Annotated in this window: 51 protein-coding genes (1 of these 51 running past the window's edge); 22 read left to right on the forward strand and 29 right to left on the reverse strand. The window is 68.8% G+C overall.

Annotated features, from left to right (window positions below; translation table 11 throughout):
• Positions 1 to 581: 581 nt before the first annotated feature.
• From tyrS to ABZV44_RS39355, 3 genes are all read right to left on the reverse strand, one after another.
• Positions 582 to 1862: a tyrosine--tRNA ligase gene (tyrS, locus tag ABZV44_RS39345; protein WP_354848370.1), complete on the reverse strand. Its 1281-nt coding sequence runs from the start codon at positions 1860 to 1862 to the stop codon at positions 582 to 584.
• 173 nt (positions 1863 to 2035) lie between these two features.
• The gene (locus ABZV44_RS39350; protein ID WP_354848373.1) at positions 2036 to 2461 is read right to left on the reverse strand and encodes a DoxX family protein; all 426 of its coding nucleotides are present in this window, start codon (positions 2459 to 2461) and stop codon (positions 2036 to 2038) included.
• Between the two features lie 76 nt (positions 2462 to 2537).
• Positions 2538 to 3239, reverse strand: coding sequence for a FadR/GntR family transcriptional regulator (locus tag ABZV44_RS39355; RefSeq protein ID WP_354848588.1), 702 nt, complete (start codon positions 3237 to 3239; stop codon positions 2538 to 2540).
• Between the two features lie 214 nt (positions 3240 to 3453).
• On the opposite strand from ABZV44_RS39355, the gene ABZV44_RS39360 reads away from it, so the two are divergent.
• Entirely contained in the window at positions 3454 to 5061 is a 1608-nt protein-coding gene (locus tag ABZV44_RS39360) for a 2-isopropylmalate synthase (RefSeq protein ID WP_354848591.1), read from the forward strand.
• Between the two features lie 6 nt (positions 5062 to 5067).
• Here the strand turns inward: ABZV44_RS39360 and ABZV44_RS39365 are convergent, their stop codons facing one another.
• The 5 genes from ABZV44_RS39365 to ABZV44_RS39385 all read right to left on the reverse strand — a co-directional run bounded on the left by ABZV44_RS39365 (position 5068) and on the right by ABZV44_RS39385 (position 9141).
• A complete protein-coding gene (locus ABZV44_RS39365) occupies positions 5068 to 5643 on the reverse strand; it encodes a Clp protease N-terminal domain-containing protein (RefSeq protein WP_354848376.1) in 576 nt (191 codons plus the stop codon).
• A gap of 111 nt (positions 5644 to 5754) precedes the next feature.
• Positions 5755 to 6378 carry a DNA-3-methyladenine glycosylase gene (locus ABZV44_RS39370; protein ID WP_354848378.1) on the reverse strand — a complete coding sequence of 208 codons (624 nt, stop codon included), beginning with the start codon at positions 6376 to 6378 and terminating at the stop codon, positions 5755 to 5757.
• Positions 6379 to 6469: 91 nt separating this feature from the next.
• Positions 6470 to 6763 (reverse strand): DUF3761 domain-containing protein, encoded by a 294-nt coding sequence (locus ABZV44_RS39375; RefSeq protein WP_354848381.1) that lies wholly within the window; start codon positions 6761 to 6763, stop codon positions 6470 to 6472.
• A 122-nt stretch (positions 6764 to 6885) separates the two neighbouring features.
• Positions 6886 to 7809, reverse strand: a complete 924-nt coding sequence (locus tag ABZV44_RS39380; protein ID WP_354848384.1) for an RNA polymerase sigma-70 factor — start codon at positions 7807 to 7809, stop codon at positions 6886 to 6888.
• A 144-nt stretch (positions 7810 to 7953) separates the two neighbouring features.
• Positions 7954 to 9141 (reverse strand): FAD-dependent oxidoreductase, encoded by a 1188-nt coding sequence (locus ABZV44_RS39385; protein WP_354848387.1) that lies wholly within the window; start codon positions 9139 to 9141, stop codon positions 7954 to 7956.
• 179 nt (positions 9142 to 9320) lie between these two features.
• Between ABZV44_RS39385 and ABZV44_RS39390 the strand changes: the two genes are divergently transcribed.
• Positions 9321 to 10040 (forward strand): DsbA family oxidoreductase, encoded by a 720-nt coding sequence (locus ABZV44_RS39390; protein WP_354848390.1) that lies wholly within the window; start codon positions 9321 to 9323, stop codon positions 10038 to 10040.
• A gap of 6 nt (positions 10041 to 10046) precedes the next feature.
• On the opposite strand, the gene ABZV44_RS39395 is transcribed toward ABZV44_RS39390, so the two are convergent.
• The gene (locus ABZV44_RS39395) at positions 10047 to 11255 is read right to left on the reverse strand and encodes a low temperature requirement protein A (RefSeq protein ID WP_354848393.1); all 1209 of its coding nucleotides are present in this window, start codon (positions 11253 to 11255) and stop codon (positions 10047 to 10049) included.
• Positions 11256 to 11719: 464 nt separating this feature from the next.
• Here ABZV44_RS39395 and ABZV44_RS39400 point away from each other — a divergent pair, with 464 nt between their 5' ends.
• Both ABZV44_RS39400 and ABZV44_RS39405 read left to right on the forward strand, forming a co-directional pair.
• Positions 11720 to 12433, forward strand: a complete 714-nt coding sequence (locus ABZV44_RS39400) for a response regulator transcription factor (protein WP_354848396.1) — start codon at positions 11720 to 11722, stop codon at positions 12431 to 12433.
• Positions 12423 to 13454, forward strand: a complete 1032-nt coding sequence (locus ABZV44_RS39405) for a HAMP domain-containing sensor histidine kinase (protein WP_354848399.1) — start codon at positions 12423 to 12425, stop codon at positions 13452 to 13454. The genes ABZV44_RS39400 and ABZV44_RS39405 overlap by 11 nt, the downstream gene beginning before the upstream one ends.
• On the opposite strand, the gene ABZV44_RS39410 is transcribed toward ABZV44_RS39405, so the two are convergent.
• The 4 genes from ABZV44_RS39410 to ABZV44_RS39425 form a co-directional block, all read right to left on the reverse strand.
• Positions 13381 to 13836 (reverse strand): hypothetical protein, encoded by a 456-nt coding sequence (locus tag ABZV44_RS39410; RefSeq protein ID WP_354848401.1) that lies wholly within the window; start codon positions 13834 to 13836, stop codon positions 13381 to 13383. The genes ABZV44_RS39405 and ABZV44_RS39410 overlap by 74 nt on opposite strands.
• A complete protein-coding gene (locus tag ABZV44_RS39415) occupies positions 13833 to 14939 on the reverse strand; it encodes a molybdopterin-dependent oxidoreductase (protein ID WP_354848403.1) in 1107 nt (368 codons plus the stop codon). The genes ABZV44_RS39410 and ABZV44_RS39415 overlap by 4 nt, the downstream gene beginning before the upstream one ends.
• A 200-nt stretch (positions 14940 to 15139) precedes the next feature.
• Positions 15140 to 15829, reverse strand: a complete 690-nt coding sequence (locus ABZV44_RS39420) for a DUF2064 domain-containing protein (protein ID WP_354848405.1) — start codon at positions 15827 to 15829, stop codon at positions 15140 to 15142.
• Positions 15826 to 16491 (reverse strand): glycosyltransferase family 2 protein, encoded by a 666-nt coding sequence (locus ABZV44_RS39425; RefSeq protein WP_354848408.1) that lies wholly within the window; start codon positions 16489 to 16491, stop codon positions 15826 to 15828. Before ABZV44_RS39425 ends, ABZV44_RS39420 begins: the two co-directional genes overlap by 4 nt.
• Positions 16492 to 16616: 125 nt before the next feature.
• Between ABZV44_RS39425 and ABZV44_RS39430 the strand changes: the two genes are divergently transcribed.
• Positions 16617 to 18002 (forward strand): hypothetical protein, encoded by a 1386-nt coding sequence (locus ABZV44_RS39430; RefSeq protein WP_354848411.1) that lies wholly within the window; start codon positions 16617 to 16619, stop codon positions 18000 to 18002.
• A gap of 15 nt (positions 18003 to 18017) precedes the next feature.
• Here ABZV44_RS39430 and ABZV44_RS39435 read toward each other — a convergent pair whose 3' ends face one another.
• Positions 18018 to 19076, reverse strand: coding sequence for an NAD-dependent epimerase/dehydratase family protein (locus ABZV44_RS39435; RefSeq protein ID WP_354848414.1), 1059 nt, complete (start codon positions 19074 to 19076; stop codon positions 18018 to 18020).
• Positions 19077 to 19283: 207 nt separating this feature from the next.
• Here ABZV44_RS39435 and ABZV44_RS39440 point away from each other — a divergent pair, with 207 nt between their 5' ends.
• The 3 genes from ABZV44_RS39440 to ABZV44_RS39450 are packed head-to-tail and all read left to right on the forward strand — an operon-like array spanning position 19284 to position 21431.
• Positions 19284 to 20018 (forward strand): ABC transporter ATP-binding protein, encoded by a 735-nt coding sequence (locus ABZV44_RS39440; protein ID WP_354848417.1) that lies wholly within the window; start codon positions 19284 to 19286, stop codon positions 20016 to 20018.
• Positions 20015 to 20803 (forward strand): ABC transporter permease, encoded by a 789-nt coding sequence (locus ABZV44_RS39445; RefSeq protein WP_354848420.1) that lies wholly within the window; start codon positions 20015 to 20017, stop codon positions 20801 to 20803. The genes ABZV44_RS39440 and ABZV44_RS39445 overlap by 4 nt, the downstream gene beginning before the upstream one ends.
• A 16-nt stretch (positions 20804 to 20819) precedes the next feature.
• Complete coding sequence (locus tag ABZV44_RS39450) at positions 20820 to 21431, forward strand: TetR family transcriptional regulator (RefSeq protein WP_354848423.1); 612 nt, start codon at positions 20820 to 20822, stop codon at positions 21429 to 21431.
• A gap of 430 nt (positions 21432 to 21861) precedes the next feature.
• Here the strand turns inward: ABZV44_RS39450 and ABZV44_RS39455 are convergent, their stop codons facing one another.
• The 3 genes from ABZV44_RS39455 to ABZV44_RS39465 are packed head-to-tail and all read right to left on the reverse strand — an operon-like array spanning position 21862 to position 24813.
• Positions 21862 to 22083, reverse strand: coding sequence for a Trm112 family protein (locus ABZV44_RS39455; protein WP_354848426.1), 222 nt, complete (start codon positions 22081 to 22083; stop codon positions 21862 to 21864).
• Between the two features lie 10 nt (positions 22084 to 22093).
• The gene (locus ABZV44_RS39460) at positions 22094 to 22582 is read right to left on the reverse strand and encodes a GtrA family protein (RefSeq protein WP_354848429.1); all 489 of its coding nucleotides are present in this window, start codon (positions 22580 to 22582) and stop codon (positions 22094 to 22096) included.
• Positions 22579 to 24813, reverse strand: coding sequence for a hypothetical protein (locus ABZV44_RS39465; protein WP_354848593.1), 2235 nt, complete (start codon positions 24811 to 24813; stop codon positions 22579 to 22581). Before ABZV44_RS39465 ends, ABZV44_RS39460 begins: the two co-directional genes overlap by 4 nt.
• A gap of 348 nt (positions 24814 to 25161) precedes the next feature.
• Here ABZV44_RS39465 and ABZV44_RS39470 point away from each other — a divergent pair, with 348 nt between their 5' ends.
• Both ABZV44_RS39470 and rffA read left to right on the forward strand, forming a co-directional pair.
• Entirely contained in the window at positions 25162 to 26217 is a 1056-nt protein-coding gene (locus ABZV44_RS39470; RefSeq protein WP_354848596.1) for a glycosyltransferase, read from the forward strand.
• On the forward strand, positions 26214 to 27353 hold the full coding sequence (gene rffA / locus ABZV44_RS39475; RefSeq protein WP_354848432.1) for a dTDP-4-amino-4,6-dideoxygalactose transaminase: 1140 nt from the start codon (positions 26214 to 26216) through the stop codon (positions 27351 to 27353). The genes ABZV44_RS39470 and rffA overlap by 4 nt, the downstream gene beginning before the upstream one ends.
• A 53-nt stretch (positions 27354 to 27406) precedes the next feature.
• Here rffA and ABZV44_RS39480 read toward each other — a convergent pair whose 3' ends face one another.
• Positions 27407 to 27853, reverse strand: coding sequence for a MarR family transcriptional regulator (locus tag ABZV44_RS39480; RefSeq protein WP_354848435.1), 447 nt, complete (start codon positions 27851 to 27853; stop codon positions 27407 to 27409).
• Positions 27854 to 27994: 141 nt separating this feature from the next.
• Between ABZV44_RS39480 and ABZV44_RS39485 the strand changes: the two genes are divergently transcribed.
• Complete coding sequence (locus ABZV44_RS39485) at positions 27995 to 29470, forward strand: MFS transporter (RefSeq protein WP_354848438.1); 1476 nt, start codon at positions 27995 to 27997, stop codon at positions 29468 to 29470.
• Positions 29471 to 29539: 69 nt separating this feature from the next.
• Here the strand turns inward: ABZV44_RS39485 and ABZV44_RS39490 are convergent, their stop codons facing one another.
• From ABZV44_RS39490 to ABZV44_RS39500, 3 genes are all read right to left on the reverse strand, one after another.
• Positions 29540 to 30412 carry a sterol desaturase family protein gene (locus ABZV44_RS39490; RefSeq protein ID WP_354848441.1) on the reverse strand — a complete coding sequence of 291 codons (873 nt, stop codon included), beginning with the start codon at positions 30410 to 30412 and terminating at the stop codon, positions 29540 to 29542.
• A gap of 81 nt (positions 30413 to 30493) precedes the next feature.
• Positions 30494 to 31126, reverse strand: coding sequence for a TetR/AcrR family transcriptional regulator (locus ABZV44_RS39495; RefSeq protein ID WP_354848444.1), 633 nt, complete (start codon positions 31124 to 31126; stop codon positions 30494 to 30496).
• Positions 31127 to 31240: 114 nt separating this feature from the next.
• On the reverse strand, positions 31241 to 34204 hold the full coding sequence (locus ABZV44_RS39500; RefSeq protein ID WP_354848447.1) for an AMP-binding protein: 2964 nt from the start codon (positions 34202 to 34204) through the stop codon (positions 31241 to 31243).
• 366 nt (positions 34205 to 34570) lie between these two features.
• Here ABZV44_RS39500 and ABZV44_RS39505 point away from each other — a divergent pair, with 366 nt between their 5' ends.
• The 4 genes from ABZV44_RS39505 (at position 34571) to idi (ending at position 39449) form a co-directional block, all read left to right on the forward strand.
• Positions 34571 to 35977, forward strand: coding sequence for a family 2B encapsulin nanocompartment shell protein (locus tag ABZV44_RS39505; protein WP_354848450.1), 1407 nt, complete (start codon positions 34571 to 34573; stop codon positions 35975 to 35977).
• Positions 35978 to 35992: 15 nt separating this feature from the next.
• Positions 35993 to 37945, forward strand: a complete 1953-nt coding sequence (locus ABZV44_RS39510) for a family 2 encapsulin nanocompartment cargo protein terpene cyclase (RefSeq protein ID WP_354848453.1) — start codon at positions 35993 to 35995, stop codon at positions 37943 to 37945.
• A 68-nt stretch (positions 37946 to 38013) separates the two neighbouring features.
• Entirely contained in the window at positions 38014 to 38886 is an 873-nt protein-coding gene (locus ABZV44_RS39515) for a geranyl diphosphate 2-C-methyltransferase (protein ID WP_354848455.1), read from the forward strand.
• The gene (idi, locus tag ABZV44_RS39520; protein ID WP_354848458.1) at positions 38883 to 39449 is read left to right on the forward strand and encodes an isopentenyl-diphosphate Delta-isomerase; all 567 of its coding nucleotides are present in this window, start codon (positions 38883 to 38885) and stop codon (positions 39447 to 39449) included. Before ABZV44_RS39515 ends, idi begins: the two co-directional genes overlap by 4 nt.
• A 39-nt stretch (positions 39450 to 39488) precedes the next feature.
• Here the strand turns inward: idi and ABZV44_RS39525 are convergent, their stop codons facing one another.
• The 3 genes from ABZV44_RS39525 to ABZV44_RS39535 form a co-directional block, all read right to left on the reverse strand.
• Positions 39489 to 40760, reverse strand: coding sequence for a globin domain-containing protein (locus tag ABZV44_RS39525; protein WP_354848461.1), 1272 nt, complete (start codon positions 40758 to 40760; stop codon positions 39489 to 39491).
• 8 nt (positions 40761 to 40768) lie between these two features.
• Positions 40769 to 41227: an Rrf2 family transcriptional regulator gene (locus ABZV44_RS39530; RefSeq protein WP_354848464.1), complete on the reverse strand. Its 459-nt coding sequence runs from the start codon at positions 41225 to 41227 to the stop codon at positions 40769 to 40771.
• A gap of 168 nt (positions 41228 to 41395) precedes the next feature.
• Positions 41396 to 42886, reverse strand: coding sequence for an NCS1 family nucleobase:cation symporter-1 (locus ABZV44_RS39535; RefSeq protein ID WP_354848467.1), 1491 nt, complete (start codon positions 42884 to 42886; stop codon positions 41396 to 41398).
• Positions 42887 to 43027: 141 nt separating this feature from the next.
• On the opposite strand from ABZV44_RS39535, the gene ilvA reads away from it, so the two are divergent.
• A complete protein-coding gene (gene ilvA / locus ABZV44_RS39540; RefSeq protein WP_354848470.1) occupies positions 43028 to 44251 on the forward strand; it encodes a threonine ammonia-lyase in 1224 nt (407 codons plus the stop codon).
• A gap of 21 nt (positions 44252 to 44272) precedes the next feature.
• Here the strand turns inward: ilvA and ABZV44_RS39545 are convergent, their stop codons facing one another.
• Together ABZV44_RS39545 and ABZV44_RS39550 are read right to left on the reverse strand one after the other, a co-directional pair.
• Positions 44273 to 44596 carry a multidrug efflux SMR transporter gene (locus tag ABZV44_RS39545; protein WP_354848473.1) on the reverse strand — a complete coding sequence of 108 codons (324 nt, stop codon included), beginning with the start codon at positions 44594 to 44596 and terminating at the stop codon, positions 44273 to 44275.
• A gap of 296 nt (positions 44597 to 44892) precedes the next feature.
• On the reverse strand, positions 44893 to 47802 hold the full coding sequence (locus tag ABZV44_RS39550) for a LuxR C-terminal-related transcriptional regulator (protein ID WP_354848476.1): 2910 nt from the start codon (positions 47800 to 47802) through the stop codon (positions 44893 to 44895).
• 186 nt (positions 47803 to 47988) lie between these two features.
• Between ABZV44_RS39550 and ABZV44_RS39555 the strand changes: the two genes are divergently transcribed.
• From ABZV44_RS39555 to ABZV44_RS39575, 5 genes are all read left to right on the forward strand, one after another.
• On the forward strand, positions 47989 to 48336 hold the full coding sequence (locus ABZV44_RS39555) for a VOC family protein (RefSeq protein ID WP_354848479.1): 348 nt from the start codon (positions 47989 to 47991) through the stop codon (positions 48334 to 48336).
• Between the two features lie 49 nt (positions 48337 to 48385).
• Complete coding sequence (locus ABZV44_RS39560) at positions 48386 to 48856, forward strand: DUF1801 domain-containing protein (RefSeq protein WP_354848482.1); 471 nt, start codon at positions 48386 to 48388, stop codon at positions 48854 to 48856.
• Between the two features lie 232 nt (positions 48857 to 49088).
• A complete protein-coding gene (locus ABZV44_RS39565) occupies positions 49089 to 50831 on the forward strand; it encodes a DUF222 domain-containing protein (protein WP_354848485.1) in 1743 nt (580 codons plus the stop codon).
• Positions 50832 to 51371: 540 nt separating this feature from the next.
• Positions 51372 to 52805, forward strand: a complete 1434-nt coding sequence (locus ABZV44_RS39570) for a hypothetical protein (RefSeq protein ID WP_354848488.1) — start codon at positions 51372 to 51374, stop codon at positions 52803 to 52805.
• Positions 52806 to 52987: 182 nt separating this feature from the next.
• Complete coding sequence (locus tag ABZV44_RS39575; RefSeq protein ID WP_354848491.1) at positions 52988 to 53170, forward strand: hypothetical protein; 183 nt, start codon at positions 52988 to 52990, stop codon at positions 53168 to 53170.
• A gap of 60 nt (positions 53171 to 53230) precedes the next feature.
• Here ABZV44_RS39575 and argH read toward each other — a convergent pair whose 3' ends face one another.
• From argH to ABZV44_RS39590, 3 genes are read right to left on the reverse strand one after another with little or no spacing between them, the layout of a single operon-like run.
• Complete coding sequence (gene argH, locus ABZV44_RS39580) at positions 53231 to 54652, reverse strand: argininosuccinate lyase (RefSeq protein WP_354848494.1); 1422 nt, start codon at positions 54650 to 54652, stop codon at positions 53231 to 53233.
• Positions 54649 to 55566, reverse strand: a complete 918-nt coding sequence (locus ABZV44_RS39585) for an SAM-dependent methyltransferase (RefSeq protein ID WP_354848497.1) — start codon at positions 55564 to 55566, stop codon at positions 54649 to 54651. The genes argH and ABZV44_RS39585 overlap by 4 nt, the downstream gene beginning before the upstream one ends.
• A gap of 54 nt (positions 55567 to 55620) precedes the next feature.
• Positions 55621 to 56823 (reverse strand): argininosuccinate synthase, encoded by a 1203-nt coding sequence (locus tag ABZV44_RS39590; RefSeq protein ID WP_354848500.1) that lies wholly within the window; start codon positions 56821 to 56823, stop codon positions 55621 to 55623.
• A gap of 253 nt (positions 56824 to 57076) precedes the next feature.
• Between ABZV44_RS39590 and ABZV44_RS39595 the strand changes: the two genes are divergently transcribed.
• Positions 57077 to 57671 carry the 5' portion of a trans-aconitate 2-methyltransferase gene (locus tag ABZV44_RS39595; RefSeq protein ID WP_354848506.1) on the forward strand. The gene runs 173 nt beyond the window's last position, so 595 of the gene's 768 nt are visible here — the first part of the coding sequence; it begins with the start codon at positions 57077 to 57079; the stop codon falls past the right edge of the window.

Raw genomic sequence — 57671 nt, forward strand, 5'->3', positions numbered from 1 at the left:
GATCAAACTCTCCGTTGAAGACTCTCGATCAACCCCGAAGGGCGAATCAGAAGAATGTTCGCAGAGTCCGAAAACCTAGCGATAAAAACGCCAGCCGGAACGGAAATTAGCTGACTTAAATGTCCGACCCCATCACACGGGGGGTGTGAGGCCGGAACCAAATTAAATATTTGGCACTGACATTCATCGACACACTATTGAGTTCTCAAAGAACACACGCACAAGCAATCGATCCAAAGTTGATTGGATGTCCTGCGAGGCAACTTTTCCAGCCTAGCCGCGAGACTCCGCAGAGTCAAGGGCCAATTATCTGACTGGCGTGTTCATGTCCGGCGCTCCTCGTCCAACCTCGTATCCGCTACCGATGATTTCCAGCCTCTGAGCTGGGCGTTTCGGTCCCGGTCGGTGTCCGTGTCGCTCTGACCTGGACTAAGTTACGCGGCGGATAACGCGAGGTCAAATCCGCTGGTCGCGGAGTCGTTTGCGCTGGTAAACGGGCCGCTGACCGGGGCGATCGGCGACCTGGGCCACTGGTTTGTGACCCAGGTCATTTCGATCTTGTTTCGGTATCGGCGAACCGGTCAGCCGGCCACCCGGCGCACGCCGGCGAAGTTCTTCTTGCCGCGACGCAGCACCAGCCAGCGTCCGTGCAGGTAGTCGGCGTCGGACGGGGTCCACTCCGGATCGGACACCTTCTCGTTGTTCACCGCGGCGCCGCCCTCGTTGACCGCGCGACGGGCCGCACTGCGGCCATCGCACAGACCCGAGTCGACCAGCAGATCCACGATGGTGGAGGTTCCGGTCGCCTCGGCGACCTTGCCGTCGACCGCGGATTCGGCCAGGGCCGCCGACAGCGTCGACTCGTCGAGCTCGCGCAGATCGCCGCGGCCGAACAGGGCCTGGCTGGCCAGCTGCACCGCACGGGTGTTCGCCTCGCCGTGCACGAGCGTGGTCATCTCGGCGGCCAGCCGCTTCTGGGCCTCACGGGCGAAGGGGCGCTCGGCGGTCGCCTTCTCGAGTTCGTCGAGTTCCTCGCGGGAGAGGAAGGTGAACCAGCGCAGGTAGCGGACCACGTCGGCATCGGCGGTGTTCACGAAGTACTGGTACCAGGCGTAGGGACTGGTCATCTCCGGGTCCAGCCAGAGGCTGCCGCCGCCGGTGGACTTGCCGAACTTCTTGCCGTCGGCCGAGGTCACCAGCGGGACGGTGAGGGCGTGCACGTGCTCGCCGTCGACCCGACGGTTGAGCTCCACGCCCGCGATGATGTTGCCCCACTGGTCGGAACCGCCGACCTGCAGCGTGCAGCCGTATTCGCGGCGCAGCTGCAGGAAGTCGTTGGCCTGCAACAGCATGTAGCTGAACTCGGTGTAGGACATGCCGTCCGACTCCAGCCGGCGCTTGACGGTGTCGCGGGCCAGCATGACGTTCACCGAGAAGTGCTTGCCGATGTCCCGCAGGAACGAGACCGTGCTCAGCGACCCGGTCCAGTCCATGTTGTTGGCGATGATCGCCGCGTTCGGGCCGTCCAGATCGACGAAACGCTCGAGCTGGGAGCGGATGCGGCCTGCCCATTCGGCGACGGTGTCGGTGGAGTTCATGGTGCGCTCGCCGACGTCGCGGGGGTCGCCGATGAGACCGGTCGCGCCACCGGCCAGCACGATCGGGCGGTGGCCGGCGCGCTGGAAGCGCTCGAGTGCCAGCAGGGGAACCAGGTGTCCGGCGTGCAGGCTGGCCGCGGTCGGGTCGAATCCGGCATAGAGGGTGATCGGGCCCTTGGCCGCGGCCGCACGCAGGGCGTCCAGGTCGGTGGACTGCGCGATCAACCCGCGCCAGGTCAGTTCATCGATGATGTCGCCGCTCACGCCGTCCATCTTTCCGCACGTCGATATCGAGGTTGCAGAGGGTTGAGCGTCGGGGCGGATCGGCACAAGCCCGGGCCGATCCGCTGATCAGCGAGTCGAACCGCCGGAGACGCCCGTAGGCCCGTCGCCGAGTGTGATCGGCGACGGGCTGCGGGTCGAGCGATTTTCCGGGGTCACTTCACCAGGTTGGTGAAGGTGGAGAAGGAGGCGCGGCGCTCGTAGGCGATCCAGGCGAAGACGCCGACCAGGATGAGCGGGAAGACCGCCAGGGCCGGGGAGCCGAGGACGAAGGCCTGGGTGGCGGCGGCGCACACCATGGTGATGGACAGGCCCGCGGCGGCGGGACCGTTCAGGCGGGCGACCAGCAGGCCGATGCCGCCGGAGACCTCGACCAGGCCGGTGAAGTAGCGGAACCAGTCGCCCCAGCCGATCTGGTGGAAGACGCGGACGGCGTCGGCCTGGCCCGCGAACTTCGGCAGGCCGGAGGCGACGATGAAGAACAGGCCGAGCACGATCTGCAGGGTCCACAGCACGCGATTGCGGAGCTTGCTCGGGGTGGCGGTGATGGCGACGGTCGGGGTGGCGGCGATGGCGGTCATGTCGAATGTCCTTCCGGGGCTTGTCGGTTCGGTGTGGAACTCGCTTGCTCACTAGGACGGGGGCCGCCGCGGAAACTCATCGCCGCTCGGGAGAATTTTTTGACTGGGGCTCGAAAGCGGCCTCGAGCGCGGTCAGGTGGACGCGGCTGGCGGTGGCGGCGGCCTCGGGATCGCGGGCACGGATGGCGTCGTAGAGATGCTCGTGCGCGTCGTGGTCGGTGGCCGGATCACGCATGGGACGGATCCGGAGCATGTCGATCATGGCGTGGCGTGAGCGCGGGACGAAGGCATTGAACAGCTCGAGCAGGATGTCGTTGTGGGCGGCGGCCACGACCGTGCGATGGAAGGCGGTGTCGGCGTCGACCAATCCCTCGACGGAGTCGCCGCTTTCGGCGCGGGCGGCCAGGGCGCGGAGCATGGCGCGCAGGTCGGCGGGGGTGCGGCGGCGGGCGGCCAGGGCCGCGCCCTCGGCCTCGATGGCGATGCGGGCCTCGATGACGGTGACGATGTCCGAGCGGCGCAGCACCGTGTCCCAGTCCTCGGCGACATCCAGGGCGGTGACGAAAACGCCCGCGCCCTGGCGGCTTTCGAGCACGCCCTTACCCGCGAGTTCGCGAATGGCCTCGCGGAGCGTCGAGCGGCCGACGCCGAGCTGGGCGGCGAGCGTGGTCTCGCCGGGGAGGCGGTGGCCCAGCTGCCACTCCCCCGCACGAATTCGCGAGAGCAGGACCTCGGCGGCCTGGGCGGCGAGCGGATGCCTCTGTACCTGCGCCACTATTGCTCGGCCTCTCTACTTGTCTGAGGAGTGGATCCCCTCTAGTCTAGTCCACATGCTTCTGGGTGCCCTGCTTCTCCTTCACCGCCGCGGCGGGGTCTGACCGACCGGCACCCCGCTAGCGGGCTCGCTGTGCTGCGCCGGTCACCTCCTCCGACGCGAAAGCGAATCTCCCGTGAGCACTCCCCCGAGCTGGAATCGTCAGCAGCCGTCCGTCATGCCCTCGCATCGGTATCGCGATGTGTACCAACGGGTTTCGGTGCCGCTGATCGAACGTTCCTGGCCCGCAAACCGGATCACGACCGCACCGCTGTGGGTGCCGGTGGATCTGCGCGACGGCAATCAGGCGCTGGCCGAGCCGATGGATCCCGACCGCAAGCGGCGGTTCTTCGAACTGCTGGTGGCCATGGGCTACAAGGAGATCGAGGTCGGCTATCCCAGCGCCTCGCAGACCGACTTCGATTTCGTGCGGTTGATCGGGGCCGAGCGGCTGGCTCCCGAGGACGTGACCATCGTCGTCTTCACCCCCGCGCGCCGGGATCTGATCGAGCGGACCGTGGAATCGGTACGCGGCATTCCCAATGATGTAGTCATCCACATGTACACCGCCACCGCGCCAACCTGGCGGAATGTGGTGCTGGGCAAGACCCGTGACGAGCTGGCCGAGCTGATCGCGGCCGGTGGGCGCGATGTGCTGGAACTGGCCGGGGACATGCCGAATGTCCGGTTCCAGTTCTCGCCCGAGGTGTTCATGCTGACCGAACCGGATTTCGTGCTGGAGGTCTGCGACCGCATGACGACCCTGTGGGACGCCACGCCCAAGCGGCCGGTAACCCTGAATCTGCCGGCGACGGTCGAGGTGGCGACGCCGAATGTGTATGCCGATCAGATCGAGTACATGCATCGGAACCTGGCGCGCCGCGACAGCGTGATCCTGTCGGTGCATCCGCACAATGACCGCGGCACCGGGATCGCGTGCGCGGAGTTGGCGGTGCTGGCCGGGGCGCAGCGGGTCGAGGGCTGTGTGTTCGGCAATGGGGAGCGCACGGGCAATGTGGATCTGGCGACGCTGGCGTTGAATCTGCATGCGCAGGGCGTGGATCCGATGATCGATTTCTCCGATATCGACCAGGTGCGGCGGACCGTGGAGTACTGCACCCGGCTGCCGGTGCACGAACGCCATCCCTACGCCGGTGATCTGGTGTACACGGCGTATTCGGGGACGCATCAGGACGCGATCAAGAAGGGGTTCGCCGAGCACCGCGAGCGGGCGGCCCGGCTGGGGCAGCCCGAACGTGAAATCGCCTGGGAGGTACCGTATCTGCCCATTGATCCCGCCGACGTCGGCCGCTCCTACGACGCGGTGATCCGGGTCAATTCGCAGTCCGGCAAGGGCGGAATCGCATACCTGCTGGAGACCGAGTACGGCCTGGAGTTGCCGCGCCGCCTGCAGATCGACTTCGCCCGCCACGTGCAGCACCACACCGACCGAACCGGGACCGAGGTGTCGGGGCGGACGCTGTGGGAGCTGTTCACCGCGACCTACGCGGGGGGCCCGGCCGATTCGGGGATCCCCGCCGACGCGACTGTCGAGGACGCCATCGGTCTGCTGGGCCGGCGTGGGTTCTCGGTCGAGGTGTTGTCGGTGACGCATCAGAGCGTTGACCGCGCCGGAGTCGATCCGGCCGTCGCCTACCTGGAGTACCGGACGGACGGTGACGTGGCCTGGGCCTTCGGCACCGGTGAAACCTCCGCCCGCGCCGCGGTTTCCGCAGTGCTGGCGGCCGGGGAGCGAGCCGCCCGGGCGGTACCGCTGAGCGTGTAGCCGGAGCTACCCGATGATGTCGCCGAGGACGGTTCCGGTGCCGGGACCGTCCAGGCGACGCTCCAGTTCGGCCACCCGGTGTTCGAGTTCGGTGATGCGCCGGCGGAGTTCGGCTTCGGCCGAGGGCACGCCGGCCGGGCCGGGGCTCGCGGCCATGCGGGCGTCGATCCGGTCGCGGAGGTCGTCGGTCGTGGCGCCCTCGCTGATGAGGACCTGCGAGGCCACGCCGGAGCCCTCGGCGACCAGGGCCAGCAGCAGGTGTTCGGGGCCGATGTAGTTGTGCTGCAGGCGCATTGCCTCGCGCAGCGACATCTCCAGCACCTTCTTCGAGCGGGGGGTGAAGGGAATGTGCCCGGCGGGGGCACCGTTCTCCTGGACGCCGACCGCCTGGTTGACCCGTTCGCGAAGGCCGGAGAGGTCCAGGCCCACGTCCGCGAGGGCCTGCCCCGCGATCGGATCACCGCCGTGCAGAACGCCGATCAGCAGGTGTTCGGTTCCTATCCAGTCGTGCCCGAGCAGGCGGGCCTCCTCCTGGGCCAGCACGATGGCGCGGCGGGCAGTGTCGGTGAACCGTTCGAACATGGGCTATTCCACCTAGGGTGAGCGGTCGATTCGTCCACCGTAGTCCTCCGGTCCGCCCGCCGATACGGACTCCGGTGCGCCGCATCCCGCCCGGCGCGCGGACGATCCGGACTAGGCGGAACGATTCAGCTTGGGAGCGCGCGGGCTGCGGCGGTAGGTCGACACCGCCGGGGAATCCGGCAGCCACAGCCGCCACGGGCGATCGGCGGCCAGGCTCACTCCGACCCGGGGACCGGCGGATACGGCAGCGAGATCGGTGATCTCGGGGCCGAGTTCCAAGCGAATCGGCGCGTCCGGGTCGAAGAGGTGAGTTCCATAGTCGTCCAGGCGAATTCCGAGGGCGCTGCCGACATTGCCGGGGCCACGGGCCAGGTCGGCGTCGGATTTGGCGGCCGGGCGGCGGGTGCGGGCGAGATCGTGGCCCGCGATGATCTCCCCGGCCCGGACGAGGACGGCACTGGCGACGCCATCGGGACCGCTGGTGACGTTCACGCAGGTGTGCATGCCGTAGCTGAAGTAGACGTACAGCACGCCGGGCGGGCCGAACATGACCGCGTTGCGCAGGGTGCGGCCGCGGCCGGAGTGGGCGGCCGGGTCGGGCCACGGGCCGGCGGGGTCGCTCCCATAGGCCTCGGCCTCGACGATGCGCAGCCCCACCGGACCGGACCAGAGCGTGCTGCCGAGCAGGCGCCGCGCGGCGCGCAGTGGTTCGACGGCAAGCTCTTCGGCACTCACGCCGACCTATTGTTCCGCACGGCCGTCCCGCCCGGAGTGCCGGGACGGCCGTGCGGGGCCGGTTACCGCGTGGCCGGAGCCGAAGCGGTGCTCAGAGCCAGGCTGCGACGCCGCCGTGGTGCGAGCAGGTGCCGCTGCGGTGCTGGCTGAAGCTGTAGGTGCCGTCCTTGCAGCGGGCGGTGGCCCCGTCCGGGGCCGTGGGGGACTGCTCCGGGCGCGGCACGCAGGCGCCGCTCACGTTCTCGTATTCGCTGGCAGCGCAGGCGGTGTGGAGCACCGGCGCGGCGACCGCGGGACCGGCGAGCGCGCTGCTCGCACCGATGAAGGCCGCGGCGGCCCAGGGCAGAATGTGTCGCGCCGCACGGCGCTTGGTATAGCCGATCACTACGAAACCCCTTGCAGAATGGCGGTGTCGAAACGGGAGCGGATACCCCCGACGAGCGCCGAATAGTACGGGGCCGCTATCGCCGCGACATCGGATTCCTATCGACCGACCGATTCGGCGACCTATTCGCCGCCACCCTGTTGCTGAATACCGGCCAGTTTGTCCGGATTCACCTGGAAGCGAATGTTTTCGATGTGACCATCGCGAATGTCGTAGGTCAGAGCACCCACACGGTAGTCGCCGATCATGGCCAGCACGCCGAGTTCGCCATTGATGTAGGCGGATTCGAGTCGGATGCCCGCGCTGATCGGTTTGGCCATGGCGCCGAGCATCCAGCGAGCCACATGGTCGGGACCGTAGAGCGGACGGCGGGCGGCCGTGACCTTGCCGCCACCGTCGTTCCACAGCGTGACGTCGGGGGCCAGCAGTTCCATGAGCGCGTTGACATTTCCGCCCTGGGCCGCGGCCATGAACTTCTCGGTGATCTCCGAGCGAATCGAGACATCGGTGTCGAAGCGTGGGCGGCGCGAGTGCACATGGGAGCGGGCTCGGCGCGAGATCTGGCGGACGGTGGCCTCGGGGCGGTCCAGGAAACCGGCGATCTCGGCATGCGAATAGCCGAAGACCTCGCGCAGCACGAAGACCGCGCGCTCGACCGGGCTCAGGGTTTCGAGGACAACCAGCATGGCGGTCGACACGGTGTCGGCCATCTCGGTCTCCTCTGCGGCGTCGGCCGTGCTGGTGAGCAGGGGTTCGGGCAGCCACGGCCCGACATAGGTCTCGCGGGTGGCGCGCGCCGAGGTGAGGCGGTTGAGCGCCAGATTGGTGACGGTGCGGACCAGATAGGACTTGGGGTGGGTGACCGCGTCCCGGTCCACCTCGTGCCATTTGATCCAGGCGTCCTGCAGGACATCCTCGGTGTCGGTGACGGTGCCTAGCATTTGGTACGCGGTGCCGAACAGCAGCCGGCGGTGTGCCACGAAGGGATCGATCGAATCGTCCTGCCGGGCAGCGGGTACGGGCTGGTCGGGCGTGTGGTCCTGCATGGGACTCATACCTACCGGGTCTTGCGAAGTGAATCCATCGGCGGGCCGGGATGTCGCATCGATATCCCGGCTACCTGGGCGGACGCGAACCGGAGAGACGTTCGGGTCGTTTCGATGATCTCAGCACGCGGTCACGCGGTGATCTCAGCACGCGATCGCGCGGGTGGCGCGGCCGCCGTTGGCGAACTGCACCTGCATGTTCATGTGCCTGCTCATCTTGTACACCGGCACCGGGCTGCCGCTGACCTGCTCCTTGTAGACGACGGCGGCGCGGCCCTTCAGGTACCAGCGGCGCGGGGTGTCGTCGGCCTTGGTGAACTGAATGACCGCGTCCTTGCGGCCCAGGCTCACCGGCTGGTGGATGTAGCCGAAACGGAAGGGCTTCACGGTCTTTCCGCGCAGCCGGCAGGCCAGGCTGTCGGCGGCGTAGGCGGCGGTGGGCATGCCGCTCTGGCAGGTGCCGTGCAGGACGCCGAAGGGCATGCGCACCGCGGCGGCGTCGCCGATGGGCAGGATCTCCGGGTGCGAGACCGAGCGCAGGGTGGTGTCGGTGACGATCGATCCACGCTCGTCCACGGCGATTCCGGCCTGGGCTGCCAGCGGCGACACCTGCACGCCGGCGGTCCACAGGGTCAGGTCCGAGGCGATCAGATCGCCGGTGGTCAGGCGCACGGCATCGGGCAGCACCTTGGCGACCTGCACACCGACCTTGCGGACGATGCAGAGCCGGTCCATGGCGCGGTTGAGGTGCGCGCGGGCCTTGTCGCCCATCATGTGTCCGGGTTCCTGGGCGCTGATCAGGGTGACGGTCAGGCCCGGGTGCGATTCGGCGATCTCGGTGGCGGCCTCGATACCGGTCAGCCCGCCGCCGACCACGGTGACAGTGCCTGCGGCAGCGGCGATTTCGGTGAGCCGGTGCGAGAAGCGGCGGGCCCGGCGCGGGTCGTTGAGGGTCCAGGCGTGGTGGTCGGCGCCGGGCACGATCGAGGTGTCGGTGGCGCTGCCGAGGGCGTAGATCAGGGTGTCGTAGGGCAGATCGGTGGCGTCGTCGAGGGTGACGACGCGGGCCTCGGCGTCGATGGCGACGGCGGCCGCGCGGTGGAAGACCACACCCGAACCGGCCAGCAGCTCGGGGATGCGGTGGTCGGCCAGTTCCTGCCCGGCGGCGATCTGGTGCATGCGCAGTCGCTCGGTGAAGCGCTCCGAGGGGTTCACCAGCGTGATGTGGGCGTCCAGCTTGCGGGTGCGACGGGCCAGGCGGATGGCGGCCAGCATGCCGGTGTACCCGGCGCCGAGGACGACGATTCGGTGAGTGTTGGTGGTGGCGTTCATGGTCGGCTCCGTGGGGCTCGTTCCTGCTGGGTCGGGCATGAGACAGGACAGCCCCGCGGAACGTGACAACCCGCCATTGTGAACTGGGTCACAGCGGAACATTCGGGCCCGGTCGCCGGTTGGCAGAGGGGTGGCCGGACCCTCCGGCCTGCGGAAACAGCGTCGGAGTGTGAGGTGTGATGGCCGTACAGGTCGAGATCTGGACCGATATCAACTGCCCGTTCTGCTATTTGGGCAAGCGGCGTTTCGAGGAGGCGCTGGAGGCGTTCCCGCATCGGGATGCCGTGTCGGTGGTGCACCGGTCCTTCGAGCTGGACCCGGCGCTGCCCCGGGATCACAGCGACGCGGTGGTGCCGCACATCGCGGAGAAGTACGGCATCAGCGAGGCGCAGGCCGCCGCCAATGAGCGCGGCATCGGGGCGCAGGCCGAGGCGGTCGGGCTGCCCTATCTGACCTCGGGACGGGACTTCGGGAACAGCTTCGACATGCATCGGCTGCTGCACTTCGCGCTCAAGCAGGGCAAGCAGGAGCGGCTGCTGGATGCCTTGTACGCGGCCAACTTCGCCGAGGCGGAGCCGCTTTTCGGAGATGCCGAACGACTGGTTCGGGTCGCGGTGTCGGCCGGATTCGACGAGGCCGCCGTCCGCGAGGTGCTCGCGGATCCCGAGGCCTACGCCGATGCGGTGCGCGCCGATGAGGCCGAGGCCGCCCGGCTGGGCGCGCGTGGCGTGCCGTTCTTCGTGCTCGACCGCAAGTACGGGGTGTCGGGCGCGCAGCCGTCGGAGGTGTTCGCGCAGGCGCTGGAACGGGCCTGGAGCGATCACGCGCCGGAGCTCGAGATCGTCGCGGACGGCGAGGCGTGCGGTCCCGACGGTTGCGCGCTGCCGCAACGGGATTGAGCGCGGCTAGCGATCGCCGTCGCGAATGATCCGGTGCCCGAACCCCGAGATGTCCTGCAGGTACGCGCTGCGCTCCCCGGATCGGAGTCGGAGCAGGTCGTCGGCGATCACGAAGCCGTAGGCGACCAGCATCAGGACCACGAGCTGTCCCCAGGCCACCCAGGCGATGCCGATCGGCGCGGTGGCCAGGACGGCGATCGCGGCGATGAATCGCAGACCCGGCCGGGGAATGCCCAGAGCCAGCCGGAACAGGCACTGGCCCAGCAGGAACAGGGCCACGCCGCCCGAAAGTGCCAGTGCCGCGGCCTTGCTCGCGGGCTGATTGCCGTGCCCGATGGTCATGGAGATGCCGGCCGCGGTCAGGATGATGCCGAGCACCAGCACGAACAGTGCATAGCCGTAGGCGAGTACCGCGGTGCGGATCTGTGCCTGACCCCGCAGTGCCCGCAGCCGGTGCTCGCCGCGCTCGTCGTCGAAACCGAAATAGGCCCACCACAGCACATATCCGAGGGTGAGGCCGAGGCCGGCGGTCGCGACCAGGCCGACGGTGAGGTCCATACCGGTCAGGTTCGCGCCGATGGCCACCACCGATTCGCCCAGCGCGATGATCACGACCAGACCGTGGCGTTCGCAGAAATGGCTGGGGCGGATGACGAATCCCTCGGTGCGGGCCAGGTACGGCGAGACCACCTGCACCGCGACCGCGACCATCCACAGCACGGCCCGCACCGAGCCCTCGGCGATGCCGCCCGCCAGCACCAGCGCCGCGGACACGGCATTGAGCGGCGCGAGACGCAGGATCGCGGAGCTCGCCCCCCGGCTGCCCGACCTCGCGAACATGACGGTGTGCACCGTGTTGATCACGAAGTACCCGAGCCCGAAGGCCAGCCCGGAACCCTGGAACGCACTCGGAATCGCGAGGGCGATGACGAAGAAGCCGAACATGCCGATGAGCAGGAATGTGCGGCGCGACGAATTGCTCGGGGCGACTTCATTGGTGAGGAAGACGTACCCGCTGTACATCCACCAGATGATGGCGAACATGAGCGCCACGTGCCCCAGCTCGGACCAGCCGGGATGGTGGGTGAAGGCGTGGGTGAGCTGGGTGATGGTGAAGACGAAGACGAGGTCGAAGAACAGTTCCAGGGTCGAGGCCCGGACCTGTCCGCCTTCCGCTTCGACCTCGCCGGCCGGGCCGGACATATCGCTGGTCACGTCCAGAGCGTAGAGCCGCCCGCGCCCGCCCGCCGATTCCGCGCCCCCGCGCGCTCAGCACCGCGCCGGCCAGGAGATCGGCCGTCCCGAGGCCGTGACCGAGGCGACCACGCGGAGCGCGGCGGCCGCGGCCGGCTCGGGGGGGAATCGATGCCCACCCGCGCCCATCGCACGGGGGTTCCGGGCGCCGTCGCGCGGTCCGAGTGGGCCGGACGGACGATCGAACCTGTTCCGGCCGGGGCGAATTCGACGATCGCGACGCCGTCGGGTGCGAGCAGTTCCCGAGCCCGCCGCAGCACTCGCGCCGGATCGCCGCCGATCCTGTCGGCTGCGGCGTCCATGGTTCGACGGTAGGTCCGCAGGAGCGTCCGAGCCGGTCACCGGTGGTGACGAAACTGTGACAGCGACTGCGGAAATGGCTCGGACCAGGTGATTCGCGGTTCGACGCCGCCTAGGGTGGGGGGATGCGGATTCTGGTGGCGGATGACGATCCGGTGGTGCGCGAGGTGGTGCGGCGGTATCTGGAGCGGGACGGACTCGAGGTGGTCGAGACCGCCGATGGGCCGGCGACCGCAGCCGTGCTGGCCCGGAACGAGATCGATCTGGCGGTGCTGGATGTGATGATGCCGCCGCCGGATGGGATCGATCTGACGCGGGCCGTGCGGGCGGGGGCGCATCCGGAGACGCCGATCATTCTGCTGACCGCGCTCGGCGAGGAGGACGATCGGGTGGTCGGGTTGCAGGCGGGGGCGGACGACTATGTGACCAAGCCGTTCAGTCCGCGCGAGCTGGCGCTGCGGGTGGCGTCGGTGCTGCGGCGCACGCATCCGCAGCCGGTGGCCGACGAGGTGCTGCGCGGGGACGGGGTGGAGTTGAACCGGGCGGCGCGGACCGTGGTGGCCGGTGGGATACCGGTCGAATTGACCGCGCGCGAATTCGATCTGCTGGCCTTCCTGCTGGCGCATCAGCGGCGCGTCTTCAGCCGGCAGGAGTTGCTGGCCGAGGTGTGGGGCTGGAACTTCGGCGACCTGTCCACGGTCACCGTGCACGTGAAGCGGTTGCGCGCCAAACTGGGCGCCGCACATCGGATCGAGACGGTGTGGGGTCGCGGATATGCCTGGGGCCGCGCCGATCTCGGTACCGATCCAGGAACCGAGGAGGTGTCCGGTGCCGACTGATACACCCGGGCTGATCGGGTACGCGCTGGCCGGCACGCTGCCGGTGGTGGTGATCGGCGCACTGCTGCTGCGCTACACCCGCAATCGCGCGATGACCACGAGCATGGCCGTGCTGGTGCTGATTCCGACGCTGGCCACGCTGTGCGGGGTGGTGGCGGTGAGCGGGCTCATGTTCGGGGCCGAATTCGAGCGCACGGCAGTGGTATTGGCCGTCGTCACCGCCGTCACGGTGCCCGCGGCGATTCTGCTCGGCCGCGAGCAGGCCCGCGCCACGGTGTGGGAGCGCGAGATGCTGGAGCAGGAGCGCGCGGCGGAACGGTCGCGGCGCGAGCTGGTGGCCTGGGTCAGCCACGATCTGCGCACCCCGCTGGCGGGGATTCGCGCCATGGGCGAGGCGCTGCAGGACGGGGTGGTGTCGCGTCCGGAGGATGTGCAGCGGTACGCGGACCAGATTGTGCGCGAGACGAATCGGCTCTCCGCGATGGTGGACGACCTGTTCGAGATGTCGAAGATCAATTCGGGGGCGCTGCGGCTGCAGCTGGAGCCGGTCGATCTGCGCGAGCTCATCGACGAGGTGCTGGCGGCCAACCGGCCGACGGCCGAACGCGCCCGGATCACCCTGGCCGCAACGCAACCCGAGGACAAGATCGTGGTGGCGGGCAGCGATCGGGCGCTGGGCCGGGTGCTGACCAACCTGGTCGCCAATGCCATCGCGCACACCCCGCCCGGCGGGCGCATCGACATCTCGGCGGGCGCCGACGCCGGGCACGCCTGGACCCGGGTCGACGACACCGGGCCCGGCATCTCCGAGGCCGATCTGCCGCGCATCTTCGAGGTCGCGTACCGCGGCAGCTCCGCCCGCTCCCCCGGCGCGGCCGAACTCGGCAGCAGCAGCGGCATGGGGTTGGCCATTGCCGCCGGGCTGGTGGCGGCGCACCATGGCGACATCACCGCGCAGAATCGTTCCGACGGTGCGCGATTCGAGGTCCGGCTGCCGCTGCTGACCACCGCCGGGCGGTGAACAGCAGGTAGGCGGCCACCCCAGTCCACACCACGGCGAGCGCGACCAGCAGGCCGACCGTGTAGTCACGGTTGAGGATGGTGGCGTTGCCGGGGACCGCGCCCTCACGGCCGAACACCGGGACGGCGATGAGGATCAGGGCCAGGCTGATGAACGCGCCCACGGCATAGGCGGGCCACCAGCGGGCAGGGAGCACGAGGCGGCCGAGCGCGCCGGCGAGGGCCGCGGCCGGGCCGAAGACCAGGTTCTCGGCGAGGATGACGCCGATGAACCAGACGGCGACGGAGCGCAGGTCGGGAGTGCTCATCTTCAGCAGCAGTTCGACGCCGTACGCGGCCAGGCCGATACCCAGCGTGCCCAGCAGGATTCGGGTGATCGTCATGACAGTTCCTCGATCGATTTCAGCCATTTGGTCTGCAGGACGCCCGGGCGGCTGGGTGCGATGAGGCGGCAGGGGTAGCCGTGGTCGAGGGCCAGGTCTTCGCCATTGAGGCGCAGGGCGATCAGCGTGGCGGCATCCACCACATGGGTCTGGGGCAGGACGGACGAACCGTAGATGCCGGTCGTCTCCAGGGACACGAAACGTACATCGCCGCCCCCGTATTCGCCTACCTGGGCCAGCAGGTCGCGCAGGCGGACACCGGACCAGTGGCCCTGCGCGCTCCAGCCCTCGACGCAGGCGATGGGCAGTGCGCTGTCGGCCTGTGGCAGGGCCGCCAGGTCGGCGCGGGAGAAACTGTGTTCGCGGCCACCGACTTTCACCGTCAACGCGTACTGCGGTGAGCGGGCTGTCTCGGTGACTCCAGCGGCTGTGGCAGTCCGGTTGATCGGAACACCCTGCGGGCCTTCGCCACTGCGTGGCGCGAGCAGGGAGACCCAGCGCAGGAACGGGATCGACTGGCCCGCCACCGCCAGGCCCGCCACGACCGTGCCCAGCCCGGCCGCGGCGAGCACCGCACGCCGCGAAACACCAGGCCGCGCGCGTTCGGATTCTCCGGCCTGTTCGGCATCCGGGACAGGGTCGTCGATCTGCCGCGAAAGCGCTTGCCGGACGACGGGAAGCTTCACCGCCAGATGCACCAGGACCGCACCGAGGGCCACGTACGCCATGGCGTGATGCGTGGTGGTGAAGAAGAATTTCCACGGATAGAACTGCGCGGTATTGAACAGCCCGGTCACGATCTCGAACAGCACCGCGCCGATGAGCACCGCCACCGACAGCCGCTCCAGCGCGTCCGGAAGTCCCCGCCGCAGCGCCGGTTTGATGAAGAACCGCGGATACACCGACCAGAACTTCACCAGCAACAGGGGGATCATCATGACCCCGACCGTCACGTGCGTGCCCTGTGTGAGCCGGTACAGCCACACCGGATGCGCGGGCCACCAGAACCAGTCCGGCGGATGCTGGATCAGGTGGCTGATCAGGCCGGTCACGAACAGGATGGTGACGCCGACGCCGAGGGCAATGCCCGTCCGCGCGGCCACGGCTGTGGAGCGGGCAGGACTCAGCCGATCGGAAAGCGCGGCCGGCAGCAACAGTTGGAGCGGCCCGGCCCCTCTTCCCCCGGGTTGGACCGGCCCGCCGGGTGCTGCAGGTTTATCGGGCGGTGCGGTGGGTTCTGACATGGCGTCCGCGGCGGGGCCGGTTCGGGCGGCCGCCGCGGGCTCCTTTCCAAGCTCGAATCTCAGAGTGGGGCGGGGGTTTTCGCGGTCACCAGGTCGGCGACGGCGCATTTGAAGCGGCCGCGGGACACGGCCGCTACGGAGACGGCGTCGGCGTAGGTGTCCACATCGGTGAGGGTGGGGAGGGAGTGCACCCGGAATCCGCTGTGGCGCAGGGCTGTGGCGGTGAGCTCGCCGGTGCGGGGGGTCGACATGGGGACGTCGGCGAGCAGGTGCGCCGGGCGCGGCTCGGGGAGACCGAGGGCCCACCAGCCGCCGTCCGCGGCGGGGCCGAGGACGGTGTCGCCGGTGGCCACCAGGCGCGCGGCCGAGCGGTTCAGCAGGCCGGCATCGACCTGCGGGGTGTCCATGCCGATCTGCAGCACCGGGACACCGAACTCGGCGGCATCGACGTGGGCGTTGGCGAGCCGCTCGCCGAAGCTGTCGCCGCGCTGCGGCACCACGGTCACCTCGCGCAGGGCGGCGGCCAGTTCGACCGAACGCTCGGCGCGGTCGAGGTCGCCGGTCCAGGCCACGACGCTGTGCCGGATGCCGCTCTCGCGCACCGCGTCCAGCGTGTCGAGCAGGGCGCAGGCCGCCAGGTAGGCGGCGTCGACCGGCGAGAACGGCGGTGTGAGGCGGGTTTTGGCGAACCCGGGGATGGGCGATTTGGCCACCACGAGCATGGTGGCGGGGACATCGGTCGGGTTCATCGCACGCTCCAGAAGTCTCGGGCGGCACGCACGGTGCCGAGCCAGGAACCGGAGACCTTGGACTCGCCGTGAGTCCGCGGCCGATAGGTGATGTCGCGCTCCAGCACCAGCCAGCCCGCGCGGGCCGCACCGGTGAGCAGGGCCAGTGGATAGCCGGAGCGGGCGTGCAGGTGGCCGAGCGCCTGCAGGCGGTCGCGGCGGGCCACCCGCATGGCGGCGATATCGTGCACCGGCAGGCCGAAGCGGCGCCGCAGCCGGAAGGCGAAGGCCCAGTTGCCGATTCGCGCGTGCAGGGGTTGTGCGCCGGGTACCGCCGCGCGGCGGCGACCGACCACCATGTCGACGCCGGGGCCGAATTCGGCCACCAGCCGGGGAAGTTCGCCGGGATCGAGGGAGCCGTCGCCGTCCAGGACGGCGACCAGTTCGGTGCGGGCCGCGTCGACACCGGCGTGTACGGCGCTGCCGTAGCCGGGGGTCGATTCGGTCACCACGGTCGCCCCGGCGGCACGCGCGACCTCGGCGGTGCCGTCGGTGGAGCCGTTGTCCACCACGATCACCCGGTAGCCCACCGGAATTGCTGACAGTACGCCGGGAAGCGCTTCCGCTTCGTCCCGGCAGGGGATCACCACCGTGACCCCGGGTACGGAGTCCAACTCGGTCATGGCCTCGACCGTACGGCCAATCGGGGTTTTCCGACCCCGGGACACGCATGACGAAAGTATGACAAGAGCAGGAGAAATGGCGATCCGGACAGTTCCGGCGGGTTTCGGAGCCTAGGGTTTCCGGCATGGCGAACGCTTCCGCGACCCGGGTCGCGCGCTCCGTCTCCACCCGTGCCGACGGCTATTGCGCGCTCGTGGCTCTCGTATTGGTCTGTGCCGCCTTTGCGTTTCCGCGAATCGAGGGCAAACCCTGGCGGGACCGGCTCTACGCCGAGGCCGCGCCGATCTTCGGTGGCTGGCTGCCGCATGTGGGGTGGGGCACGGTGCCGGCCGTCGCCCTCGCCGCGGCCGTGGTGCGCTTCGGCCCCGATCTGGCACGGCGGCTGTCATGGGGACGACTGCTGCCGGCGGCGTGGGCGACGGCGGCGGCGTGGGCGTTCGCGCTGGCCATGGTGGACGGCTGGCAGCGCGGCTTCGCCGAGCGGCTCACCACTCGCGACGAGTATCTGCACGAGGTCGGCGGAGTGCACGACATCGGGGCCATGCTGCGCGGGTTCTCCGGGCGCATCCTGGATTTCCAGCCCGATTCGTGGACCACCCACGTGTCCGGGCATCCGCCGGGCGCGCTGCTGGTGTTCGTGCTGCTGGACCGGATCGGATTGGGCGGCGGAGCCTGGGCGGGACTGCTGTGCGTACTGGTCGGGACCAGTGCCGCGGCGGCGGTGCCGTTCGCCATCCGGGCGCTGGGGTCCGAGCATCGGGCCCGGGCCGCAACGCCTTTCCTCGCCCTCATGCCGGCGGTCATCTGGATCGCGGTCTCCGCGGACGGGCTCTTCGCCGGGGTGGGCGCCTGGGCGGTGGCATTGCTGGCGTCGGCGACCCGGCTGGAGCGCGGCTGGCCCCTGCTCGCGCTGGCGTCCGGAACGCTGTTCGGGTTCACCCTCTTCCTGAATTACGGCCTGGTGCTCATGGTGATTCCGGCCGCGGCGGTGCTGCTGGCCCGGTCGATGCGGCCCGGGCTGCCGGCGCTCGCGGGTGCGCTGGCGGTGGTGGCAGTCTTCGCGGCGGCGGGATTCTGGTGGCCCACCGGCTATCACCTCGTGGTGCAGCGCTACTACCAGGGCATTGCCAACGAGCGTCCCTACTCGTACTGGGTCTGGGGCAATCTCGCGGCGACGGTGTGCGCGGTGGGGCTGGCCACCGCCGCCGCGGGCAGCCGGGTGCTGGTCGAGCTGGAGATCCTGCCGGTGCAACCGTGGCGGAACTGGCTCTCGCGCTGGCGCTCCCGCGTCGACCCGGCGGCGCTACTGGCCGCCGCCGGGATCACCGCCATCCTCATCGCGGACATCAGCGGGCTGAGCAAGGCCGAGACCGAACGCATCTGGCTGCCGTTCGATGTGTGGGCGCTGTCGGCGACCGCGCTGCTCCCCCGCCACAGCACGCGCTTCTGGCTCGCCGCGCAGGCGGCGGGGGCGCTGCTCGTCAACCACCTGATCCTGACGAATTGGTAATCACCGCAACCGAATTCACCGCCATGTGGGGGCTCCGTTCGCGGCGGCGGAGCGCAAGGGCGCGGTGGCGAATTCGGCGAGCCCCAGACTCGGGGTGACGGCGGCGACGAAACCCAGTGAGCGGCGGGCGCGTTCGGGACTCGCCACGATGTGGCGGACGTCGCCGGCGCGGTAGTCGCCGGTCACCACGGGCTGCTTGCCGCCGCAGGCCCGGGCCAGGATGGCGGCCACCTCGCCGATGGTGATCGGGGTGCCCGAGGCGATATTGAGCGGGGTGAACGCGCCCAGCGGGTGTTCGAGGGCGGCGACATTGGCCTCCGCGATGTCGCTGACGTGAATGAAATCGCGGGCCTGCGTGCCGTCTTCGAACACGCGCGGGGACTCACCCGCCTCGAGTGCGGAGCGGAAGATGGCGGCGACCCCGGAATATGGTGTGTCCCTGGGCATATCGGGTCCGTACACATTGTGGTACCGCAGTGCGGTGACGGTCCCGCCGGTGGCCGCGGCCCAGGCGGTGGCGTAGTGCTCCTGGGCCACCTTGGAGGCGGCGTAGAGGCTGCGCGGACGCAGGGGCGCGTCCTCGTCGATGGGCGCCCAGCTGAGGGGACGGCCGTCGGGGCCGCGGTAGTCGAATCGGCCGTTGTCGAGATCGGCGCGAGTGCGCGGGGCCGGCTCGGCGGGCACGCCCGCGGAATCGATGTAGCGGCCCTCGCCGTAGACCACCATCGAGGAGGCCAGCACCAGGTGGCGGCAGTGGGCGCGGTGCATGGCCGCGAGCAGCACGGCGGTGCCGAGGTCGTTGTGGCTGGCGTAGGCCGGGGCGTCCTGGGCGCTGACGCCCGCGCCGACCACGGCGGCCTGATGACAGACGACGTCGATGCCGTGCAGGAGATCGCCGAGGGCGTCCGGGTCGCGCACGTCCACCCGGGCGATGCCGGGCGGGGGCACGGCAGCGGATCCGTGGGCGGCGGCGAGCATGAAGTCGGCCGCGACGACCTCGTGTCCGGCGGCCAGTGCCGCGCGGTGAATGTGCGAGCCGATGAATCCGGCTGCGCCGGTCAGAAGTACACGCATGCGGCGATTCTGGATGGACCGCCGCCGGAATGCGCCCGGACTGGCCGACCTCGCGTGATTCGTCACGATTTGGTCAGCGGAATCGGTCAGATACCACCAGATCGCCACGCCGGAAAACGACACGCAGCGGGGTCTTGCCCCGCGCCCCGGATGAGCGCACAATTCATCACGTAGTGAATTCAACACTCGATGAATTGAGGGTGACCCGTGACGGCACCAGCGACGACAACCGACGCCATCGCCATCGAGCACCTGGAAGTGCGGCGCGGCGGGCATCAGGTTCTGCAGAACATCTCCCTGACCGTTCCCCGGGGCAGCATCACCGGGCTGCTGGGGCCGTCGGGGTGCGGGAAGACGACGCTCATGCGCAGCATCGTCGGAACACAGATCATCGAATCCGGGTCGGTGTCCGTACTCGGCGACGAGGCCGGATCGCGTGGGCTACGGCGGCGGGTCGGGTACGTGACCCAGGATCCCAGCATCTACGACGACCTCACCGTGGCCAACAATGTCGCGTACTTCGGTGCGCTGTACGGGGCTTCGTCCGCCGACGTCGAAACGGCGCTGGCCGCCGTGGGTTTGAGCAGTCATGCGGGGTATCGCGGCAACGAGCTGTCCGGCGGGCAGCGCACCCGCGTGTCCCTGGCCTGTGCACTGGTGGCCGACCCGGAGCTGCTGGTGCTCGACGAGCCGACGGTCGGCCTGGACCCGGTACTGCGCGCCGACCTGTGGGAGCAGTTCCAGGCGCTCGCGAAACAGGGCCGGACACTGCTGGTTTCGAGCCACGTCATGGACGAGGCCGAACACTGCGACCGGCTGCTGCTCATGCGGGAAGGTCGGCTGCTGGCGCAGCTCACACCCGCCGAATTGCGGTCCGACACCGGCGAATCCAGTCTGGAGAACGCCTTCCTCAAACTGATCCGGATGGGAGAAGAGCTGTGACCGCGACACTTTCACGCCCCGCGGGCCCACGGCCGCTGGGCTGCTACACCGCCACCACCGTGCGCATCCTGCGCCAGCTGCGCGCCGACAGGCGCACGGTCGCCATGATCGTGCTGGTGCCCGCGCTGCTCATGACGCTGCTGTATTTCGTGTACAAGAACTATCCGACCATGCCGGGCGCGCCGCGGCTGTTCGACCGGGTCGGCATCACCATGCTCGGCATCCTGCCGTTCGTGGTCATGTTCCTCATCACCGCCATCGCCATGCAGCGCGAACGGGTTTCGGGCACGCTGGAACGGTTGATGACCACGCCGCTGTCCAAGATGGACCTGCTGGCCGGGTACGGGACCGCCTTCTCCATCGCGGCCGCGGTGCAGGCGGCGGTGGCCTGCCTGGTGGCGTTCTGGCTGCTCGGCTTGAACGCGGCGGGCAGCCCGGGGCTGGTGGTGCTGATCGCGGTGGTCGACGCGGTGCTCGGGGTCGCGCTGGGCCTGCTGGCAAGCGCATTCGCGCGCACCGAGTTTCAGGCCGTACAGTTCATGCCCGTGATCGTGCTGCCGCAATTCTTCCTGTGCGGCCTGCTGGTCCCGCGCGGGCAGCTGCCGAGCTGGCTGGAGGCGATCAGCAATGTGCTGCCGCTCAGCTACGCCGTCGACGCGCTGGAGCAGGTGTCCACGCACCCCGGGGCCACCGGGCAGATGTGGCGGGATGTGCTGATCGTGGCCATCTTCGCCGCCGTCGCACTGGGATTGGGCGCGGCCACCCTACGCCGGCGCACCGCATGACCGGGAGACATGCGGCGTGAGCGGAGGCAACGGGACCCGCAGCGGACGGCGTCCGGGCAATTCCGGCACCCGGGAGGCGATTCTGGACGCCGCCCGGGTGCGTTTCGCCGAAGTCGGCTTCGACCGCGCCTCCATCCGCTCCATCGCTAGCGCGGCCGGAGTGGATCCCGCACTGGTACACCACTACTTCGGCACCAAGCACCAATTGTTCGCCGCCGCCCTGCAACTCCCCGTCGACCCCCAGACCATCCTCGCCGGCTTCGCCGCCGTCCCCGTGGAAAACCTGGGCGCCCACATCATCCGCACCGTCGTCGGCATCTGGGACTCCCCCGTCGGCATGCCCGCCGTGGCCGCCTTCCGCAGTCTCCTCGCCAGCGACGACCCCACCCTGGCCCGCACCTTCATCCTGGAAATAGTGCTGAAAGAGATTCGCCCCCTGGTCGATTCACCCCCCGGCACCGGCGCCCAACGTGCCGCCCTCGCCGCCTCCCAACTGGCCGGCCTCCTGGTGACCCGCAAAATCCTCCGCCTGGAACCCATCGCCTCCATGCCCGTCGAAGACCTCGCCACCACCATCGGCCCGACGCTGCAACGCTATTTCACCGGCGATCTCCCCCAGCTGGGCTGACCCCGCCCGAAACATCCACCGGCAGTACCGAACCCGCCACTGCCAGCCAGCGGGCCGCTACATGCGAGGCGCCCCTTCTTGCTGCGGCGGTGCCCCCCGTTGCGGCACCGCTACCCAAGCCTGCTGCTGCCCTTGCCATCCCTGCGGCTGCGGTACCACCCTCGGTGCCGAGCGACCCGACCTTGCGGCTGCCCCGCCATGACATGCGACTGCGCTGCCCCGCGGCCACAATCCCCGCAACGGCGAGAACCCAGAAAGGCAGGACCGAGCACCACGCTGCGCGAGCCTCGGGCATGCATCAGCTTGGAGTCGACCAGCAGGGTCGCGGCCACTCCGGTCGCCATACTCGCGGCCGGCACCGCGACCGCGCGAGCGGGCCGGCGGGACGCAGCCCGGTCGGCGGGCCTTCACGGAAGCGGCGGTGGGGGGTTCAGGATTGGGTGAGGAAGAGGGTGTGTTCGTCATCGGAGACGTCGCGGGCCTCGTCGACGAGGAGGACCGGGATGCCGTTGTCGACCGGGTAGGCGCGGCGCAGGCGGGGGTTGTAGAGCACGGTGTCACCGGTGGCGGTGTGGACCAGCTGCAGGGGGCCCTTGTCCTGGGGGCAGGCGAGCAGGCTCAGCAGGGTGGGGTCCAGGGTTTCCTCCGACATGTCCGACAACCTACCGGTCGGCCGGGGCGGGAGGGGAATCGGCGGGGCGGCGGAAGCTGATGTGGCGGTGGCCGAAGTAGCTGGCCACCGCGACCAGGCCCATGACCACCACGGCGGCCGGTTCGGCGGGCGCGTGCAGCAGGGAGACGGCCAGTTGCAGCAGCACCATGTTCAGCACCATGCCGACCGCGTTCACGCCGACGAAGGCCACGAAGTCGCGCAGCAGGTGGCCGCGCACCCGGAACACCAGGGTGCGGTGCAGGACGAAGGCCACCACCATGCTGACCGCGTAGGCCAGCGCCACCGACAGGGCGGCCGCCACGTCCTTGGACACCACACCGCCGAGGACGGTCAGCCACACGATGGTGAGCACCATGCCCATCAGCGTGTTGAAGCCGCCGACCAGGGCGAAGGCGATCTCCTGCCGACGCACCAGCCGCAGCAGCGGACCGGCCGGAGCGGGCTCGGCGCCGGTGAGCGAGGGGCGCGTCTCGGTCACTTGGCGGTCCCCACCAGTTCGCGGTCCGGATCGTCGTCGAGCTGTTCGGCGGCGGGCACGTCCTGTCCGCGCCGACGCGAGCGAACGTACAACCACTGGAGCAGCCCGAGGCCGACGAGTCCGCCCGCGGCACTGCCGATTCCGATCTTCCAGCCCGGCGGCCGCCAGGTCACCTCCAGCACGGCCTTGTCGGTGCCGGCCGGAATGTCCACGGCCACGAAGACTTTCGCGACGGTGTGGAACGGGACGGTCTTGCCGTCGAGGGTGACGCGGTAGCCGGGCCAGCCCAGGCGCGCGAAGGTGACGCGGCCGCCGGTCTCCGAGGAGACCCGCACACGGCTGGTGGTGTCGGTCTCGTCGAGCGAGGTGGCGATGACGTCGTGGGCGTCGCCGACGCGGCCGTTGACCGTGGAGATCGGGCCGTCGTCGCGCTCGAGCGCCCAGATGTACTTCTCGTGCCCGGGCACGTCGACGAAGTGCCAGCCCTCCGGGGCGGGTTGGTCGCCGGCGTCGGGGAACATGGCCTTCTGCAACACGACCCGGTCGATCAGCATGAGGTCGGCGAGGGTGCGGCCGGTGGTCGGCTCGGCGCTGAACAGCCGGCGGTACGCGTCGGGGCAGACGCTGGAGTCCCAGCGCATGCAGAGCATTTCGCCGAAGTAGAAGTGCCCGTTGGGCGTATAGCCGTTGACGTAGTCCTGCTGCAGGTCCTTGGCGTAGTTGCCCCACACCAGCGACCCGTACGCGCCCTGCAGGTTCTTGTCGGCGGGCTGCAGCAGGCCGCGGTCGGAGAGCTGAAGGGTGGTGCCGGCCTGGAACTTCGGGAAGGCGGCCATGGCCTCGTTGCGGTCGGCGGGCAGGTTCCACGACATGGGCGTGGGCTGCACCCACCACACCTGGAACCAGGCGATCGGCACCATGGCGGCGATGACCAGCGCGGTGGCTCCGCTGGCGCCGCGGGCGCGGCCCAGCCACACCACGCCGAACCCGAGGGCGATCACCACGGCGGCCGAGCCCAGGTGCCACAGCGCCTGGTGCGGGTCGGCGGAGAAGGTGCGCACCCACAGGGCCAGGACCAGCACCAGCGCCGAGATGATCCGCGTGTTGCGGTCCCGCAGCGTGGCGAAGCGGCCCAGCAGCACGCACACCAGCACGAGCAGACCCAGCGCCAGCATGGGCAGCACGCGGGCGGGCCAGCGCAGCGGGCCGACGGTGCCGGGCCCGGCGGTCCACATGAGCGCCATCAGCGCGAACAGCGCGATCGCGACGAACTGCTTCCAGTGTTTCTGCGCCGCTTTCCAATCCACGAACGCCAGCGCCGGGATCAGGAACCAGGCGATGTAGGTCATGGGCAGCGGCTGGACGTAGCCCCACCACGAGGTGAACGCGGGCATGGTGGTCGGCAGGCTGGCGTTCAGCGATTCAGACCACGGCACGGTCAGGAACTGGTCGTTATTGATCTGCGAATTGCCGCGCCAGCTCACCTGCGCCGACAGCATCGAGGGCAGGAAGGTCAGCAGCCCCGCCGCGCCCGCGCAGGCCGCCGCGGCGGCCAGGCGCAGCAGCGGGCCGAACGCCTCGCGCCACTGCGGCCAGGTCCGCGGCCCCCGGCACACCAGGTAGCCGACGGCCACCGCGATCAGCATGAGCACGGCCTCGACCGCGGGGAACACGTACTGCACCGAGATCGCCAGGTACAGGTACACGAAGACCGGGATCGGACCGCCCTGGCCGCGCAGGTAGCGCTCCGCGGACGCCCAGGCGTGGATCATCCAGGCGGTGCCGGCCATGGCGGTGAACCAGCTGGCCGAGTCGAAGAACAGGAAGAAGCCGGTGAACGGCATGGCCACCCCGGCCACCGCGGCCCACTGCGGGCGGGCGCCGTACACCAGGCACACCCGGTACACGCCGAGCCCGGTGATGATCGCGAAGACCAGCTTCACGATGGTCGCGTACACGGCCAGGTTGGGCACCGAGGGCGCGATCAGATCGATCAGCAGCTGCGGCGGGTTGAACAGTCCCGCTTCCTCATTGGTGTAGTTGCCCGTCATCCACTGGTTCGGAATCAGCAGCGGGAAATGGCCGTCCCGGAAGGCCCGGCCGAAGAACACCCACAGGCCCGTGTACTGGGATTCGGTGTCGTCGGTGAAGAAGTGGCGGGAGTTGGCCAGGATGACAGCCAGATACCCGAGGGTCACCCCGATCGAAGTGACGATGCCCCAGCGGTACACCTCACGCCGAGCCGCCTTATCGTCCTGCCCGGATTCGGCGGCCCCGACCACCTTGGAAACTGAGCTTTCCACCACGAGTTCCAGACCCTACAGGGCGGCAGTGTCGATGGCACTTACGCCGGTCCTTTGCGGGGATGGACATGGGAATGATGACCGGGTGTCGACACTTCGCCCCGAATGCCGCGCCGAGCAGCGTGTTAAAGTTCAGCGCGGCTCGGGCTACGGTTTCCGGGCTGGAGTTCCGGCGCACACCGTCATCGAAAGTACATTCAGCTGATGCCGATTCCGTCCGCCCGCACCTACGCGAGCGACCCCAGCGTGACCTCCGCCGGCGAGCGCCCGGCGCGGGTGCACGCGGTCTCCGTCGTGGTGCCCGTGTACCGCGGCGAGGAGACGATTGCCGCACTGGTCAGTGAGCTGGACAAGCTCGGGGAGCCGGTCACCACGCCGCAGGGCGCCACCTTCCGGGTCGAGGAGATCGTGCTGGTGCACGATCACGGGCCCGACCGCTCCGACGTGGTGCTGCAGGAGCTCGCCGAAACCTACCCGCAGGTGCGGGTGGTGTGGTTGAGCCGCAATTACGGCCAGGATGCGGCCACCATCGCCGGTATGGCCGCCGCGCAGGGCGACTGGACCGTCACCATGGACGAGGACGGCCAGCACGATCCGGCCTTCATCGCCGACTTCCTGGACGCGGCGCTCGAGCAGCGCGCCGATCTGGTCTACTCCAAGCCGGTCAACACCCGCCCGCACGGCTTCCTGCGGAATGTCACCTCGCGCGGCGCGAAGATCGTGCTGGCGACGGTGTTCGCGTTCCCGGACTCCACCCGCTTCGAGAGCTACCGGCTGATCCGCGGCGATATCGCGCGGCAGCTGGCACAGGTCGCCTCCAATGGCGTGTACCTGGATGTGGCGCTCACCTGGGTGGTGGGCGAGGCGGCGCAGGTGCCGGTGCAGTTGCGCGCGGAGGGCCGCGAGGAGTCCGGTTACAACTACCGGCGGCTGTTCTCGCTGTTCTGGAAGATGGTGCTGTGCAGCGGAACTCGCGGCCTGCGGCTGGTGAGCATGCTGGGTGTGACGCTGGCGCTGGGCGGGCTGGCCATGGCGGGCTGGGTGGTGTACCACCGGCTGACCGACAGCGGCACCGACCCCGAGGGCTGGGCCTCGCTCATGACGGTGCTGCTGCTGTGCTCGGGCGCGGTGCTGTTCTCGCTGGGTTTGATCGCCGAATACCTCGGTGTGGCACTGCATGTGCTGGTCGGCAAGCCGCTGTATCTGACGGTGGATTCGCCGACGCCGCGGCCGCAGCAGTTGCGCGGCGGAATCCGCCACGACGGTGGAAGTCGCCACGACGGCACGACGAATCGGTTCGACGAAGACATCGAGGGGGAGCTCCGCGCGTGAGCAGTGACCGCATCATCTTCAGCCGCCCGTTCCGCGCCGCGCGCGAGCTGCCGAATGTGGAGGCCGTGCTGTCCTCGGACCACAGCCACGGCGACGGTCCCTTCACCGCGACTGCCACCACGAAACTGCGTGACATCACCGGCGCGCCGCACGCGCTGCTCACCACCTCGTGCACGCACGCGCTCGAAATGGCCGGGCTGCTGCTGGAACTCGGGCCCGAGGACGAGGTGATCGTGCCGAGTTTCGCGTTCACCTCCAGCGCGACGGCCATGGCGTTGCGCGGCGCGACCGTGGTGTTCGCCGATATCGACGCCGCCACCGGCAATCTGGATCCGGAGTCGGTGGCCGCGGCGATCACCCCGCGCACCAAGGCCGTCATGGTCATCCACTACGGCGGCGTGGCCGCCGACATGGAGGGCCTGCAGCGGCTGGCCGACGCGCACGGCTTCGCCATCATCGAGGACAACGCGCACGGCCTGGGCGGCTACTACCGGGGCCGCCCGCTGGGCACCATCGGCACCGTGGGCGCGCTGTCCTTCCACGACACCAAGAACGTGCACTGCGGTGAGGGCGGCGCGGTGCTGCTCACCGACGAAATCCTCATGGCGCGTGCGGAAATCATTCGCGAGAAGGGCACCGACCGGGCCCGCTTCCTGCGCGGCGCGGTGGACAAGTACTCGTGGCAGGACATCGGATCCTCCTACCTGCCCAGCGAATTGAACGCCGCCGTCCTCGACGCCCAGCTCGCGGAGTTCGACACCATCCAGCGCAACCGCCACCGGGTGTGGGACACCTACGCCGCCGCGCTCCCGGACTGGGCCGCCCGCAACGACATTCGCCTCATGACGGTGCCGTCGGACCGCGAGCACACCGCGCACCTGTACTACCTGCGCGTCCCCACCGAGCACCGCCGCGACGACCTCATCGCGCATCTGTCCCAGCGCGGCATCGTGGCCCCCTTCCACTACGTCCCCCTGGACTCCTCCCCCGCAGGGCTCAAGCTCGGCCGCACCCCGTTCCCGTGCGTGCGCAGCGCCGAGTTCTCGGCCACCCTGGTGCGGCTTCCGCTGTGGCCGGGCCTGACCGAGGAGCAGCTGACCCGCGTCGTCGACGGCGTCACCAGCTTCACCGTCTAGTAGCCGCGGGCCCGGCGGCATCGCGGATGCCGTTGCCACACAAGGGGTCCGCGTCAGGGGCGCGCGGAAATTCGGTTTCGGTAGCGGTCGATGTCGGCATTCAGGCGCGCGAGGGAGTCGGCGAGGGCGGTGACCTCCTCGTCGGTCCAGTCGGCGACGATCTCGTCGAGATGGCGGATGCTCTGTGCGCGTTCACCGTTCAGGCGGGACGCGCCTTCCGGGGTGAGGCGGAACTTGCGGGCGATGCCGCCGTCGGGGTCGGGGATGCGGTCGGCGAGGCCGGCGCGGAGCAGCGCCGCGGTCTGCCGGTTCAGGGTGGAGACGTCGAGGCCGAGGATTTCGCTGAGCCGGCCGATGGACATCGGGCCGTCGGCTTCGAGCAGGCTCAACAGCAGGTAGGCGCTGCGATCGAGGCTGGTGTCGGTCGCCTTGCGTGCGATGAGGCTGAACCGGCCCATCAGCATGGTCTGGAATTCCAGCAATTCGGTGGGCTTCGGCACGTCCCGTCCTTCCGCGATCCGCATTGACCTGCGGGTTCAACCCCTGTTCACCCACACCCTAGCGTTGTGCATCCACCACTGCATGTGCATCTTGCACTTTATGTGTACAGTACACATTGTTACGCATCGTGAGGAGATCCCATGACCCAACCCGATTCCGCTACGGCGTCCGGCTCGACGCCGGCGCGCACGGGCGCGGGCCGCACCCTCGCGGTGCTCGCCTACGCCGGTGTCATCGCGTCGCTCATGCAGACGCTGGTGGTGCCGCTGCTGGGTGAGCTACCCCGCATCCTGAATACGTCGGCCTCGAACACCAGCTGGGTCGTCACCATCACGCTGCTCGTCGCGGCCGTCGCCACCCCCGTCGCGGGCCGGCTCGGCGACATGTACGGCAAGCGGCGCATGATGATCGCCTCCACCATTCCGCTCATCGTCGGGTCGATCGTGTGCGCGGTGTCCGATTCGCTGGTGCCGATGATCGTCGGCCGCGGCCTGCAGGGGCTCGGCGTGGGCATCATTCCGCTCGCCATCGCCCTGCTGCGCGATGTGATGCCCGCCGAACGGCTCGGCTCGTCGATCGCGCTGATCAGCTCGTCCCTGGGCATCGGCGGCGCGCTGGGCCTGCCGATCGCCTCGGCCGTCACCCAGTACAGCAGCTGGCGTGTGATGTTCTGGGTCGCAGCGGTTCTGGTGGGCATCGCCACCGCGTTGATCGTGACCCTGGTGCCCGAGGGCAGCTCGGAAGGACCGTCGGGACGTTTCGACCTCCCCGGTGCGGTGCTGCTCGGCGCCGGTCTGGTGTCGTTCCTGCTGCCCGTGTCGAAGGGCGCGACCTGGGGCTGGACCAGCGGCACCACGCTGGGCTTGTTCGCTGCGGCGGTCGTCGTCCTGCTCGCCTGGGTCTGGTGGGAGCTGCGCTCGCCCGAGCCGCTGGTGGACCTGCGCACCACCGCGCGTCCGCAGGTGCTGGTCACCAACCTCGCGAGTATCGCGATCGGTGTCGGCATGTACGCACTGCAGTTGAGCATGCCGCAGCTGTTGCAGCTGCCGACGTCGCTCGGTTACGGCCTGGGCCAGTCGATGCTCATGATGGGGCTGTGGATGGCCCCCGGCGGCATCATGATGATGCTCGTCTCACCGGTGGGCGCCCGCCTGTCCGCCGCGCGCGGCCCGAAGATCACCCTGTTCACCGGCGCGTTGACCATGGCGGCCGGGTACGGGGTGGCACAGCTGACGATGGGCTCCACCTGGGGTCTGGAGCTGGTGAACATCATCTGCAGCACGGGTGTGGCGCTCGCGTACGGCGCGATGCCGGCGCTGATCATGAGCGGGGTGCCGCTGTCGGAGACGGCCGCCGCCAACAGCTTCAATACCCTGATGCGCTCGATCGGCACCTCCGTCTCCTCGGCGGTCGTGGGCGCGGTGCTGGCACAGCTGACCATCTCGGTTGGCGGCCATGCCATTCCGACCGAGAACGGCTTCCGCACGGTGTTCCTGATCGGCAGCGCAGCCTGCCTGGTGTCCGCGGTGATCGCACTCGCGATCCCGGTCCGCAAAGCGGTCACGGCCCGCACCACCGCGGCGGCCGAGCCGCAGAAGGTACTGGCGGAGAACTGAACCGGAGCGCGAGGAGCGCGCCCGATTTTCGAAAGCCCGGTCTACGACCGGGCTTTCGTGCGTGCTGGTTCAGGCGGGCTGGTCGCGCAGTTCCGGGGGCTGCCAGCCGGGCGGGGCGAAGATGTAGCCGAGTTTGTTGCGGTAGCCGTCGGCGGTGCGGACGTCCCGGACGATGTTGCCGTACTCGTGGTATTGCAGCTTCAGGAGGTTGTAGGTGCCGACCGGTTTGGTGAGACCGTAGGTGGGGCGGTGCATTTCGGGCTGGAAGGTCCCGAACATGCGGTCCCAGATCATGAGGATGCCCGCGTAGTTCTTGTCGAGGTATTCGGGATCCCTGCCGTGGTGGACACGGTGGTGCGACGGGGTGTTGAAGACGAATTCGATGGGAGCCCAGAGCTTTCCGATGGTCTCGGTGTGGGTGAAGAACTGATAGATCTGGTTGAGGATGAAGGCGATGTAGATCGTCCAGGGAGCGAAGCCCAGCAGCGGCAGGGGCGCCCAGAAGATGACCTCGGACCACGGATTCCACTTCTGCCGCAGGGCGGTTCCGAAGTTGAAGTACTCGCTCGAGTGATGGGCCTGGTGGGCCGCCCAGCCGATACGGACGCGGTGAGAGAAGCGGTGGTTGAGGTAGTAGAGCAGGTCGAGGACCACCATCAGCAGCACCCAGCTCCACCAGGCGCCGGTCGGAAGGTGCCAGGGCGCGAGATAGGTCCACATCAGGACGAACACCACCAGACTGGCCGTCTTGAACACGAACGACGACACGATCGAGCCCAACCCCATGCTCAGGCTGGTGCGGGTGTCGCGTGCCAGATACCCGGTCGCATGCTCGCGGTCGGCATCCCGCAGCGACGCCATCTCCACTGCGATACACAACAGAAAGACCGGGATCGCATAGAGCAGCGGCGTATTGATCTCATGCCAGACCTGCGAAAGCATCGAACCTCCACGAATTGACCGATTCGTAAGTTACCAATCGGTCAATTCAATGGCAAGAGTCCGCGACCGTTCGCGGTCGAATCAGGTGAGGGCTGCGAACAGGCGGGCGCTGCGCGCGATCATGGCCTCGGCCGTCTCGTCGGGATGGCTCAGCCACCAGTCGACGAGCGCGGCGACCAGTCCGGTCCACACGGCGATCAGCGCGGACAGATCCCGCGGATCGGTCAGCCCGTGCCCCGCCACGAACGCGCCCACGCCCCGGTCGGTTTGTGCGTCGATGCGGGCGCGCGCGGCCAGCGCTGCCGCCGCCGCGGGCCCCTCGGCAGGGTGGGATTGGTCGTGCACGACCTTCCAGTCGTAGGGCCGCGGTTCGAGCGCGGTGAAGATCGCGGCCAGCGTGCGCTCGGCCATCTCCAGTGACGCCGTCCCCGACATGGCCTCGTCGATCGCATCTCCGAGCACCCCGGCGGCCCGCTCCACGCAGGCCACGTACAGGCCGTCCTTGGACCCGAAATACCCGTACACCAACGGTTTCGACACCCCGGCCCCCGCCGCCACCACGGCCGGCGACAGCCCCGCGTACCCGACCCGCGCGATCTCCGCGGCCGCCACATCGAGGATCTGCGCCTCCCGCTCGGCTCGCGGCACCCCCTTGGTCCCCGCCGTGCCGACCCGCTTCACGGCTCCGCTCCCACCTCCGACATCCGATCGCATGCTCGAAAATTACCATTCGGTCAATTCGGTGGTTCGCAGGCGAAATGCGAACGCGCCCCGGCCCTGCCGTGTCTTCTCCGGTACGACACGGTGGCGGGGGCGCGTTCGAGGCGATCAGCCGAACAGGCGCGCGGCGAGGTCGGGGGTGAGGACCTCGTAGGCCTCGGTGGTGCGGTTGTACCACCAGGTGCGGTCGTCGGGTTCGGCGCGGCCGGCGGCCTGCACCGCCCGCGTCGAGGGACGGTAGGTGGAGCTGCGGGGGATGTCGTCCACGACATAGACGATGTCGGGGCGCTGGTCGGGGGCCAGGGCCCGGACCGCCTCGGTCACATCCTTGGGAGCCAGGCCGAAGCCCGCGCGGATGCTCACCGCGGCGACCGCGAGGATGCGGTCCCCGGCGGGGAGGCCGAAGGCGACCTCCATGTCGACGGCGGTGATGTCGTTCAGCACGTCGACGATCGGCTGGGTGTAGACCGGGCCGCGCGGCGTCGGGATGACGGTGTCGCGGCGGTCCATGAGCCAGTAGTCGCCGTCGCTGTCGCGGCGGAAGAGGTTCTCGGTGGGCATCCAGGCGTCGCCGGGGGCGAAGACGCCCCGGAGTCCGCCCGCGGAGAGGTCGACGAGGTCGGAGACGGTGCCGATGAGCAGCCCCACCTCGTTGTCGGCGCAGCGCCGCGCGAAACCGTTGTCGCCGACCAGGATTTCGTCGGTCAGCGGGTCGTAGGCGATGAGTTCGACCTTGGCGGTGCCCGGCACCGGACGGCCCTTGGAGCCGATCTTGGCGCCGGAGACGTTGGCCAGCACCACATCTCCCTCGATGGAGGCGTAGAACTCCAGCACTTTGGCGGGCGCGAAGCGCTCCTCGGTGCGCCGCCACAGGCCCGCAGGCATGCCGGAGCCGATGAACAGGCGGATCGGGTGCGCATGCCCGTCGGCGAAGGTGTCGGCGTCGAGGATGTCGCGCAGCATGGTCCAGGTGTAGGTGACCACGGTGACGCCGTAGCGGTGCACCTCCTCGGCGAACCGCGCCGGCTCCAGCGAGCGGGCCAGCGCGATGCGGCTGCCGCCGGCCACCGCGCCACCCAGACTCACCAGCAATCCGGACGAATGGTACAGCGGCGCAAGGCAGTACACGGTGTCGTGGCGGCCCAGGTCCGCCGCCGACGCGGTGCCGAAGGCCGACAGCGCCCAGCGGTGATTGGTGACCTGCTTGACGTCGAACTTGTCGCCGGTGCCGGTGACCAGGATGAAGGCCAGCTCGCGCGCCAGGCCCGGATCCGGCCGGTACCAGGCGGGCAGCTCCACCTGCGCCGGGTCGATCTGTTCCAGGTCGACCACATCGGCGCCGGGCGGAATGTCGAGGACACGGGAATTGCCGCCGCCGAGCACCAGCACCCGGTGACCGGTGGCGGCCGCGCTGGCGAGGTTCTCCGGATCGGCGATGAGCAGCCTGGTCCCGGTCAGGTCCGCGACCTTGGAGAGTTCGCTCCCCGGCGCCAGCAGCACCGCGACCGCGCCCAGCCGCGACAGCGCGGCGATGGAGGCCAGCGCGCTCGGCCGGGTCTCCATGACCACGCCGACCCGGGTGGCCGGCCGCACGCCGACGGAGATCAGCCCACGCACCACATTGTCGATGCGCTCGTTGACCGCCTCCTGGGTGTGCACGCGGTCGTCGAACACGAACAGATCGCGCTGCGGCGCGCGCCGCGCCTGCTCGGCGACCAAGCGGCCCAGCGAGATTCGGGTGTGCGGCTGGATCATGCCCAGCCGGGTCAGCCGGGGCAGCGCGCGGGCGGCCTCGCTGGTGAGTTCGACCGTACCGCGCAGCGTCTGCCCGGCCACGCCCTCGATGGTCTTGCCGACGCTGGTGCCGGCCTCGGCCAGCGTGCCGAGGGCGTGCACGACCCGGGTGAGCCCGGTGCGCGGGCCATTGCGGACCACCTCGGTGCTCATGCGCTGGACCTGCTCGGGCAGTTCGCCGCGGCCGCTGAGGTAGTTGACCCAGTCGCGCACCACGGGCCAGGTCTGCTTGGTGGCGGTGGAGCCCGACACCAGCCCGAAATGCCCGGCCACAATGCAGGTCTCGTATACGTCGGCATTGGGCGCGGCGTGCACGATGCCGCGCACGGCGGCGGGCTGGCCGATGTCGTCGACCTCGCCGACGAAGGCCAGGATCGGGCACTTGATCTCCGCCAGCGAGATGAGCTGATCGCGGATCACGAAGCCGCCCAGCATCATTCGATTGTGCTTGACGAACTGCTGGAGCAGGTCGGTGAGCGCGGGACCGGGGTAGCCGAGCCAGCCGTCGACCTCGAGGAAGCGACGCTGACGCTCCTTGGGCAGCAGCGCCTCACGATTGTGCAGCTGCCGCAGGAAGTCGATGCGGGCGCGGGCGGTCTTGACCGGGTCCAGGGCCTGGAAGCCCAGGCGCACCATGGAATCGGTGATGGGCAGCCGGTTCAGCACGTGATCGGTGAGGAAGTCGGCGGCGTCGGAGACCAGCCCGTGCGGCAGGCCGAAGGGCATGCCCGCGACGGCGTCGACCGGGCTGCCGAAGGTCACGATGGACTCGACGCCCTTGCCGTAGCGGTAGGCCGCGGTCTGGTAGGCGAACATGCCGCCCTGCGAGTACCCCATGAGATGCACGGCGCGGCCGGTGATTTCGGTGACGGTGTCGATAGCGCTCGAGACCGCCAGCACGTGGTCGGCCAGATCCCGGTCCCAGCCGCCCTCTTCAGTGGCCGGTGAGCCGAAATCGACCACCCAGCAATCTATTCCGCCCTGGTGCAGAATGCCGACCGCCCCGTCGGCGGCATTCACGTCCCAGATCTCGGCGGTCACCATGATGGGCGGCACCAGCACCACCACCGGACGCTCCGCCCCGGTGTCGTCGGGGAAGTAGTGGCGCAGGCGGTACATCCGCTTCCGCTCCACCACCTCGTACGGCGACGATTCGATGTCGTGAACCAGTCCCCCGAACCGGATCACCTCGAGCCCGTTCTGTGCGGTCGCGACGAGTCGCTCGATCGGACCCACCACGGACCTCGTATTGAATTTCACGGCTTCTCTCCCAGACATTTCCTGGCCTTGACCAGCGTCACCCGCCCCGACGCGTCGCGATGAGCTTGCCATACGTCCACCCTACTGCGCTGGCGCTGTGACCAGCACCATGCGGGCTACGCGTGGCGGAGCGATCCGGGCCCGCGTCAAAGCAAACCGGCCGTTCGGGGTTTACGGGATACAGCAACATTCCAGGCATCATGTTTTGGCATTTCGGCACGTCGCGTGATCCGGGGCTCTACCATCGGAATCGCTGGAATCGCACTGTCGCGCTTGTCATTTCACTCACTTGACTAATTCACGCAGGCCCCGCTCGGGTCTGCTGTTTCGCCGTGGACTCCACCGCCTCCCGTCGCGGTGGCCCTTCGAGGTGAGGACCGCAGCATGACCATCGAAATGCCCCTTCAGACCGAAAACGGCCAGCGCAAGTCCCTCAGTACCGCTGCCGCCCACCAGCTGGCACACACCACCAAATCCGAACCGCAAATGCAGGGCATCAGCTCCCGCTGGCTGACCCGTTCGCTGCCGTGGAGCCAGGTGAAGGGCGGTATCTACCGTGTCAACCGGCGCCTCACGCACACCGTCGGAAACGGCGAGGTGGAGTACGTCATCAATGGCCCGCACGCCCGGGTCATCCCGCTCGAACTGCAGGAGCTGCCGCAGCTGCGCGGCTTCGCGGACGAGGAGATCCTGGCCACCGTGGCCGGCCGCTTCGAACAGCGGGATCTGCCCGCCGGCACCGTGGTCGCCGAGTTCGGCAACCCCATGGACCAGGTGCTGCTGATCGTGCACGGCAAGCTCTCCAAGATCGGCACCGGCGAGTACGGCGAGACCACCAAGCTGGGCATGCTGGGCGGCGGCGACTACTTCGGCGATCAGACCCTCACCGATCCGGACGCCATCTGGCCGGTCACCATCAAGACGGTCACGCCCACCACCGTGCTGGTGCTCGCCCGCTCCACCGTGAACCAGCTGACCGAGAACATTCCGGCACTGGCGGAACACCTTTCCGCCGTGGCACACGCCCCGGCGCTGCCGCAGAACAAGTACGGCGAGGCCGAGATCGTCATCTCCTCCGGCCACTCCGGGGAGCCCATGCTCGAGGGCACCTACGTCGACTACGACGATCAGCCCCGCGAGTACGAACTCAGCCTGGCCCAGTCGGTGCTGCGCGTGCACACCCGTGTCGCCGACCTGTTCAACGACCCGATGGATCAGATCGAACAGCAGCTGCGCCTGACCATCGAGGCCCTCTACGAGCGCCGCGAGTACGACCTGGTCAACAATCCGGACTTCGGCCTGCTCAACAACTGTGACCTGAAACAGCGCATCTACACCGAGTCCGGCGCGCCCACTCCGGACGATATGGACGAGCTGCTCTCCATGCGCCGCAGCACCAAGCTGTTCCTGGCGCACCCCAAGGCGATTGCCGCGTTCGGGCGCGAATGCTCCAAGCGCGGAATCTATCCCGACCCGGTGGAGGTGGACGGCCATCGCGTGCCCGCCTGGCGCGGGGTGCCGATCTTCCCGTGCGGCAAGATCCCGGTCAGCGGCACCCAGACCACGTCGATTCTCGCCATGCGCACCGGCGAGAAGGACCAGGGCGTGATCGGCTTGCACCAGACCGGAATCCCGGACGAGTACGAGCCCAGCCTGAACGTCCGGTTCAAGGGCATCGACGATCAGTCGATCATCTCCTACCTGGTCAGCTGCTACTACTCGGCCGCCGTCCTGGTCCCCGACGCGCTCGGCATTCTCGACAATGTGCTGGTCGCCCGTCAGTCCGACTGAGCGAGGTGTCCCGTCATGTCGGTGCTCTCACGCGCCGCGGCCCCGCTTGCCACCCATGAGGTGGCGGCGGCAGTCGCCGCCCTGCTGACCAACCTCGACACCACCGCGCCCCAAACCCTGCTCACGGCAACCGAAGCCCGCTCCGCCCTGGAATCCATTGCCGCCCTCGGTGATGATCCCCGCCTCGGCGCCTCCGACGCCGCCGAGGCGCACTCCCCCCGACGGCTGCTCGGCCCCTCCGGCCTCGGGGCCCCGAGCCTCCGCGTGAACCTACCCACCCCCCAGGTGATCACGGAGCTCGCGGGACAGGCATCGCGTCCGCCGTCGCCTGCCGGCGGCGCGGTGCCGACTCCCGGACCCCCGACCTCTCCACTCGCCCAACCCCTCCGCCCCATCCCCCGCACCCTGGGCTCCGGCCGCCTCCCCTCCCTCCCGGCCGAAGCCCATGCCGCGGAACAGAGCTCGCCCGGCCCGACGGCGCGGCGGGTTGCGAACGGCCCCAACGGAATCGGGACGACCTCGGCATTTCGCCGAGGCGGGGCGCCCGGTGGCTCCACACCGGTCGCGCCGACTTCGCCTGCGGCACGGGCAGACACCGTGGTCCGAGCCGATGCGGTGGCTCCGGCTGTGGCCACCTCGATAGCCGCCGCTCCGGACGGTGTCGGTCCCGCCGATGCCGCGGCGATCATGCCGGCGCCCGAACGGTCCGCCGGGCCGATCGCGGATGCCGTTCGGGCGGTTCCGACTTCGGCGGCGGCTCGGCCCGGTGCGCCCGATGCGGATCCCGGGCAGACCCTCGATCCGGTGTGGGACCTCGGGTCGATCACCGAGCTGGCTCGTGGGATTCCGGGCTCCACGGCGGTCGAGCCGGGTACCGCCATGTCGGCCGAGGCATCGGAGGACGCGAGTTGCATTGGGGCCAAGCGGGTTTCGCATGGCCCGAGTGGCATCGGGACCGGATCGGTGCGGCGGGCGCAGGGGGCGGCTATTCCGGCGCTCTACTGTCCGCCGCCGGTGCGGGACAATCCGGCGCTGGCGGAGGCGGTGAATTTCGGCATCATCGCCTGGGCCGAGGAGATCGGGCTGTACGAGGGGCGGCTGGATGATCTGCGGAAGGCCGACTTCGGGCGGCTGATCATGCTGGCGCATCCGGATTGCGATGACGCGGATCGCCTGCTGGCGGCGGCCAAGTGCGCGGTGTCGGAGTGGTCGGTGGACGACTACTACTGCGAGGAGGACGCCAGCGATATCGCGCCGGACGGCAGCAGGTCCAGCGCGGAGGCCGAGCTCGGGCCACGGCTCGAATTGGCCGCCGCCGCCATGGATCCCGTGCACCTGCCACCGCGGTACCAGGTCAAGGTGGAGGAGGCCATGCAGCGCGATCCGATTCTGCGGGCATTCCGGACCTCCTTCGAGCACCTGTCGCGATTCGCCACCCCGACCCAGGTGGCGCGGCTGCGCACCGAGATCGCGGGCTGGTTCATCGCTCTGGGCGCCGAGGCCGGGTGGCGCGCGGCGGGCCGCATGCCACCGGTCTGGGAATACCTGCTGAACCGGCAACCGCACAGCTTCCTGCCCTGTATGGCCCCGATCGACGCGGTCGGCGGCTACGAGGTGCCGGCCGCGGAGTACACCGATCCGCGGGTGCGGCGGGTGGTCACCACCGCCGCGCTGGCCAGCCAGATGGTCAACGACCTCTACTCCATGGCGCGCGAAGACCTCTCCGGCGGACGGGAATTCAACCTCCCCACCGTGCTCGCCGCCGAGGAGCAGTGCTCCCGCCGCCAGGCCGTCCAGCGCACCGCCGAGGTCCACGACGAACTGGTGCACCGCTTCGAGGCCGAGGCCGGCGCCCTCGCCGCCACCGGCTCCCCGGAGCTGCGCCGCTTCCTGACCGGCCTGTGGGCCTGGATGGGCGGCAACCGGGCCTGGCACGCGGACAGCCGCCGCTACAACGAAACCCCGTGATTCACCTCACCCTTCGATGCGCGCAGTACTTCCAGCGTCATATCACCCATTCGAGAGGATGACCTGCCATGACCGCGCTCCACCCCCGGCCGGATGCCGTGCTGAAGACCGAGTACCAGAAGTCGGTCGCGTCCTACTGGAACAACAATCCCAATGACGATCGCGTCAACACCAAGCTCGGCGAGGTGGACGGGCTCTATCACCATCACTACGGCATCGGCGAGCCGGATCTGTCGGTCCTGGAAGGCCCCGAGGAGACCCGGCAGGAACGGATCGTCAAGGAACTGCACCGCCTGGAGACCGCGCAGGCCGACGGCCTGCTCGACCAGCTCGGCGACGTCCGCCCCGGCGACCGGCTCATGGACGGCGGGTCCGGGCGCGGCGGTACCAGCTTCATGGCCAACCAGCGCTTCGGCTGCGAGGTGGACGGCGTCACCATCTCCGAATACCAGGTGGGTTTCGCCAATGAGCAGGCCCGCGAGCGCGGCGTCTCCGACAAGGCGCGCTTCCACTTCAAGAACATGCTCGACACTGGTTTCGACTCCGGCTCCCGGCGCGGCATCTGGACCAATGAAACCACCATGTACGTAGACCTTTTCGAGTTGTTCGCGGAGTTCTCCCGCCTGCTCGAGCCGGGCGGCCGCTACGTCTGTATCACGGGCTGCTCCAATGACGTGTTCGGCGCCCGCTCGGCCTCGGTGAGCTGGATCGACGCGCACTACGGCTGCAATATCCATCCGCGCAGCCGCTACTTCCAGGCGCTGGCCGCCAACGGCCTGGTCCCCATCGCGGTCACCGACCTCACCCCCGCGACCATCCCGTACTGGGAGCTGCGCACCCGGTCCGAACTCGCGACCGGCGTCGAGAAACCCTTCCTGACCTCCTACAAGGAGGGCAGCTTCCAGTACCTGATGATCACCGCCGATAAGGTGGTTAGGTGACCGGCACCCTCGACGCATCCGACACCACCCCGGTGGTGGACCGTGAGACCCTGCTCGTCGAACTGGTCGACGAGCAGGGCCGGGCGCAGGGTTCGCTGTCGGTGGCAGCCGCCCACACCGCGCCCGGGCGGCTGCATCGGGCCTTCTCGGTGCTGCTGTTCGATGCCGCCGGGCGGGTGCTGCTGCAGCAGCGGGCGGGCGTGAAGACGCGCTTCCCGCTGCTGTGGACCAACACCTGCTGCGGGCATCCGGCGCCGGGGCAGGCGGTGATGGAGGCGGCCGCCAAACGGCTGCACGAGGAACTCGGTATCAGCGCCGAGCTATCGGAGGCCGGCACCTTCACCTACCAGGCCACCGATCCGAATACCGGCCGCGTCGAGTTCGAATTCGATCACGTCCTGATCGGCCGGCTGGAGGACACATCGCCGCACCCGAATCCGGACGAGGTCGCCGATACCGCGTGGATCCGGCCGGACACCCTCGCCGAGAACGTGGCGGCGGAACCCGCGCGCTACACCCCGTGGCTGAGCGGAGTGCTGCGGACCATCGCGGCGCACAGCTAACCGGTCGATCGCGGCCAGGGGGTCGATTGCCGCCCGCGATCAGGCGAGGGCGGGCTGCTGATCGGCGTCGAGCAACCAGTCGTTCGGCGCGAAGAGCTCGAAATGGACTCGGTCCGAAGGGATTCCGGCGGACATGAGCTGGGCGCGGACGTACTGCAGGAAGCCGGTGCCACCGCACAGGTAGTAGTCCGCGTCCTCGGGCAGATCGACCTGGGTGACGTCCAGCAGCCCGTGGCCGTCGGCCTCGTACCAGGCGCGGAAGTACACGTCCGCCAACCGGTGGGCGAGCTCGTCGACCGTCTCGCGCAGCGGGTGCGCGGTGGTGGAGCGGTCGGCGTGCAGGATGACAGTCCGGCGCGTGGGGGTTTCGGCCGCCAGGTATTCCAGGATTCCCGCCATCGGGGTGACGCCGATGCCCGCGGAGATGAGCACGACCGGCGTGGTGGCCTCGGTGTCGATGGTGAGATCGCCGAAGGGCAGCGTGATTTCGAGGGTGTCGCCCGCGCCGACGGTGTCGTGCAGCCAGTTCGAGACCTCACCGGCCGGCGTGTCCGCGTCGGCGAGCACCTTGCGCACGGTGAACGCGAGCCGGCCGTCGCCGCCGCGATTGATCAGGCTGTACTGACGCAGCTGGCGGGCGCCGTCGGGCAGTCGCGCGCCGACCGAGATGTACTGTCCCGGAACGAATCCCGGCAGCGGTTCGGACGGATCGGCGGACTCCACCACGAAGGTGGCCGCACCCGACGGGTCGTCGATGCGCTGCACCACCCGGGTCTCGCGGAACACGTCGCCGGGCGCGACGCCCGCGGCGTCGTAGAGCTCCCGCTCGAAATCGATGAGCGTGGTGGCCATCAGCCAGTACACGCGATCCCAGGCCGCGGCGATCTCCGGGGTCACCACGTCCGCGCCCAGCACCTCGACGATGGCGGCGAACAGATGCTCGTGGACGATGCGGTATTCGGGCTCGGTGACGCCCAGCGAGGCGTGCTTGTGGCCGATACGGGCCAGCAGTTCCCGCGGGTGCGGCAGGCCGGGGTCGACGAGGTGGGTGGCGAACGCGGCGATGGAGGCGGCGAGCGCCCTCTGCTGTGCGCCCTGATGCTGGTTGCCGCGGTTGAAGCGATCGCGCAGCAGCTCCGGGTGGGCGGCGAACATCTTGGTGTAGAACAGCGGGGTGATCTGGTCGATGTGCGCGGCCACCAGGGGCAGGGTCGCGCGAATCACCTCGGCGTGCTCGGCCCCAAGACCTTGGGTAGTGGATTCAGCCAGCTCGGGGAATGTGTTCAGCGTGGAATCCGGCGCGAGCCTCATGAGGTCTCCTAGGTGTCGATGAGTGAAGCCGCCGGGAATACCGGCATATACAGCAGCTCCACGGTGCGCTGATCCACCAGATCGGACAGGACGTACCGATCGAGTTCGGCGTAGAAGGCGTTCTGCGCGGTGGCGAGGACGCCCCGCAAACGGCACGCATTCGCCAATGGGCACGGATTGTCGCCGCCACACTCGATGACTTCGTTATCACATTCGAGGTGCCGAACAATAGTGCCGATGGTGGTTTTTTTACCCGCCTCGGTCAGGAAGATCCCGCCGCTGCGTCCGCGCTGGGACTCGACATAGCCCAGTTCGGCGAGCCGGGAGACGGCTTTGGCAACGTAGTTTTCGGAAGCATTCACCTGTCGCGCAATGAGTTTGACGGTGACTCTTTCCTCGGCATCACTGCTGACCGCCAGGCGCATGAGCGACCGCAAGCCGAGATCGGTGAACCGGGAGAGCTGCATGGGCCCAACGGTACTTATTCCGATTGGGAAAAGCAGGTTTTCCTGCTGTGCGCTTTAATACGTGAATCCGTGCGGAATATGTTACGCCGGACACATTTTCACGAGACGGTCTATAACTTGTCCAGCAAATCCCTGGCAGCGACCGGCATCGCTGCCAGGGATATCCCCTCAGGCTTCGGCCATGAGCGTCGTGCGTGTGGCCAGCGCGTAGTAGATGACCAGCGCCAGACCGCACCCGATGAACCAGCTGTACTGGGCCGCGGTGTGCATGCCGTAGACGTCCTTGGCCAGCACCGGGAACACCGCCGCGATGGCGCCGATCACGGTGGCGATCACCGCGACCGGATTGAACCCGTTGCGGTACCAGTACTTTCCGCGCTCGGCCATGGTGAACAGGTCGTCCACCACGATGGTCCGCTTGCGCACCAGGTAGTAGTCGGCGATGAGCACCCCGAACAGCGGGCCGATGAACGCGCCCAGCACCTCGAGGGTGTAGTGGATGACGTCCGGGTTGTTGTACAGGTTCCACGGCGTGATCAGCACCGACCCGACCGCGGCGATCATCCCGCCCATGCGCCAGCTGATCTTCTGCGGGCTCACGTGCGAGAAGTCGAAGGCCGGCGAGATGAAGTTGGCGACGATATTGATGCCGACGGTGGCGATGGTGAAGGTCAGCGCGCCCAGCACGATGGCGAAAGTGGAGTCGATGCGCGAGACGGTCTCGACCGGATCGGTGATGAGCTCGCCGTACACCGGGATGGTCAGCGACGCGGTGATCACCACGAGCAGCGAGAACGCCAGGAAGTTGACCGGCAGGCCGAGCAGGTTGCCGCGCTTCACCGCCGCCATGGACTTGCTGTAGCGGGAGAAGTCACCGAAGTTCAGCATCGGCCCGCAGAAGTAGGACACCACCAGCGCGATCGCGCCCAGGACCACGGGCAGCGCGTCCCAGCCGTGGTACTTCACCGCGCCCAGCTGCAGGTCGATGGCGCTCCAGCCGGCCTTGTAGATCAGGTAGCCGCACAGCAGGAACATGACGACATACACGGCGGGACCGCAGAAGTCGATGAACTTGCGGATGGACTCCATGCCCTGCCAGAACACGGCCGCCTGCACCACCCACAGCACCAGGTAGGCGCACCAGCCCAGCAGCGACAGGCCGAGGAAACCGTAGTCGCCGGACTTCGCGTACGGTGCCAGGCCCGGGAAGAGCTTGACCGCCACCACGATCAGCGCCGCCGAGGCCAGGTAGGTCTGAATCCCGTACCAGGCCACCGCGATCAGGCCGCGGATGATGGCCGGGATGTTCGCGCCCTTCACGCCGAAGGCGCTGCGGCACATGACCGGATACGGCACGCCCGCCCGCTGGCTGGGCGCGGCCACCAGATTGCACAGGAAATATACGATCGTGATGCCGATGAGCAGCGCGGCCAGCACCTGCCAGCCGGCCAGGCCGAGGGCGAAAAGGCTACCCGCCGTGACGTATCCGCCGACGCTGTGCACATCCGACATCCAGAAGGCGAAGATGTGGTACGAGCCCCAGGTCTGTTTCTTCAGGGGGGCGAGATCGTCATTGGTGAGCCTGGGGTCGTAGTCTGGAGCAGGTGTCGCCGCGGCGGGCTCCGCGCCCGCCGACGCGGGGGTGACGATGTCGGTCATGGGGTGTATCCGATCCGAAAGCCGATGATGGTGGGCTCAAGGTAGGAACGAGCCGTTCCCCGTGGATTGCTTTTCGGTTTCCGGGTTATTGCGTGATCCATATATCTTTCGCGAACGACAGGCGCGTGAATACCTGGCAACATGGCCCGCATGGAGCTCATGGCGCGGATCGAAGCGGCGGCGACCCTGCTGACACCGGTGATCCGGCGGACTCCCGTGGTGGCCTCGCGGGTGCTGTCGGAGCGCATCGGGCACGAGGTCTGGCTGAAGTGCGAGAACCTGCAGCGCACGGGATCGTTCAAGCCGCGCGGCGCCTACAACCGGATCGCCAATCTGTCCGCGGCCGAGCGGGCGCACGGGGTGGTGGCGGCCAGCGCGGGCAATCACGCGCAGGGGGTGGCGTGGGCGGCGACCTCGCTCGGGATCGACGCCACGGTGTTCATGCCGGTGGGTGCGGCGCTGCCGAAACTGGTGGCCACCAGGGCCTACGGCGCGACCGTGCACCAGGTGGGCGACACCATCGACCAATCCCTCGCCGCCGCACGGGATTTCGCGGAACGCACGGGGGCGACGGTGGTGCATCCGTTCGATCACATCGACATCGTGGCCGGGCAGGCGACGGTCGGGCTCGAAATCCTCGACCAGCTCCCGGATGTCGGCACGGTGCTGGTGCCGACGGGCGGCGGGGGCCTGCTCGCGGGGGTGGCTGCGGCGGTGCAGCGGCTGAAGCCGCAGGTCCGGGTGATCGGTGTGCAGGCCGCCGAGGCCGCCGCCTGGCCCGCCTCGCTCGCGGCCGGGAAGCCGGTGGCGCTGGAACAGATGTCCACCATGGCCGACGGCATCGCGGTGGGCCGGCCCGGAGAGGTGCCGTTCGAGCACATCGTGGACAGCGCGCCCACCATCGTCACCGTCGACGAGGACGCGCTGTCCAAGGCGCTGCTGCTGTGCATGGAGCGGGCCAAGCTGATCGTCGAACCCGCGGGCGCGGCGGGCGTCGCGGCGCTGATGGCCTGCAGCCCAGCCGAACTCGCGCTGGAAGGCCCGGTCTGCGCCATCCTCTCCGGCGGTAATATCGACCCGCTGCTGCTGACCCGCGTCATCGGCCACGGCCTCAGCGCCGCCGGCCGCTACCTCGCCGCCCGCGTCACCATCTCCGACCGTCCCGGCAGTCTGTCCCGCCTGCTCGCCGAGCTCGGCCGCACCGGCGCCAGCGTCCTGGACGTGGTCCACTCCCGCACCGGCGCCTGGCTCGCCATCGACGAGGTCGAGGTGCTGCTCACCCTCGAAACCCGCGGCCCCGCCCACCGCGACGAGATGCTCACCGCCCTCGCGGACGCCGGATACCTGGTGCGCGTGCAGGATTGACGACAGCGGAAGCCGTCATAGTCAGTGCGCCCCACCGAGTTCCAGCGCCAGCACCCCCGCGATCACCAGCACGATCCCCCCGATCTGCACCGCCGTGATCCCCTCGTCCAGGAACAACGCTCCGATGGTCGCCACCGCCACCACCCCCACCGCCGACCAGATCCCATACGCCACCCCGATGGCCATCCCCCGCTTCAAAGCCTGCGACAGAAAATAGAACGCCGCCCCGTACCCGATCACCACGATGATCGAAGGAACCAGCCTGGTGAATCCCTCCGAGATCTTGAGCGAAACAGTCGCCGTCACCTCACACGCAATAGCCAACGCCAGCAACAACAAAGTCATACCCGCACAGTAACCACCCTTCTCCCCGCGCCCGGCAACCGATGAAACTCGACGCCCAGCCGCAACTCCGGCGCCTCGGCCAACCGCTCGAGCATCGGAATCGCCGACATGGTGCCCCGGCCTCGAACCTCGCCGCCGCAGGTTGCTTCAGCCCGGCCCGATCCGCGAGTTCGGACTGAGTAAGTCCGATGCCCGTCGGTTCACCGGGTGGGTTTCTGCGCCTCCACGCTAGCGGGCGAAGTGCCCGGTTACGTCCTCGTCCGAGGCGGCGGAGCAGAGTACGCGCTGCCGAACTGTTAGAGGTGCACGAGTGCGGTCATGGGGGATACACCCAGGGTGGTGAGCATGGCGGCGCCCTCGGTGGCGTCCGCGCCACCGGCCAGGATCCGGGTTCGGGCCGACTGATAGACGCAGCCTGCGGACTCGAAAGTGGTTGCGGTGGACAGCAATCGGTCGCGGTCCTTGGCCAGTAGGGCTTCGGCTCGGTCGATGATGGCCGTGGCCACCGGGTTTCCGGTGACCTCGGTGCGCGCCTGCGCGAGATCGCCTGATGTGGTGGTGTTCCCGGTCAGGGCGGCGGCTTCGGCGTGCAGGGCCAGGTACCAGGGCAGCCACGCGCCGGTCACCCGGGTGCGCGCCTCGGCCGGGGTCAGTTCGGTGCGTTCCAGCGCGTCCTCCGGCTGGCCGTGGTGCAACATGAGCAGCGCGTCGAAAACGGCCTGGTAGCCATCGGCATCCGTGGCCGGGGTGCCGAGTTGCTGGAGTACGCCGGTCCATTCGCGTTCGGCGTCGTAGTCGTCGCGCAGGCCGTGGATCATGCGCACCCCGGCCACGGCCGCGCCGAGCGCGGAGCGGGCCGGGCGCTCCTCACGATGCCAGGCCTCGAGGAAGCGCGCGCTGTGTGCGAGGACATCTTCGACATTGCCCGCCAACGCATCCGCCACCAGCAGGCGGCTGGTCGCGGTATGCCCGACCTCGGCCAGCATCGGATGCTCGGCGAGTTGCCGTCCCCAGCGGCGCGCTCCGGCCAGATCGCCCGCCCCGAGACCGAATTCGGTGGCCTGGCCGAGAGCGTCGATCAGTTCGTGGGTGCCGACCGGGTTGTCCGGTGTGGTCGAGAGCAGCCGGATACGCCGCCGTGCGGTGGCCGCGGCGGCGCGCAATTCGCCGGCTCGGCTCTGAGCGGCGGCGAGGGCATCGAGGGCGGCGGATTCGGCGAACGGGTCACGGGTGGCGTGCGTGAGCTCGACAGCTCGCTCCACACTCGAAACGACTTCCGGCGCAGGAACATCGGTAACGCCCTGCGGCGCACCGAAGGGATTGGCGAGAACGACGGCCTCGGCCAGTGCGATGGCAGCCCGAGCAGCCTCCGCCCGAGCCGGATCGACCGTGACAGCCCCGGCCCGGGCGATATCGGCCGGAGCAGCGGAAGCCGGCGCGGCATCTGTCCCCGCCGCAATACCGGCCGGAGCGGCTGACGTTGGTGCGGCGGCGAGGCGGCGCGCCTCGGCGATGAGTGCGACCAGGTCTTCGCGGGCCGGGATGCGCTCGAACTTGCCCCAGAATCGATAGGCGGATGCCGCCGCGGTCGCCAGGTCGATGGACGCGGCGGCGGAATCGCCGGCGCGCTGGGCGAATTCGGCGGCGGCGCGGTACAGGCGGTACATGTCATCGCCATTGCCCTGGCAACCGGCCGCGGCCGCGGCGTGCCGCAGCAATTCCGCGGCGGCGGCCGGGTCGTCGGCGAGGTGGGCGGCCTGCTCGTAGCGCCATCGGGATTCGCCGGTGAGGTGCCGGGTGAACATCAGGGGAGCCAGCAGCCGCGCCAGGCCGTAGGCGTCGCTTCGACGGTCGGGGCGTTCGCAAGCCCAGCCGAGTGCCGCGCGGAAATCGTCTGCGGCGGTATCGAATCGGGCCCGCCAGTCGGCTCGCACCACCGAGAGGTCGCCCGCCTCGGCCAGGCACCAGCGCAGATGCCCGGCGCGGGCGTCGGTCACCTCACCCGCCGCCTCGAGTTGTTCGAGACCGTACTGCCGGATGGTCTCCAGCGCGCGGAATTGGGTACCGGTCGGCGTATCGGTCACCACGAGCAGGCTCTGTTCGACCAGTCGCGCCAATCCGGCTGCCACCGCACCCTTGTCGAGGCCCGCCGCGTCGGCCGCCGCCTCGACCGGGAACGAGGTCATGAACACCGAGACCCGCCGCAGCAGCATCCGGTCCTCGGGCTCGAGCAGGGCGTGGCTCCAGTCGAGGGCCGCGCGCACCGAGCGGTGCCGGTCGTCGGCGCGGGCGCCGCCGGAGAGCATGCGCAGCTGATCGTCCAAACCGGCGGCGAGACCGTCCAATCCGAGCGTGGTCCAGCGGGCGGCCGCCAGTTCGATGGCCAGCGCCACGCCGTCGAGGCGTTCACAGAAGGTCGCGACCTGGTCGCGCATGGCGTGGTTGGGCGGCCAGCCGCCCGCCGCCGCGCGGTCCATGAACAGGGCGACCGCGTCCGAATCACCGTCACCGGCAAGCGACATCGGCGGCACGGAGTACACGCGCTCGAACGGCACCATCAGCCGGGCGCGGCTGGTGGCCAGCACGCTCATACCCGGGCACGCCGCCAGCAACTGCTCTACGAAGGGGGCGACGCCGTCCCGCACGTGTTCGCAATTGTCCAGCACCAGCAGCGCGTTCCGGTCGGCGAGCGCGGCCAGCACGGCGCGGTCGAAGCCGCGGCCGGGCTGCTCACCGATGCCCAGCGCCATGGCGACGGTGCCCGCGACCACACACATATCCGGGCTGGCGATCGGCACCAGATCGACGAACCACACGCCGTCGGCGAAGTCGGAGGCCACGTCCGCCACCACCGCCAGGGCGAGCCGGGTCTTGCCGACGCCGCCGGGTCCGACCGCGGTCACCTGCCGCTGCGTCTTGATGAGTTCCGTGAGCTCCGCCCGCTCCCGCGTGCGACCGATGAACGAGGTCAACGGTTTCGGCAGCGCCGGCGCGGGTCGCGGGCTCGCGGCGCGGGTCGCCGCGGCGTGCAGGGCCAGCGCCCGCCGGTCGGGCATATCCAGTTTCCGCAGCAGCGAGGACACGTGGCTCTCCACCGTGCGCACCGAGATGAACAGTCGCGCACCGATCTCGGCATTACTGAGGTGCTCGCCCACCAGGGTCAGCACTTCCGCCTCGCGAGTGGAGATTTCCGACGTCACAGCCATGAATTCAGTCTGCCGCATGGTCGCCGGAAGACGGTACCGATGGGTTCGGTGTGGCTCCGTGGTGGATTCCGTGGTCACCACGGATGTGGCCGAGGGGCCCCGGGAGCGAAGCTGAATGCACACCGGGTTCGCAGGAGCCAACCGGACCACAGGGTCGCTTCGGACCCCCACTCACCAGGAGAAATCATGACCACGCTGGGCATCAGGACCGTGCTGCACCCCGTCTCCGACCTCGCCGCCGCCAAGACCGTCTACACCGCGCTGCTGGGCATCGAGCCCCAGACCGACTCGCCCTACTACATCGGTTTCGAGTCCGAGGGGCAGCACATCGGCCTGGTCCCCGCGGGCAGCCCGCAGAGCCCGGCCGCCCCCGTCTCCTACTGGCACGTCGGCGATATCGAGACCAAGGTCGCCGAGCTCACCGCAGCCGGCGCGACCGTCCAGCAACCCGCGCGCGAGGTGGGCGGCGGCCGCCTGGTCGCCACCCTCACCGATGCCGACGGCAATGTCCTGGGCCTCATCCAGGACCGCTGACCGCTCCACCGCCCAGCCTTCTCCCCCACTCCCGCAAAGGAATCCAGCCATGACCACCGAAACCACCACCAAGAAGACCACCGCTGAGAAGACCACCGTCGGCTTCAGCGCCGAAGAGCGCGCCGCCATGAAAGACCATGCCGCGGAACTGAAGACCGCCGCCCGCCGCAACTCCCGCTCTGCCAAGGCCGACGGCGAACAGGACGTCCTGGCCAAGATCGCCGAAATGACCGGCACCGACCGCGAGATCGCCGAACGCCTCCACGCCCTCGTCACATCCGTGGCCCCCGAACTCACCTGCAAGACCTGGTACGGCATGCCCTCCTACATGCGCGACGGCAAGATCGTCTGCTTCTTCCAGACCGCCGCCAAGTTCAAGAACCGCTACGCCACCCTCGGCTTCAACGACATCGCCAACCTCGACGACGGCGACCTGTGGGCCGTCAACTACGCACTGAAGGCCATGACCCCCGCGGTCGAAGCCCGCATTACCGACCTCCTGAAGCAGGCCCTGAGTTAGTGCCGGCTCCAGCAAGGGTTGATCGTGTAACCCGCCACCCGCGGTGGCGGGTTACACCATCGGCCATCGACCTGGTAATGCCGCGTCAGGCAACGCGGTAGGTTGATCCGTTGGCAAGCAATAGGATTGAAAAGAGAGAGCTCCTCCGCGTTCGCTGAGATTCTGCTGAATTACCTTGCCATACTGGACATTTCGGGTTTCCGGGCCTTGCCGACAGCGGTAGAATTAGCACATGAATTCGAAGGAGGCAACACTCGACACCTGCGGCATCGCCGAATTGGCGACCGCGGTCGAGACCTTGTCGAATTCGATCCTCCACGGCAACCTGGATCAATTCACGGACAGTGAAGTCGTGGAATTGATGCGCAAGCTGGAGACCTGCAAACGGCAACTGTCCGCGCTGGATTCGCGATTGGTCATCGAAACCTCCGACCGTTCGCTGCCGCAGCAGAATGGGGACAACGATCTGGTGCCGTTCCTGCGTCACACCCTCGGTTTGTCGCGCTACGACGCCTCGGTGCGGGTGAAGATCGCCGGTGCGTGCGGAGAGTTCTTCGACCGCACCGGCCAACCGTGCACAGCGACTCTGCCCGCGACCGCCAAAGCCTTTGAGACCGCCGCCATCTCCCGCGACCAGGTGCGCGGCATCGTCGAGATCATGACGCACCTGCCCTCCGATATCCCCACACAAGCGCGGGCCGAGGCCGAGGAACTGCTGGTTGCGTTCTGCCACACCGAATCCCCCGACGACCTGCCCAAGATCGGCCGCGAAATCCTCGCCCGCCTCGACCCCAACGGGACCGTGATCTCCGATGCCGACCGGCGTCACCGCCGCGGCATCATGATCGGCCGCCCCGGCGTGGACGGCATGTCGAAGATGGAAGGCTGGCTCACCCCCGGACTGCGCGCGTCGCTGGACGCGATTCTCGCCAAGTTCGCGCGGCCGGGCATGTGCAACATCGACGACGCCGAAATACTGACCGCCACAGCACGAATCGATTCCAAGGTCCTCGAAGCGGCCGCACGCCGCGACCGTCGCGATGCCGCACAGCGCACCCACGACGCGCTCTACGCGCTGCTGCAGCCGGACATCAACATTGGCCAGGCCGGAGTCAACGCCACCAAGCCCCGTGCCAGCGCGGCCGAACTCGATGTCAATACCGCCATGCTCGGCATCTCCCCCGCCGAACTCGCCGTCAACACCGCCACGCTCGGCATCTCCCCCGCCGAACTCGATGTCAATACCGCCACGCTCGGCATCTCCCCCGCCGAACTCGCCGTCAGCACCGCCACGCTCGGCATCTCCCCCACCGAACTCGCCGTCAGCACCGGCACGCTCGGCATCTCCCCCACCGAACTCGCCCTCAACACCGTCAAGCTCGGCATCAGCGCTGCCGAGCTCGGCTCCCACCGAGGCATGCGCGTGCAGCCGGTGCTGACAATGAGCCTGGCCGATGTGGAGCGCGGCGCGGGTATGGCGACCACCAGCACCGGCGGCCACGTAACCATCCACGAGGCCCTCGTGCTGGCTCAGGGCACCCGCCCGGTGCTCGCGGTATTGGACGCCAATGAGATTCCGGTCTACCTGGGCCGCTGCAAGCGCCTTGCGACCTCCGCTCAGCGCCTCGCCCTCATCGCCCGGGACAAGGGCTGCACCCGCCCAGGCTGCGATGCACCCGCGAGTATGTGCGCCGCCCACCACGTCACCGACTGGGCCGCCGGCGGACCCACCGACCTGAACAACCTGACATTGGCGTGCGATCACTGCCACGCACTCGTCAACAACAGCCCGGACGGGTGGAAAACGATTGTGATGGGCCAGGATTCACCACACCCCGGACGGTGCGCATGGATCGCACCCAAGCACATCGATCCCACCCGAACCCCACAGGTCAACGAGCGTCATCACATGGCGGAGCGGGTGGCCGCCAGGATCGAATCCGGTTGCCGGGAGTGGAGTTCGCGGGTGGCGTGAGCCCCGAGGCGGCCGCTCTCCCACACCGTGTGCGCAGGAACGAGGAGGTGTAGTTGCGTCCCCGCCCTGCCGCACTGGAGCTGACACCCAACCGGGAGCCACACCTCACCTCCCAGCCCACCGAGTGCACGCATCACCTCTACCGACAACTCGAAACCGTTTACCGACGTTCGAGACCGCCAGGGATTTCCTCAGCTCATGGTTCTTTGACAAATACACAGAGACGATGAACGGCCGGGCCGTGATGGGGCTGGTAGGCGAGGGGGCCTCGCAAGCTCGGACACCCTCTCCCTCCTCCAGGCATCTTTTATCTTTTGTCTCTTCAGTCTTTTGGCTCTATCGTCCTACTGTGATCTTCTTCGATGGAAAGGGCGCCAAGCGCCCCTGCCGGTGATCCCCGGCCAGTGGTCGGCTCCCGAGTTCTCGGATGACCGGACCACTTTTCACGCTCACGCTCTCAGCCTCACCGCATTACACGGCCCCGGCCCGTGGCCGGACGGTGGCGGTCCGCTCCCGGACGAGCAATCCACCGACTCTCGATTGCTGAGTTCGACCGTCCTCGACGGGATTCGAACCCATCATCTAGCGGCGTCCGATGAATCCCCACCCGTCACCACGCTGATCGACGCGGTCGCGGCCGCGCTCTCGGCACCCGACGCCGAAACCTTGACTGCCCTGCACGATCGGCTCGCGGAGTACCGCGCCCTTGACGTTGCCGACGACCTGATCAAAGAGCTGCGCGCACTCGATCACCCCGCCGAGGATCTGCGCGCCTTGGCACGGTGGCTGGCCGAACACGGCACTCGCCGCAATGCCGTGGCGCTCGGCATCGTCATGCTGGGCATGGCAGGTGACGCACGCGATCAGGAATTACTGCTACTACTGGGCGCGCTGGAAGACCTGACCCTGTATGCCGTTGTCGCCCTGGCCAACTCCCAACCCGATCAAGAGCAGGCAATCCATCGCCTTGCCCAGCGTGTCGACGGCTGGGGTCGCATCCACACCGTCGAGCGCTTGCGGGGAACCCAGGACCCCGGCATCAAGTCCTGGCTGCTGCGCGGCGGCTTCCGCAATCGGATCCTGAACGAGTACCTCGCCCATCTCGCCGCTACCACAGGTGATCTCTACACCGCGCTGCTCGCACCGGAGGTCGACGACGAACTCCTTCACGGAGCCGCGGGAATCCTCGACGCCCTCGTGGCTTTGCCCGGACCGTGCTCGGACATCCGGCACTACGCGGACGCGCTCCCCTGCCTCGCTCGATTCGGCGAGCTGATCGCCTCCGCACCCCTGAATCTCACCCTCATCGATACCGCCGGGCGGTTGAAGAACCTGCTGAAAGAGCCTCCGCCCGAACACGATTGGCCAGAGGCGGACATCTCACGCCTGCTCGGTCAATACGCCGCCTTGCTGGCCCGCCCCGACTGGTCACGACATGTCCGGTCGGCACTGGATCAACCCACTGGCGAATCCAACTTCCGCCTGGCGCTCATGTGCTCTGAGGCGGTCGGAATCGACGCGTATCCGCATGTCGTGTCCCGTCTCCGACGACCGCCGCACGATCAGTATGTCTGGTACTGGGCAGCCACCCACACCCCCGAACCCGAATACACCACCCTCGTGCGACTGGCCGGCCAGGTGCTGCCATTGGACGAGATTGCGGTGGGCCCGGATCCCGAGAGGATTATCGGGAGCTCCGATGGGGAAGGCGCCCTTGACCTCGTCCTGAGCTATATCGGTGATGCCGGCGTGGCAGAGGCCGACGTCCTGCCATTGATTCGGACCGCGCTGCGCGGACAAGGTACGCGACTGCGCCGCATCGGTTTTCACGTGTTGAACAGGCTGTACGGTCAGGATCTTCCCACCGGCCCCCGCGCGTGGGTGAGCGAGGCCGCCGCGATCGAACCCTACGACGAGCTGCGCGCGAACTTCATTGACCTACTGGAACGAACCAAGTCTGCTGACGAGAAATAAATGGGATGCGGCGGATGCGCGCTTGTGGTTACAGTGCCCGGCATGTGGCTGTTCCTGTTCTCCTGAGCGCGCTTCGCCCTTGACGCCCGGCGGTCTGCCGATTTGACCGTGCCTGTGGCATTCCCGATTCCGACCGGCGATCGAACCCGGTCCGTCGGTCACGCATACCCATAGGAGGACTCATGCCCGAGCGCTTTCCGCTGCCCGAAATCCCTGCCGAGGACCCCGCCGAGCGCCCGTTGTCGCGGCGCGAACGGCGCGGGAAGGGCGACAAGAAGCAGCAGACCACCGCGAACGGCAAGGTGCACGACGCCGGTCGTGCCGCGGTGCCCGCCGCGAAACACATGAATTATCGACGCGGATGACGAAAGCGGCCCGTTGGGTTTCCAGGTCGGAAATCCAACGGGCCGTTACTGTTTCGAGTATCAGCTGAGCCAGGCGCGCTGGGTGGCGGCGGTGCCGCGCACCTCCTCGAGCTGCTTGGCGACCTGGGTGCCGGCCGTGCCGCCGCGGGCATTGCGGGAGGCGATGGAGCCTTCGACGGTGAGGACCTCACGGACCCCGGGGGTCAGGGCCGGGTCGACGGCGGCGAATTCCGCGTCGGTGAGCTCGTCCAGGCCGACGCCGCGGGACTCGGCGACGCGCACACAACCGCCCGCGGCCTCGTGCGCGACGCGGAACGGAACACCCTGGCGGACAAGCCATTCGGCGATATCGGTGGCGAGGGTGAAGCCGGCGGGGGCGAGCTCGGCCATGCGGTCGGTGTGGAAGGTCAGGGTGGAGACCAGGCCCGCGATGGCCGGCAGCAGCAGTTCGAGCTGGGCGACCGAGTCGAAGACCGGCTCCTTGTCCTCCTGCAGGTCACGGTTGTAGGCCAGCGGCTGAGCCTTCAGGGTCGCGAGCAGGCCGGTGACATTGCCGATGAGGCGGCCCGCCTTGCCGCGGGTCAGCTCGGAGACGTCCGGGTTCTTCTTCTGCGGCATGATCGAGGAGCCGGTGGACCAGGCGTCGGCCAGCGTGATGTAGCCGAATTCCGGTGTGCTCCAGATGATCACCTCTTCGGCCATGCGGCTCAGGTCGACGGCGATCATGGCCAGCACGAACGCGGCCTCGGCGGCGAAGTCGCGCGAGGAGGTGGCGTCGATGGAGTTCGCGGCGGAGGAGTCGAAATTCAGTTCGGCGGCAATGGCTTCCGGATCCAGGCCCAGCGAGGAGCCCGCCAGCGCGCCGGAACCGTACGGCGATACCGCGGCCCGCTTGTCGAAGTCGCGGATCCGGTCGATGTCGCGCAGCAGCGGGTGGGCGTGCGCGAGCAGGTGGTGGGCCAGCAGCACCGGCTGGGCGGCCTGCAGGTGGGTCTTGCCCGGCATCACCGCGTCCGGGTGCGCGGCGGCCTGCTCGACCAGGGCGTCCACCACGTCCAGCACGCCGGAGGCGATGCGCCGCACCGCATCCCGCAGCCACATGCGGAACAGCGTGGCCACCTGGTCGTTGCGGGAGCGGCCCGCGCGCAGGCGGCCACCCAGCTCGGTGCCGACCCGGTCGATGAGCCCGCGCTCCAGCGCGCCGTGCACGTCCTCATCGGATTCGAGGGGGCCGAACGCGCCCGATTCGACGTCCGCCGCAAGCTGATCCAGGCCCGCGAGCATGCCCGCCAGGTCGGTCTCCGACAGCAGCCCGGCCTTGTGCAGCACACGTGCGTGAGCCTTGGAGGCGCGAATGTCGTACGGCGCGAGCGCCCAGTCGAAGTGGGTCGACTTGCTCAGCGCCGCCATCGCCGCGGCCGGGCCGGACGCGAAGCGTCCACCCCACAGCGCGCCTTCATTGGTGCTGCCGCCCTGGGTCATAGCGTGTCGTCTCCTCGCGGTTTCGTCGCGGTCATCAGAATGTGTTGGGTCATAGCGGCCCGGACCGCCTCGGGAACGGCCCGGCCGCGGTCCTCGAGCAGGGCGACCGGGTCGCCCTCGGTGACCAGCCAGCGGTGCATGGCGAACCAGCTGCGGGGGTCCTCGCGGCCCTCCCACGGGTAGAACAGGTCTTCCAGGTCCAGCTTCAGCCCGGCGTCCGCCATCACCTTGCGGCGCCGCTCCCGGAACTCGTCGTCCAGATCACCGGACCCGGTGCCGAGGTTGATCGCCATCCGGCTGCCCGGCGCGCTGAGCTCCACCACACGCTCGAGCAGTTGAGTCTGGGCGTGACCCGGCAGGTAACGCAGCAGCCCCTCGGCCAGCCAGGCGGTCGGCCGATCCGGTTCGAACCCCTTGTCCAGCAGGGCTTTCGGCCAGTCCTGCCGCAGATCGACCGGCACCTCACGGCGATCGGCCACCGGCTCGCCATCGGCGAGCGCCCGGGCCTTGAACGCCAGCACCTTCGGCTGATCGAGCTCGAAAATCCGGGTGTCCGAGGGCCATTCGAGCCGGTACGCCCGCGCGTCCAGGCCGGCGGCCAGGATCACGATCTGCCTGATCCCGGCCCGCGCGGCCGCGGCGAAATACTCGTCGAAGTAGACGGTGCGGGCCACCAGGACATTGCCCAGCGACCAGGCCTGGTAGTCCCCGTCGCTGATGCTCCGGCGGCTCAGCGCCCCGGACATCATGGCGTTCCAGCCCTCGGACCCGACCGCGGCCACCAGCGTCGCCGCGTACGGGTCGTGGAACAGGGCGTCCTCGCGGCTGGTCTCGTAGGCGCGAATGGCCGCCACGCCGATGGCGGTCGCGCCCACGCTCTCCGTGATGTCCCAACTGTCGTCATCGGTTCGCATGGGCGCGTCTCCTTCGGCCGGCGCTCGAGTGAAATCAGCTCCGGTCGCAGGCTACTACTTGCTGTTGAGATCCCGCCGCGCCGCGACCTTGGAGGACAGGCCGTGGATCTGGACGAAGCCCTTGGCCAGCGACTGGTCGAAGGTGTCGCCCTCGTCGTAGGTGGCGAGGTTGAAGTCGTAGAGCGACTCGTCGGAGCGACGGCCGTTGACCACGACGCTGCCGCCGTGCAGGACCATCCGGACATCACCGGACACGTGCTGCTGGGTCTCGGCGACGAAGGCGTCCAGCGCGCGCTTCAGCGGCGAGTACCACAGGCCGTCGTACACCAGCTCGCCCCAGCGCTGCTCGACCTGCCGCTTGTAGCGGCCCAGCTCGCGCTCGATGGTGACCGCTTCCATCTCCTGGTGCGCGGTGATCAGCGCGATGGCGCCGGGGGCCTCGTAGATCTCGCGGCTCTTGATGCCGACGAGCCGGTCCTCGACCATGTCGAGGCGGCCCACACCCTGGCGGCCGGCCCGCTTGTTCAGCTCGGTGATGGCCTCGAGCATGGTGACCGGGCGGCCGTCGATGGCGACCGGCACACCCTTGTCGAAGGTGACGATGAGCTCGTCGGGCGCCTCGAAGTTGACGGTCGGGTCGACGGTGTAGTCGTAGACGTCCTTGGTCGGGGCGTTCCACAGGTCCTCGAGGAAGCCGGTCTCGACCGCGCGGCCCCACAGGTTCTGGTCGATGGAGAACGGCGACTTCTTGGACACGTTGATCGGCAGCTTGTTCTCGCCGGCGAACTCGATGGCCTTCTCACGGGTCCAGGCGTAGTCGCGGACCGGGGCGATGACCTTCAGGTCGGGCGCGAGCGCGCCGATGCCGACCTCGAAGCGGACCTGGTCGTTGCCCTTGCCGGTGCAGCCGTGCGAGACGGTGTCGGCGCCGTGGTACTCGGCGGCCTCGACCAGGTGCTTGACGATCAGCGGCCGGGAGATGGCCGAGACCAGCGGGTAGCGGCCCATGTAGAGGGCGTTGGCCTGGATGGTCGGCAGGCAGTACTCGTTGGCGAACTCATCGCGGGCGTCCACGACGATGGACTCCACGGCGCCGCAGTCCAGCGCGCGCTGGCGCACGTCGTTCATGTCCTCGCCACCCTGGCCGAGGTCGATGGCGACGGCGACGACCTCCGCGCCTGTCTCCTTACCGATCCAGCTGATGGCGACTGAGGTGTCCAGCCCGCCGGAGTAGGCGAGTACGACGCGCTTGGTCATAGTCCGTGTGCTCCTCGATTGTTCGTATAGGCCCTCGACCGGTGTGCTGCCCCGCGGTCCCGTCCCGGTCCCTCTGGCGCGCTCCGTCGTCCTGCAAATGATTATGCATGATGATGCAATCCCATTCATAACCGGGGTCCTCGCCTGCATGGATCCGGCCGCCGGTGACCGTCACATCCTTGCACCGGAACCCGGCGAGGAATACAGTACGGACGTACGGTTTGGGAAATTCGACGTTCATACGGAGGGGCCCATGTGGGATCCGGACAGGTACCTCGCCTTCGATGACCTGCGCGCGCGACCGTTCTTCGACCTGGTCGGGCGGGTCGGCGCGGACAAACCCCGGCGGGTGGCCGATGTCGGCTGCGGACCGGGCAATCTCACCGCGGCACTCGCGACCAGGTGGCCGGAAGCGGCCCTCGAGGCATTCGACTCCTCGCCCGAAATGGTCGCCGCGGCAGGGGAACACGGCATCGACGCAACTGTCGCAGATGTCCGCGACTGGCGGCCCGCACCGGACACCGACGTGGTGGTGACCAATGCGGTACTGCAGTGGGTACCGGATCATCTTGCGCTGCTGCCGGATTGGGTGGCCGCCCTGCCCGCCGCCGCCTGGCTGGCGATTCAGGTGCCCGGGAACTTCGATGCGCCTTCACATCTCGCGATCCGGGAGCTCGCGTCGTCGCCGCGGTGGCGGGAGCGGCTGGGGGCGGCGGGGATTCTGGATCGGCAGGCGGTGCCCGATCCCGCCGGATACGCCGGGGTGCTGACCGCGGCCGGATGCCGGGTGGATGCCTGGGAGACCACCTATCTGCAGCCGCTGACCGGGGATGATCCGGTACTGGACT

Origin of the sequence: Nocardia sp. NPDC004860 (genome assembly GCF_040609015.1) — a bacterium.
In the GTDB taxonomy this organism is placed as follows: domain Bacteria; phylum Actinomycetota; class Actinomycetes; order Mycobacteriales; family Mycobacteriaceae; genus Nocardia.

Coding starts and splice junctions, on each gene's coding strand:
- ABZV44_RS39350 (WP_354848373.1), bottom strand. CDS start 2,461: ATGACCGCCATCGCCGCCACCCCGACCGTCGCCATCACCGCCACCCCG.
- ABZV44_RS39360 (WP_354848591.1), top strand. CDS start 3,454: ATGCCCTCGCATCGGTATCGCGATGTGTACCAACGGGTTTCGGTGCCG.
- ABZV44_RS39365 (WP_354848376.1), bottom strand. CDS start 5,643: ATGTTCGAACGGTTCACCGACACTGCCCGCCGCGCCATCGTGCTGGCC.
- ABZV44_RS39380 (WP_354848384.1), bottom strand. CDS start 7,809: ATGCAGGACCACACGCCCGACCAGCCCGTACCCGCTGCCCGGCAGGAC.
- ABZV44_RS39385 (WP_354848387.1), bottom strand. CDS start 9,141: ATGAACGCCACCACCAACACTCACCGAATCGTCGTCCTCGGCGCCGGG.
- ABZV44_RS39390 (WP_354848390.1), top strand. CDS start 9,321: ATGGCCGTACAGGTCGAGATCTGGACCGATATCAACTGCCCGTTCTGC.
- ABZV44_RS39400 (WP_354848396.1), top strand. CDS start 11,720: ATGCGGATTCTGGTGGCGGATGACGATCCGGTGGTGCGCGAGGTGGTG.
- ABZV44_RS39410 (WP_354848401.1), bottom strand. CDS start 13,836: ATGACGATCACCCGAATCCTGCTGGGCACGCTGGGTATCGGCCTGGCC.
- ABZV44_RS39420 (WP_354848405.1), bottom strand. CDS start 15,829: ATGAACCCGACCGATGTCCCCGCCACCATGCTCGTGGTGGCCAAATCG.
- ABZV44_RS39425 (WP_354848408.1), bottom strand. CDS start 16,491: ATGACCGAGTTGGACTCCGTACCCGGGGTCACGGTGGTGATCCCCTGC.
- ABZV44_RS39430 (WP_354848411.1), top strand. CDS start 16,617: ATGGCGAACGCTTCCGCGACCCGGGTCGCGCGCTCCGTCTCCACCCGT.
- ABZV44_RS39435 (WP_354848414.1), bottom strand. CDS start 19,076: ATGCGTGTACTTCTGACCGGCGCAGCCGGATTCATCGGCTCGCACATT.
- ABZV44_RS39455 (WP_354848426.1), bottom strand. CDS start 22,083: ATGTCGGAGGAAACCCTGGACCCCACCCTGCTGAGCCTGCTCGCCTGC.
- ABZV44_RS39485 (WP_354848438.1), top strand. CDS start 27,995: ATGACCCAACCCGATTCCGCTACGGCGTCCGGCTCGACGCCGGCGCGC.
- ABZV44_RS39490 (WP_354848441.1), bottom strand. CDS start 30,412: ATGCTTTCGCAGGTCTGGCATGAGATCAATACGCCGCTGCTCTATGCG.
- ABZV44_RS39495 (WP_354848444.1), bottom strand. CDS start 31,126: ATGCGATCGGATGTCGGAGGTGGGAGCGGAGCCGTGAAGCGGGTCGGC.
- ABZV44_RS39500 (WP_354848447.1), bottom strand. CDS start 34,204: ATGTCTGGGAGAGAAGCCGTGAAATTCAATACGAGGTCCGTGGTGGGT.
- ABZV44_RS39505 (WP_354848450.1), top strand. CDS start 34,571: ATGACCATCGAAATGCCCCTTCAGACCGAAAACGGCCAGCGCAAGTCC.
- ABZV44_RS39510 (WP_354848453.1), top strand. CDS start 35,993: ATGTCGGTGCTCTCACGCGCCGCGGCCCCGCTTGCCACCCATGAGGTG.
- ABZV44_RS39515 (WP_354848455.1), top strand. CDS start 38,014: ATGACCGCGCTCCACCCCCGGCCGGATGCCGTGCTGAAGACCGAGTAC.
- ABZV44_RS39525 (WP_354848461.1), bottom strand. CDS start 40,760: ATGAGGCTCGCGCCGGATTCCACGCTGAACACATTCCCCGAGCTGGCT.
- ABZV44_RS39530 (WP_354848464.1), bottom strand. CDS start 41,227: ATGCAGCTCTCCCGGTTCACCGATCTCGGCTTGCGGTCGCTCATGCGC.
- ABZV44_RS39535 (WP_354848467.1), bottom strand. CDS start 42,886: ATGACCGACATCGTCACCCCCGCGTCGGCGGGCGCGGAGCCCGCCGCG.
- ilvA (WP_354848470.1), top strand. CDS start 43,028: ATGGCCCGCATGGAGCTCATGGCGCGGATCGAAGCGGCGGCGACCCTG.
- ABZV44_RS39545 (WP_354848473.1), bottom strand. CDS start 44,596: ATGACTTTGTTGTTGCTGGCGTTGGCTATTGCGTGTGAGGTGACGGCG.
- ABZV44_RS39550 (WP_354848476.1), bottom strand. CDS start 47,802: ATGGCTGTGACGTCGGAAATCTCCACTCGCGAGGCGGAAGTGCTGACC.
- ABZV44_RS39555 (WP_354848479.1), top strand. CDS start 47,989: ATGACCACGCTGGGCATCAGGACCGTGCTGCACCCCGTCTCCGACCTC.
- ABZV44_RS39560 (WP_354848482.1), top strand. CDS start 48,386: ATGACCACCGAAACCACCACCAAGAAGACCACCGCTGAGAAGACCACC.
- ABZV44_RS39565 (WP_354848485.1), top strand. CDS start 49,089: ATGAATTCGAAGGAGGCAACACTCGACACCTGCGGCATCGCCGAATTG.
- ABZV44_RS39575 (WP_354848491.1), top strand. CDS start 52,988: ATGCCCGAGCGCTTTCCGCTGCCCGAAATCCCTGCCGAGGACCCCGCC.
- argH (WP_354848494.1), bottom strand. CDS start 54,652: ATGACCCAGGGCGGCAGCACCAATGAAGGCGCGCTGTGGGGTGGACGC.
- ABZV44_RS39585 (WP_354848497.1), bottom strand. CDS start 55,566: ATGCGAACCGATGACGACAGTTGGGACATCACGGAGAGCGTGGGCGCG.
- ABZV44_RS39590 (WP_354848500.1), bottom strand. CDS start 56,823: ATGACCAAGCGCGTCGTACTCGCCTACTCCGGCGGGCTGGACACCTCA.